The 46,113-nt window shown below is 70.0% G+C and carries 30 protein-coding genes, 1 tRNA gene and 1 pseudogene; 12 read left to right on the forward strand and 20 right to left on the reverse strand.

The window, feature by feature from the left end; all coding sequences use genetic code 11:
* Positions 1-645, reverse strand: a pseudogene (locus ABZ441_RS30515) (hypothetical protein); the annotation flags it as partial.
* Between the two features lie 566 nt (positions 646-1,211).
* On the opposite strand from ABZ441_RS30515, the gene ABZ441_RS30520 reads away from it, so the two are divergent.
* Entirely contained in the window at positions 1,212-1,466 is a 255-nt protein-coding gene (locus ABZ441_RS30520) for a hypothetical protein (protein WP_358980084.1), read from the forward strand.
* 309 nt (positions 1,467-1,775) lie between these two features.
* On the opposite strand, the gene ABZ441_RS30525 is transcribed toward ABZ441_RS30520, so the two are convergent.
* From ABZ441_RS30525 to ABZ441_RS30545, 5 genes are all read right to left on the reverse strand, one after another.
* On the reverse strand, positions 1,776-2,339 hold the full coding sequence (locus tag ABZ441_RS30525) for a dihydrofolate reductase family protein (protein ID WP_358980086.1): 564 nt from the start codon (positions 2,337-2,339) through the stop codon (positions 1,776-1,778).
* 112 nt (positions 2,340-2,451) lie between these two features.
* Positions 2,452-4,752 (reverse strand): hypothetical protein, encoded by a 2,301-nt coding sequence (locus tag ABZ441_RS30530; protein WP_358980088.1) that lies wholly within the window; start codon positions 4,750-4,752, stop codon positions 2,452-2,454.
* 3 nt (positions 4,753-4,755) lie between these two features.
* Positions 4,756-4,827 (reverse strand) — tRNA-Gln (locus tag ABZ441_RS30535).
* A gap of 127 nt (positions 4,828-4,954) precedes the next feature.
* Positions 4,955-6,145 carry an SPFH domain-containing protein gene (locus ABZ441_RS30540; RefSeq protein ID WP_358980091.1) on the reverse strand — a complete coding sequence of 397 codons (1,191 nt, stop codon included), beginning with the start codon at positions 6,143-6,145 and terminating at the stop codon, positions 4,955-4,957.
* 59 nt (positions 6,146-6,204) lie between these two features.
* A complete protein-coding gene (locus ABZ441_RS30545; RefSeq protein WP_205020526.1) occupies positions 6,205-6,432 on the reverse strand; it encodes a hypothetical protein in 228 nt (75 codons plus the stop codon).
* A gap of 781 nt (positions 6,433-7,213) precedes the next feature.
* Between ABZ441_RS30545 and ABZ441_RS30550 the strand changes: the two genes are divergently transcribed.
* Positions 7,214-7,699, forward strand: a complete 486-nt coding sequence (locus tag ABZ441_RS30550; RefSeq protein ID WP_358980094.1) for a pyridoxamine 5'-phosphate oxidase family protein — start codon at positions 7,214-7,216, stop codon at positions 7,697-7,699.
* 422 nt (positions 7,700-8,121) lie between these two features.
* Here the strand turns inward: ABZ441_RS30550 and ABZ441_RS30555 are convergent, their stop codons facing one another.
* The 11 genes from ABZ441_RS30555 to ABZ441_RS30605 all read right to left on the reverse strand — a co-directional run bounded on the left by ABZ441_RS30555 (position 8,122) and on the right by ABZ441_RS30605 (position 19,834).
* On the reverse strand, positions 8,122-8,703 hold the full coding sequence (locus ABZ441_RS30555) for a snapalysin family zinc-dependent metalloprotease (RefSeq protein ID WP_358980096.1): 582 nt from the start codon (positions 8,701-8,703) through the stop codon (positions 8,122-8,124).
* A 275-nt stretch (positions 8,704-8,978) separates the two neighbouring features.
* Positions 8,979-9,638 (reverse strand): DUF6445 family protein, encoded by a 660-nt coding sequence (locus ABZ441_RS30560; protein ID WP_358980097.1) that lies wholly within the window; start codon positions 9,636-9,638, stop codon positions 8,979-8,981.
* On the reverse strand, positions 9,635-11,455 hold the full coding sequence (locus ABZ441_RS30565; protein ID WP_358980099.1) for a prolyl oligopeptidase family serine peptidase: 1,821 nt from the start codon (positions 11,453-11,455) through the stop codon (positions 9,635-9,637). The genes ABZ441_RS30560 and ABZ441_RS30565 overlap by 4 nt, the downstream gene beginning before the upstream one ends.
* A 5-nt stretch (positions 11,456-11,460) precedes the next feature.
* A complete protein-coding gene (locus tag ABZ441_RS30570) occupies positions 11,461-12,216 on the reverse strand; it encodes an ABC transporter permease (protein ID WP_358980101.1) in 756 nt (251 codons plus the stop codon).
* Positions 12,213-13,142, reverse strand: a complete 930-nt coding sequence (locus ABZ441_RS30575; protein ID WP_358980103.1) for an ABC transporter ATP-binding protein — start codon at positions 13,140-13,142, stop codon at positions 12,213-12,215. The genes ABZ441_RS30570 and ABZ441_RS30575 overlap by 4 nt, the downstream gene beginning before the upstream one ends.
* A complete protein-coding gene (locus ABZ441_RS30580) occupies positions 13,135-14,004 on the reverse strand; it encodes a hypothetical protein (RefSeq protein WP_358980106.1) in 870 nt (289 codons plus the stop codon). Before ABZ441_RS30580 ends, ABZ441_RS30575 begins: the two co-directional genes overlap by 8 nt.
* A complete protein-coding gene (locus ABZ441_RS30585) occupies positions 13,994-14,821 on the reverse strand; it encodes a hypothetical protein (protein ID WP_358980108.1) in 828 nt (275 codons plus the stop codon). Before ABZ441_RS30585 ends, ABZ441_RS30580 begins: the two co-directional genes overlap by 11 nt.
* Positions 14,814-16,367 carry a radical SAM protein gene (locus ABZ441_RS30590; RefSeq protein ID WP_358980110.1) on the reverse strand — a complete coding sequence of 518 codons (1,554 nt, stop codon included), beginning with the start codon at positions 16,365-16,367 and terminating at the stop codon, positions 14,814-14,816. The genes ABZ441_RS30585 and ABZ441_RS30590 overlap by 8 nt, the downstream gene beginning before the upstream one ends.
* Positions 16,368-16,476: 109 nt before the next feature.
* Positions 16,477-16,602, reverse strand: coding sequence for a hypothetical protein (locus ABZ441_RS30595; protein ID WP_275588515.1), 126 nt, complete (start codon positions 16,600-16,602; stop codon positions 16,477-16,479).
* Positions 16,603-16,607: 5 nt separating this feature from the next.
* On the reverse strand, positions 16,608-18,941 hold the full coding sequence (locus ABZ441_RS30600) for a radical SAM protein (RefSeq protein WP_358980113.1): 2,334 nt from the start codon (positions 18,939-18,941) through the stop codon (positions 16,608-16,610).
* A 56-nt stretch (positions 18,942-18,997) separates the two neighbouring features.
* On the reverse strand, positions 18,998-19,834 hold the full coding sequence (locus ABZ441_RS30605; RefSeq protein ID WP_358980115.1) for a phytanoyl-CoA dioxygenase family protein: 837 nt from the start codon (positions 19,832-19,834) through the stop codon (positions 18,998-19,000).
* 727 nt (positions 19,835-20,561) lie between these two features.
* Between ABZ441_RS30605 and ABZ441_RS30610 the strand changes: the two genes are divergently transcribed.
* From ABZ441_RS30610 to ABZ441_RS30620, 3 genes are read left to right on the forward strand one after another with little or no spacing between them, the layout of a single operon-like run.
* Positions 20,562-21,365, forward strand: coding sequence for an alpha/beta hydrolase (locus ABZ441_RS30610; RefSeq protein WP_358980116.1), 804 nt, complete (start codon positions 20,562-20,564; stop codon positions 21,363-21,365).
* Complete coding sequence (locus ABZ441_RS30615) at positions 21,362-22,660, forward strand: SpoIIE family protein phosphatase (protein ID WP_358980118.1); 1,299 nt, start codon at positions 21,362-21,364, stop codon at positions 22,658-22,660. The genes ABZ441_RS30610 and ABZ441_RS30615 overlap by 4 nt, the downstream gene beginning before the upstream one ends.
* Complete coding sequence (locus tag ABZ441_RS30620) at positions 22,657-23,010, forward strand: STAS domain-containing protein (RefSeq protein ID WP_358980120.1); 354 nt, start codon at positions 22,657-22,659, stop codon at positions 23,008-23,010. Before ABZ441_RS30615 ends, ABZ441_RS30620 begins: the two co-directional genes overlap by 4 nt.
* A 228-nt stretch (positions 23,011-23,238) precedes the next feature.
* Here ABZ441_RS30620 and ABZ441_RS30625 read toward each other — a convergent pair whose 3' ends face one another.
* Positions 23,239-24,066 carry a helix-turn-helix transcriptional regulator gene (locus tag ABZ441_RS30625; protein ID WP_358980122.1) on the reverse strand — a complete coding sequence of 276 codons (828 nt, stop codon included), beginning with the start codon at positions 24,064-24,066 and terminating at the stop codon, positions 23,239-23,241.
* 127 nt (positions 24,067-24,193) lie between these two features.
* Between ABZ441_RS30625 and ABZ441_RS30630 the strand changes: the two genes are divergently transcribed.
* From ABZ441_RS30630 to ABZ441_RS30640, 3 genes are all read left to right on the forward strand, one after another.
* Positions 24,194-24,637: a nuclear transport factor 2 family protein gene (locus tag ABZ441_RS30630; protein ID WP_358980141.1), complete on the forward strand. Its 444-nt coding sequence runs from the start codon at positions 24,194-24,196 to the stop codon at positions 24,635-24,637.
* Entirely contained in the window at positions 24,637-25,482 is an 846-nt protein-coding gene (locus tag ABZ441_RS30635; protein ID WP_358980125.1) for an NAD(P)H-binding protein, read from the forward strand. The genes ABZ441_RS30630 and ABZ441_RS30635 overlap by 1 nt, the downstream gene beginning before the upstream one ends.
* Before the next feature lie 204 nt (positions 25,483-25,686).
* Positions 25,687-27,789 carry a hypothetical protein gene (locus ABZ441_RS30640; protein ID WP_358980127.1) on the forward strand — a complete coding sequence of 701 codons (2,103 nt, stop codon included), beginning with the start codon at positions 25,687-25,689 and terminating at the stop codon, positions 27,787-27,789.
* Positions 27,790-27,994: 205 nt separating this feature from the next.
* Here ABZ441_RS30640 and ABZ441_RS30645 read toward each other — a convergent pair whose 3' ends face one another.
* Complete coding sequence (locus tag ABZ441_RS30645) at positions 27,995-28,756, reverse strand: GTP pyrophosphokinase family protein (RefSeq protein ID WP_358980129.1); 762 nt, start codon at positions 28,754-28,756, stop codon at positions 27,995-27,997.
* Between the two features lie 740 nt (positions 28,757-29,496).
* Positions 29,497-30,165 carry a hypothetical protein gene (locus tag ABZ441_RS30650; RefSeq protein ID WP_358980131.1) on the reverse strand — a complete coding sequence of 223 codons (669 nt, stop codon included), beginning with the start codon at positions 30,163-30,165 and terminating at the stop codon, positions 29,497-29,499.
* Positions 30,166-30,468: 303 nt separating this feature from the next.
* Here ABZ441_RS30650 and ABZ441_RS30655 point away from each other — a divergent pair, with 303 nt between their 5' ends.
* The 4 genes from ABZ441_RS30655 to ABZ441_RS30670 all read left to right on the forward strand — a co-directional run bounded on the left by ABZ441_RS30655 (position 30,469) and on the right by ABZ441_RS30670 (position 45,979).
* Positions 30,469-30,852 carry a hypothetical protein gene (locus tag ABZ441_RS30655; RefSeq protein WP_358980133.1) on the forward strand — a complete coding sequence of 128 codons (384 nt, stop codon included), beginning with the start codon at positions 30,469-30,471 and terminating at the stop codon, positions 30,850-30,852.
* Between the two features lie 669 nt (positions 30,853-31,521).
* Positions 31,522-35,520 (forward strand): amino acid adenylation domain-containing protein, encoded by a 3,999-nt coding sequence (locus ABZ441_RS30660; protein ID WP_358980135.1) that lies wholly within the window; start codon positions 31,522-31,524, stop codon positions 35,518-35,520.
* Between the two features lie 11 nt (positions 35,521-35,531).
* Positions 35,532-44,861: an amino acid adenylation domain-containing protein gene (locus tag ABZ441_RS30665; RefSeq protein WP_358980137.1), complete on the forward strand. Its 9,330-nt coding sequence runs from the start codon at positions 35,532-35,534 to the stop codon at positions 44,859-44,861.
* 245 nt (positions 44,862-45,106) lie between these two features.
* Positions 45,107-45,979 (forward strand): TauD/TfdA family dioxygenase, encoded by an 873-nt coding sequence (locus ABZ441_RS30670; protein ID WP_358980139.1) that lies wholly within the window; start codon positions 45,107-45,109, stop codon positions 45,977-45,979.
* Positions 45,980-46,113: the final 134 nt, after the last annotated feature.

A 46,113-nucleotide genomic window follows, 5' to 3' on the forward strand; every position in this document is an offset into this window, starting at 1 on the left:
CGAAGAATTCGAGGCCCAGCACCATCGCTCCCAGGCGACCACGAACACCGCCTGAAACCAAAGACATCGGCCGCTACGAAACCCAGGGCAGCTCACCATCGCATCGGCCGGCCCTTCGGTGAGCGTGCGGTGCACCGCTTCGAGATAGCTGGCGATCGACGGATAACCGGGCTTGTCGCAGGCCAGGTTGTCCGGTAGCGACCAGTAACCGACGCCGTCCGCGCCCACGTAGTGCCCGGATTCGGGGCCTGCTTCGTCGCCGGTTAGCCACGGAACCACCGCAGCACCCCACATGTCGCCGCGGCCGACCTCGGGCAGCCGCGGCCTGAGCGCATCGATCGGGCCGAGCAGGACCCCCCCAGGCAAGAATGCTCCCGAGCCGACCTCGCCTTCTTCCTCGTTGGCCTCGATGTACTGGTGCTCCACACCGCCGCACAGCCGCCACAGCGCGGCCAGCTCCAACGGCAGGGCGGACCCGAGGTGCTGCCTCAGCACCGCGTCCGCGTTCGCCATCTCTGTCTGCGCCGCAGGGGGAAGCAGGGAGGCGTATGAGGTGGGGGCGTGCTGCTCCAGCCACCCCACGAGGCGGCCCCACGCCGCCTCGACCTGCGCAGTCCTGGCTTCTGCATTCAGTTGATCGCTCATCCCGCCAACCTAACCGGCGGGAAGAAAAGGGATCTCTGTGAGGAACATCGCGCTCGCCATCAGCGCCGCCACCATCAGCTTGCAGACGGGACATGCTTGGGGGTCCCGGCCTCGCCGCAGACGGTGGCTCTGCACTCAAGGCTTCAACCACGACCTCGGGTGATGGCCCGCAAGGCTCAGCCGGAGGCGCGCGACCCCGAGCACGAAGCGGCACGGAGCCGGGACCGCTGAAGCGTCGCTCACTGACTCAAGCAGAACAAGCAGCGCAGACAGAACGAGCAGCCCTACCACCGCCAGATGAAGCCCCTGCTCAACGCTTACGCTGACCAGCTCATCCATGTCATCGACACCGGACACTCTAATCGCCAACTCACGTGCCCACTCGCCAACCGAAGCGCTCAGGCACAATGCCAGTGTGACTGAGCTTGGCGGTTGACCTCGCGGATCACTCGTCCTGCTGACCTGCGGTTCTCATGGGACAGCGGAGGCGGCCGCGTAGAAGTAGGCGTCAAGCAGTGGTTCCTCGAGCAGCAAGTGAACCGCGAGTGGAAGCACGTAGGCTCATCGTGTGTCAGCTCACCGAGCAGCGGGCGACGAGCATGATCGCCTACGAGTTGTACGTCCTGGGCATGCGTGATGACGGGTTGCGACAGGTCAGCGCGGCCTCGGTGAACCACCTGCGCCAGCGCCTGACAGGCTTGGTGCCACCCGCTGAGGTCGATCGCGTCGTAGCCACAGCGGACGGATACCAGATGCACTGCCTGTTCCAGGATCGTGTCCCCACAGCACGAGAAGTCGCTGTGATCTTGCAGGCGGCATGATCTTTGACCGGGCGTGGCGTGTTCGGTGATCAGAACCGGCTGATCGCCTCGCCGGCGAGGTTGAGGTTGCTGGTTCTTGGTGCTCGGCGGCAGCCTGGCGCGAGTGGCACCCGGGTTCCGTACACGATGACGCGGTTCCCTGCGGATCGCGCTGCGGCGGAAGCGGTGGGGCCGAGGTGGTCGATGACACGGCCAGTCGCTTCCGCCAGCCTTCGAAAGGTGGTGGTTCACCTGCTTCGCGCAGGTGATTTCCCTGAGAGATCATCACGGGCCGACCTCATCTTCGCAGGGGCTCCGCCGGCCAGATGGCTAACGCACCACGCGGTAGCCGAGGTAGACGACACTTGAGCTGAAAGTGCGGGTCTCGACAAGTTCGAGACCCACCCTGTGCTCGTGCTGGGGGAAGAACGGAATGCCGCCGCCGACCAGCACCGGGTACACCCTCGCCCGGTACTCGTCGATCAGACCCAACGCAGCCGCCTCGGCGGCGAGAGTCGCCCCGCCGATCGCGATGTCGCCCTCCCCCGGCTCGGCTCGCAAGCGCTCGATCTCCTGTGCCAGGCCGCCGGAGGCCAGGCGGGCGTTGCCCTGTACCTCCGAGAGCGATGTGGAGAACACCACCTTGGGGAGCGATCTCCAGATCGCGGAGAACTCGAGCGTCGAGAAGTCGATCGACGGATTCTGATCGACGGTCTCCCAGTACGACATCGTCTCGTACAGCCGTCGCCCCAACAGGTGGACACCGACCTCCCGCACCTCATCGGTGGCGAAGCGGAACACCTCCTCGTCGGGCGCCGCCCAGTCGAGGCCGCCGTCCGGACCGACGACATAGCCGTCCAGGGAGATGCTCATCGAATAGGTCACACTGCGCATCGGAAGTCCTCCTCGGTGGAAGGTTCGACAGTACGACCGCCCGACGCCGCGAGCCTCGAGGCTCGCGAGATCCCCTGGGCCACCGCGCCTTGTCGCGCTCGCGCCTCGGCCGTCACCGCATCCAGTGCCTGCCGGTGCTCCAACCCACAAAGCGCCGGGCACGTCCGGTGTCTGCCGTTCCGTCGTCGCCGAAGGTGCCGCCCTCGGCGACCAAGGTCAGGCCCGCCAGGGCAGGGACAAGCCGGGTTGTGACGTGGGACGGGTGGCGGGCCGTCTCCTCCCTCAGCTCTGCGATGACCCGCTGCTGCTCCTCCGGCGGGCACAGGGACAGGTGGAACACCATTTGGCGCCACGCGTACGCAGCGTCCTTGATCGTGCCCAACGGCCGCGGGTTGCGGTGCACACGGGCGGTCAGTCGGCACACGGTCACGAAGCAGCGGCGCGCGAGGTCGGCCCACCCGGGCCGGGGGGCAATGCCCACCCGGTGGACGAGCGTGGCCAAGTTGTGCGTGGTGAGGATCTGCGCCTGCTCGATCACCGCCCCGTTCGCGGCGACCGACCAGGACCGCGAGGCGGGCGCAGCGCGATCGGCGCACAGCCGTGCGAAACCGGGGGAGGTACGAGCGCCGTACGAACGGGTCAAGGCTTCGCCGGCCTCGACGATCGCGAGATTTCGGATCGCTGCGTAGTCGATGCCGTAGTACCGCTCGTACAACGTGCCGCCGAGCAGTTCACCCGCGACCCGCGCGGCCTTGAGGAACTTCGGGCTGAACGTGCCCATGAAGATGTCGGCAGCCAACTCCTCCACGAACGGTGCCCCAAGGTCGCACTGCCGGTCAAGAACGCCGAATTCGCGGACCATCGGGTTGGGCAGGATCGTACCCGGGAAGGCCTGCACGGCCAGCTCGCCGAGCTGCCGCAGCACGGCGAACGCACCTTCACCGTCGGGCGTGCCCAGTAGCGCAGACCGCTGCCCCGACACAGCCCGTACCCAGGGCAGCTCCTCGACGCGCACCTGTCGTTCCAGGTTGCGTAGGAGCAATGAGCGGCGGTTGCGGAACGCCCGGTAGTTCGCGGCCATCACAGCTCGCAGCGGCTCGTCCTCGTACGCGTGTGCGGTGGTGGCGGCGACCAACTGCGGCACCAGCTCGGCCATGACCTCGGCAGACGGGACAACGCCCCGCTCCACGAGCGTGCTGAGGGGTGCGCTCAGCGCGGACTCGACGACCTGGCCGATCGCGGCCGGTACGACGGCTCCGGCGGGCAGGCCGGCCTCCCGGCCTTCCTCCTCGGTCACCGGGCCCAGGAGCGGGGTGACGTCGGTGATGCCCGTCTCCGGCGGGAGTACGGCGAGCCGACGCAGCATCAGCTGGGCCAGCGCGTGATGTGAAGGACGCGCCGACTGCTCGGCCTGGCGCCGGCGCAAGGCCATGTGCGCGGCCGAGCCGGGCAGACCGCGACGCCGGACCATGGACTGCACCGCGTGCCGCAGCAGGCCGAGCCTGCGCGCCTCGACCGGCCGTCCGGCGACGACCTCGTCCAGCGCCTCGCGCAGAATGCCCAGGTTCTCCTTGGAGTCGCGGTGCTTGGTGCAGAGTGTGTGTTCCGCTGCGAGCAGCCGGTAGCGGCCGAGCAGGATCTCGCCCTGCGCCAGCCAGTCGGCGTCGGGGGCGAGCTCGAGAACCTGGTCGTCCCGCGCCGTCCGTAGCCAGTGGACGAGCAACTCGTCGGCGAACGGCTGCCACACGGCGAGCGCCTCGCGCTGCTTCTCGACGGCTGTGTTGTGCCGCCGCCGTATCAAGGTGTCGACGGCCTCGGAGACGGTGTGCCGATGGACGGCCGCGGTGACATCCGGCGCGGGCCCGTCCGCCGGGCGGGGCAGGAACCGCAGCCGGTCGGCGAACGGCTCAAGCTCCGCCACGAGGTCCAGCGCCGCGCTGGTCTGCCCGTGCTGCACCAGCCAGGCCATGGTGAGCAGCGCGGCCTCCTCGGGCACACCGATCTCGTAGCTGCCACTGTGCAACCGGGCCCACAGCCAGGCGAGTCCGGGCTCGGTGAGGCAGTGGGCGAAGAGCGCGCGCCGCTCGGCGGGCACCCCGAAACTCCGCGCGGCCTCAATCTCGTGGGGCTGGATCGCGCCGCCCGCGCTCGCGGTTCCAGTGGCGAAGCCGCCCCGTATCACTTCTGGAGACACCCAGGGCGGGAGCCCGGCCACGGGCGTACGCGAACCGACAGACAGCCGTCCCGAGGCCATCGCCGCGAGAACCTGCCGCCACTGCTGCCCGCGCACCTCGGCGCGGTGCCGGACGCCCGTGTCCCTGTGGGTCAACGCGGTCATGAAGGCCTTGGCGAGCTGGCTCTCCGGATAGGACGGGGCCACGATGAGAGGCTGCTGCTCAGCGTTGTCGTTCATAAGCCGACGTGGCAGGTTCCGCCCCTGCGCCCTCCGGGTCCAGAGCCCGGTGCTCTACTGCTGAGCTACACGCCGATGACGGTAGACGTTAGGCGTTCGGTGATCACCGCACAACCGGCTTTTTCTTGGGCTGACACGGCCGACGCGGTGCAGCGAGCCGATGCCTGCGGCTGCTTCGTGGCGGCTGGACGGTGGTCGCGAGCTACGGGTGCACCCCGGGAGTCCGCAGGCCGCTCTTACCGTTGACTGCGGGATCCTTCGTGTTCTGGAGCGAGTCGAGGATGGCGAGGCCCTGGCCGACCACGCCCGCTGCGATCTGATTGACACCGTCGGTGCCGTTGAGCACGGTGAGGCTGGCACCCGACATGCCGCGGGCGGCCGCATCCGCGAGGGCCGGAAGGTTCTCGACCACACGGTTGGCGGCGATCAGCTCCTGGTTGCCGTCGCGCAGCGAGAGGGCGCGGGCGTTGTTCGCGTCGGCCTGCGCTTGCGCGAGTGTCCGTTCCGTGTAGGCCTTGCCGTCCGCCTCGAACTCGGCAGTGTCCCGAGCGGCTTCGGCAAGGGTCCGCTGGCGGTATGCCTCAGCGTCTGCCGGGCGCCTGACCTCTCCTTCGAGATGCTGGGCCGCCAGCTCGGCCTGGCGCTGGGCGAGCGCGGTCTGCTCCTCGATGACCTCGTGGGACGCCATGGCCTGAGCAAGCGGGCCGGCCTGGGCGGCGCGGGCGTTGGACTGCTCGGTCTCGGCGAGGAAACCGGCCCGCTTGATCGCCGTGTCACGCTCGTACTCCGCCTTGAGGGCGGCCGCCTGCTGCTCGCGTTCGGTTGCCTCCTGGTCGGCCTTGGCCTGGGCGATACGCGCATGCCCGGCAACTGCCGCGGCGTGCGGAGCGGCGAGGTTGTTGATGTATCCGGTGGCATCCTCGATCTCCTGGATCTGGAGTGCATCGACGACGATACCGAGTTTCTCCATCTCGCTGTGACTGCCCGCCATCACTTCCTGGGCGACCCGGTTACGTTCCCGAATGATCTGTTCGACGGTCAGTCCGCCGACGATCGACCTGAGGTGTCCGGCGAAGATCCGGCCGACGAGTTCCTCCATCCGTTCTTGTTCGGAGAGGAAGCGACGGGCTGCGTTGGCGATCGAGATCGCGTCATCACCGACTTTGAACACACAGACCGCGCGTACGCTCAGCCGAATGCCCTGCTGGGTGACGCAGTCCTCCGCGATCTCCGCTTCCCGCAGTGCCAGGGACAGCATGCGGGCCTTCTGCTTCACAGGCAGTACGAAACTGCCGTGACCTGTGACGATACGGAACTGCGTTTCCTGCGACTGCCGTTTCGTACCCGATATGAGCATGGCCTCATTCGGCGCCGGAACCTGCCAGAACAACATGAGCGAACTCCCGTCGGGTGCTGGGAAGCACTACACCTCTCAAATTTGCAGCTTTCCATTCAGGACGGCAACGGCTCGACGATCACCGAGCGAGCTGAAATGGAGTCGATGACGATCACCCGTGTGTCTCTGGCGAGGGTGATGTGGGAGCGCGACCATGCCGCGTAGGTCTCCGAGCCCCCGCGAACCGCCACCAGAACCTCACCCGGCCCGTCCGGAGGAATGCCCACTGTAATTCTCCCGATCGCCCCGACCGGACTCTGGGCGGACTCGTCGGTACTGGTCATAGGCCCTCTCACCGCGCGTACGACTCAAGATCGCAGGCACTCACCTCCGGCCTGCATTCACGCAAGAACGGCCACGACACATCAGCCGACGGCAACGATTCTCTCGACAACTTCACGTTACTCCCGCCCCGGGCGTGGAGCGGGAACACATGCGGGAACACGTTCCGGCCCGGTTGTCGGCCGGTCGACGAGCTGGGCCACTACCTGGAGCAGAGCCTCGGAGACAGAACCTTGCCGGTCGGGCAACGGGTGCGCTCGGTGCTGCACTGCGAGTCCGGGGCAGTGGCGCCGCATCGCGTCCAGGACCGCCTCGGACGGCACCGGCAAGGTGTTCGTGGCCATGCTGGCAGGACCGAGGCCGAGTCGTGCGTTCATGGACGCGGTGCTGCGGACGAGTTTGGGTGCTCGAGCCGGACAGGCATCCGGGTCACGCAGCACCAGCTCGATGAACCGCTGCGAGGTGGTGCGCACCCGCATCTTGCCTTGCGGCGCGGTCCAGAGCTTTCACGTCCGTACCCGTCCCGGGGCCAGAAGTGGTGCCTCAGGACTTTGGTACCGCAAAGTTCAGGTTCTCGTTCGTGGGCTGTCCGGAAAGGTGTCGAGCCGTCGTCGTGGCTGGTAGAAGATGACGCGGCGGAAGTGGTAGAAGCCGGCGAGCGCGGCAGGAATACCTTGGCGGAGGGGCGGCGATTCGGCCGCGGATGTCGAGAACGTGGCGGCGCCTTCGTCCCGGGGACATAGCGGCCACGAGCGGCCGCGCGACAACGGAGGACGACGAGTCATGGACCCCAAGCAGATCGCACAGGAGCTGTCCGACGCCCACGAGCTGTTGAGCCAGGCGTCAATGGCGCGGCTGGCATACAACGGACTCGACGGGCTGCCACGCGTCATCCCGATCGGTATCTTCTGGACCGGCGACGAGATCGTCATGTCCACGGCGTCCACGGCACCCAAGGTAAAAGCGCTGTCCGCCCGCCCCGAGGTTCCCCTGACCATCGACGCCGACGACAGCTCCGGCTCGGCCAGGACGTTGTCGGTGCGCGGCGTCGTGCGCCTCACGATCGTCGACGGGGTGGTTCCGGAGTACCTCGCGGCCGCCCGGAAGAACTTCGACCCCGAGTACGCGGCCGAATTCGAGCGGAACTGCCGGGCCATGTACGACCGGATGGCCCGTATCGTGGTCGAGCCGCATTGGGCGCGGTATTACGACTTCGGTGCCGGCCGAGTGCCGCAGTTCCTCGCCGAACTCGCCAGGAAGTCGAGCTGACCCCGTCGCCGCCGAGGCTCTGAGCGGGTGAACCCTGCGGGCATGACATCCATGCCGTGCGACCACACGGCCGGAGACGCCACCCAGCTGATGTCCTGTTCACGAAGGCTCCCCCGCCCCTGGACCGGTGGGTCAGCCACGGCGACAGCCTGACACCCCGCTCGGCGACCGCAGCTACGGTCATGAGGCTTACGGCCGCCGAGGCCGGAGCTCAGAGCACCGAACCGGTCATCGTCCGCAACGGGCGTCCCGCACGATTCCGGTCGGTGTCCGACGCTGAGATGTCGAGCGCACGATCGCCCGGATCCACGGTTCCCGAGGTCGTCGCATCCGCTGGGAACGGCGCGACGAGACACACTCGACCTTCTCCGGTCCCGCCGGTTGCCCCTCCCCCACCGCCACGTCCGACACCCTCAGGACCTTCAGGGAGCATCCACCAGAGTTCGCCCGCTCGCGGGGTTGAGCGAGACGAGTCCGTTGGCGTAAGCGGACTCGACACGGCTCTTCTCAGTCGCGTTCGGAACCGCGTTCCTGCATGTGGTGCCTGCGCTGGACCCTGACATCAGCTGAGTGCATGGGCCGGGCTTGGTGTCGGGCAAGCCCAGGCTGTGTCCGATCTCGTGGGCGGCGATGCGGGTTTTGTCGTGGCCCTGGGATACCGCCTGACTGCCGAGTTCCACACGCACCTGGCCGCCCGGCCGCACCGGGCCGAGTGTCGCCTGGGGCCACCCGCTGGTGGCGATGATCTGGATCTCGGCTCGGGTGCCGGGTGCGGCTTCGACCAGTTTGACGTTGCCGACGTTCTGGTTCCACGAGGCGACTCCGGCGGTGATCGCCGCCTCCCATCCGCCCGCACGGCTGTCGTCGTAGCGAAGCGTCACTACCGCGGCCGCGTTCGCCGCCGTGGCGGACTCCGGTGCGGGCGCGGCATGCGCCGCTGTTGCTGTGGCCAGGGCGATCGCGGCGGCGGTGCCGGCTGCCTTCAGCCATAAGGAGTACGGCATTGGCGTCCCTTCACTCGTGGGGAACTCGGTTCCGCTCGGAGCCGAGAGTGGGGAGAGACCGCATCAGCCTGTCGGCCGGTTGCAGAGCCGACTCTCCCGGGCCTCAGGACCATGCCCAACACCACGTACCGATCATGCCCCTGTCATCGTGAAGGGCCGGAAACGGGTGCTGGGTGAGCCGTTGCGTCTGTTACGCGTGCCGCCAGGGGCTGCGGACCGGGCCGGTGGTGGCCGGGAGGGGCGCGCCTCGCGAACGACCGGAAACGTCACCCTCCTTACGGCCGTCCCGTGGCACCGGCCCTGCCCGCACCGTTCCGGTCGGGATCGAAGTGGGCCGGGATGTACTGGAAGAAGAAGTTGTGGATCAGCCGGGCCGAGGACTTGCTGTCCCCGAAGTACTCCTGGGCCTGGTGGAACTGGCCGGGGTCGAACAGCACGAGCCGGTTCGGCACCATCGCCAGGGAGACCAGCTCATGCCAGTTGGCGACGTCACCGCCGTCGGCGAGGATCTCCTGGGCGTCCCCACGGTCCCGCAGCTCGAAGAAGTGCCGGACCCCGGTGCGCCGGTGGGCGTAGAGGGAGGTGCCGCCGCGGCACTGCTCCGCCGTGTTGAGATACAGCACACCGGCCCAGCGGGCCTCGTCCACATGGATGCGGGCGCCTCGGTGCAGGTTGACCTTCCAGTCCATGGCCGAGGACATGTGCAGGTGGTTGGCGATCAGCTCCTCGCGGGTCCCGGGTCCGAGCACCTCGCAGATCCGGCCGATGGCCTCCTCCTCCATCCAGTGGGGTGCCGGTGCGGTGCGATAGGCGAAGGCGCTGTCCGCACGAGGAGTGAAAGCGCAGTCCAGGGCGGCCGCTCTGGCACGTTCGAAGTCGGCGTACACGTCGTCCACGACGACGAGGGAGGCGTGGTCGATGCCGGTGACGTTCACTGCGAGGCTCCTTCCAGGTCACGGGCGACGGCCGGGCAACCGCGGATGAAGGCCGTCACCTCCGCCACGGCGCGGCGGGAGGCGGCCTGACAGAACCGCTCCACATGGCCGACCGGGTAACTGCTGAGGGTCACGGGCGTCCGCTCGCGCAGCCGGTCGGCCAGACGCAGCCCGTGCCGGGCGTCGGCCCGGGTGTCGTACGTTCCGGTCTGGATCAGCACGGGCGGCAACGGGGCGGTGGGCAGCGGGAGATGCAGGGGGGACAGGGCGGTGAGGGCCTTCAGCTGGTCGGTGCGGGACGGGTCGCCGAGCATCCCCGTCCAGTGCCGGCCGATGCCCAGCCGGGGGAAGTCGACCAGGTCGGTGACCGGGAAGCGCAGGATCCAGCCGTCGAACAGTCCGGGCTCCAGCAGCACCGCGCGTGCGGCGCCGACCGCGCCCATGCTGTGCCCGAGGACCACGAGCGGGCGCCGCGGCCCCACCGATTCGCGCAGCAGGCGGGCCGCGTGCAGGAGGTCGTTGTAGCCGCGTTCCCCACCCGGCACGCGATGGGCGGGCACCAGCGACCGCGTCACCACACGGGCGAGCGTCAGGCGCCCGGCGCGGGCCAGTTCCTCCAGGGCGCGTTCCAGTGGGGCGTTGGCGAGAGCGGTCAGCCCGCTGTGCTCCAGGAGCAGGACGGGGCCGGCGGTGCCGGAAAGCTGCACGGGAAGCCGGTTGCCGTCTCCCGCCGTGCCGTACCGGGTGGTGCGGGGCAAGGGGGCGGGCCACCCGGTCGAACTCAGCGGCCGCGGTCGCTGCTCGCCGTCCAGCAGCAGCTCCATCCGGCCGGCGACGGTGCCGTCCGGTCCCCGGGAGACCTGCAGCCACAGGGCACAGTCCGCGGCGGGCGAGGCGGCGACCTCGGGGAACGAGTCACCGGGCCGCCCCCCAGCAACGAGACGCGCCTCGAGGGTGTCGCCGTCGACCCTGTACAGGGCCTCGGCGGCCTCCGCGCCGCGCCCGGCGAACGTACGGACCAGCACGCTGCGCCTCGTGCCCCAGGCCCAGGCCAGTGCCGTCCCTTCGGGAAAGACGACGGCCCTGCCGTCCTCCTCGTCCCAGGGCAGCCCGGCGCGCAGCACGGCCCTTGGTGTGCCGAGCGCCTCACCGTGCCACCAGCGGTGTGCACCCAGCAGCAGGCGGTTGCGCGGAGTCCTCGCGGCCGGCAGCGGTGTGGGCACGAGCCGGCCCGTCGCCCCGTCCGGACGCAGCAGGCGTTGCGTCGTCACGCCGTGCGCGGTCGAGCGCACCAGCACGGTCGCGGGGTCACCCGTCGCTTCCACGGTGACCAGGGCCAGGGGATCGTCGCCCAGCTCCACCGCACGGTCGTTCGCGAACGGCTCACCGCTGCGGTGGACCGCAACCCTGATCCCGTCCACGGGAGGGTCGTCCAGCCGGGCCCCCGGCGCGAAGCCCGTGTAGACGAACCCGGGCCCTTCCGTGCCACCGGCCGTCGACGGCACACGCGCCAGGTGCACGAGGCTGGGGCGGCGGGCGAGCACGGTGTCCGGAGCGCCGTGCTCCGAGAGGTAGCCGTAGTCGCCGCCGGGACGGCCGTGGAGGACGACCGGTGGGCCCACGGCGGCCGGATGGACGGCCAGCGGGGTGAGCCCGTCGGGTCCGTCGGGCACGTCGACGGCGTGGACGCCGGTCGCGTCCCCGCGCAGCATACGGGCCCCCGACTCCGCGTCCTGCCACCAGTAGCCCGCCGAGCCGACGGTCACCAGACCGTGCACCGCCACCGGTCGCTCGGCGCTCCCGCCCGTCGTCGGCATCCCGCTCAGCCCTGCTCGTTGGAGGTCAGTTCGTGGCGGCCGGAAGCCAGTCGCAGAGCCCCCGCCACGAGCAGCGCGGCCACCAGGCACCCCGCGGCGGCCTGCACCGGAGAGCTGTCGGCCGCGGGCGAGCGGACCAGCAGCACGCAGTAGGTGAACGGGTTCACGGCGGCCAGCACCCGCATGAAGGCCGGAAGGCCGTCCAGGGAGTAGAACAGCGGAGCTGTCATGACCAGCGGCAGACTGAACAGCGACGTCATGAGGTCGCGCTTGCTGTAACTGTTGATCCCGAACCCCAGTGCGCAGCCGGTCAGCACGGTCAGCAGACACACCAGTACGGCCAGGCCCGCCATCCGCACGTCCTGGACGACGCTTCCCTGCCCGAGCAACTGCTTCAGCACGAGGATCGCGGCGATCTGCGCCGTGGCGACCAGGGTGTTCGCCACCAGGATCGAGCCGATGTACTGCGGGAAGGACACATCGGTGGTCCGGGCGACGGCGTACACGCCCCACTTGCGGTCGTTGGCCACGTCGCCCATGCACCAGAACAGGGCGCGGATGGCGATCACGACGAGCACGCCCGCGTAGGCGAAGTCGTCGTACGGCATGCCTTCGATGCGGGCGCCCCCCACGAGCGTGCTGAGTCCGGTGACCATGAACAGGAAGTAGGCGGGGGCCTCGATCATCCGGCTCAGGTGGCTGGTGCGCCAGTTCCACACGCTGAGCAGGTGGAAGCGGGCCAGCGTCAGGGAGGTCTTCACTGCTGCACCATCACACTCTCGGGGGCTGGGGTCCGTTCCGTGTAACGCGCGAGGTACACGTCGCGCAACGACTGCTTCTCCGCGCTCAGGTCCTCCACCTGCAGTTCCGGCGGCAGCCAGGCGAGGACCGGGCGCAGTCCGGTGGCCAGCGGCACCTGCACCGAGAGGCCGGCCCGGTCCGCGTCGGTCTGCAGGGTCCACTCGGGGGGCAGCGCGGCGGCGAGCCTGTCCGGGCACGGCTCGGGCATCGGTTCGGCGAACACCACGCGTACCTTCATGGTTGCCCCCGCCCGCCGGACGAACTCCTGGATCGGCAGATGGGCGCGCAGCCGGCCCTCGTCGAGCAGCACCAGGTCGGACGCTGTCCGTTCGATGGCGTCCAGGTCGTGGGAGGAGACCAGGACCGTGGCACCCGAGGCCGCTCGCTCGCGTAGATGCTCCATGACGAGTTCACCGGCTGCCGGGTCCAGTCCCGCCGTCGGTTCGTCGAGCACGTAGATCGCCGCGTCGGCCACGAGGGCGCGGGCGATCTGCACACGCTGCAACTGGCCGCCGGAGATGTACTCGGCCTGCTGGGTACGGACCTTGTCGAGGTCGAGGAGTTCCAGCACCCGGTCGACGGCTGATGTCGGCACACCGGTCAGCCGTGCGACCAGTTCGATGTTCTGGCTGACCGTCAGCGACCAGTCCACCATGGTGCGTTGTGGCGCCCACATCAGTCTCCCGCGCCCGGTGTCGGTGGTGACGGTGCCGGACGTGGGACGGATCAGCCCCGAGACGATGTTCAGCAGGGTCGACTTGCCCGCCCCGTTGTGGCCCACCACGGCGAGAAGGGTGCCGGGTTCCACGGCGAAGGAGACGCCGGAGAGGGCATTCGTCCCCGTGCGGTACTGCTTGCTGATCTGATCAACGGTCAGGCTATGCACCGAAATACTCCTCCACAAGATCCGCGCCCGCTTGTTCGCCGCCCTCGGGGGGCAGGGTCAGCAGGCTCCGTGCTCGGTCGGCCGCGAGTGCGCCGCTCAGCCAGGACCAGGCCCCGACCGGCCACACACGAGGTGCGGGCCCGCCGGGCCCGAGGCCGGGCTCCGCCTCGGGTGAGCGCCTTACCGCGATCAGGTGCACCGGTCCGAGCCGTCGTCCGACCGGCACGACCGCGCCCAGGCTCTCCGGCCGGGTGAGCACCACTTCGCCGCTCACCGTGCAGAAGGAGCGGCGTTGTTCCAGCCCGGCCAGGGTCCCCTCGCGCATCGCGGCCAGCGTACGGCCCCGCACCCCGGTCGGCGTGAGATACGGCCGTGCCGCCCCCGTGGCGCGCTCCACCACGAGCAACTGGTCCGAGGCGATGGCCCATCCGCGGGCCGACAGCGCCAGACCGAGGCTGGTCTTGCCACTGTGCGGATCACCGTGGAAGGCGAGACAGCACTCCCCTCGTGCGAGCACCGTGGCCTGTACGGCGGCGATCTCTTCGCGCATGGCCCGGAACGGTGGTAGCGGTGAGGGCACCGACGACCAGCGGGTGAACCGCCGCTCCTCGATCACCTCGCCTCCGGGCTCGGAGCTGAGCCGGAACGCCTTGGGCTCGTCGTCCTTGGCCAGCAGCGACCGCAGGAAGCCGCCCCCGCCGGAGGACAGATCGACCCGGTAGCGCGGCCGTGTGCCGGGCTCGGCCCGGTGCGGGCCGAAGAAGAAGTCGAGGTCGGTGGCATCCCCCGGGGTGCAGCGGACGCGCACCACGGTGCCGAAGAAGTCGAGCAGCCGCTCGGCGGTCGGCGCATCATGCGGCACGGGCGTCTCCTTCTCCGCACGGCCGCGGACACACGGCCAGGAGCTCTTCCAGGTGTTCCTGGGGATCCCAGGTGACCCACGAGGTGGGGCCGTCGGCTCGTACCTCGAAGCGTGCACCGCGCGTCAGATGCAGACGCCAGGCCAGACGGAGCGGCTGGTCGGGCGGGGCGCACCGGCCGAGGCGCTGGGGCCGTACCATCCAGGTGCGTCCCCACCGGGTCGGCAGGACCGGGGCGTCGTCCAGCAGGGCGGCGTCCAGCCACGGCAGCAGGGGCAGACTGCGCTCCCGGATCCCGACCGGGCGCCCGTAGCAGTACAGGCGCCCCTTGTGCTGTCGGTCCGTGACGAGCAGGTCGTCGGAGGCGAACACCCAGCCGAGCCGCAGGAGATGCAGGATTACCAGCGACTTGCCGGTTCCGCTGTCCCCGGTGACCGCGAGCGCCCGGGCGCTGCCGTCGGGTGCCGCCACCGCGGCACCGTGCCGGATGTGCACGACGTCGCGCAGCGGAGGCAGCCCGAAGGGTGGCACGGGCGAGGGCCGCCGGGCGTGCGCCCCCCATTCCTCGTAGAGGCGCCACGGGCCGGTGGGCGTGCGCCACTGGACCCGCTTCACCGCCGCCGTGCCGAGTGCTTCCGTGAAGGAGCCGCCGTCCTCCGTCTCCAGACGCACCACCAGCCCTGCCGGCGAGTCATCGGCTACGAGGTGATCACTGAGGTAGTAGCGCAGATGCGCCACGTCGACGGACTCCGGGCAGCGCAACTCCACGGTGACGTCCAGGAACCGGACGGTCACCGCCCTTGCGTCGGGGTCAGGCATCGAGGCCGGCCTCCATCCCCTGCTCGCGCTGCCAGGCGATGAGCTCCTCGCTGATCTCCCGCCGGTCGACGCGGTACTCCGGCTCCTGGGCAGGCAGTCCGTGGACCCGGCTGGGGATCAGGGAGCAGGCGTGCTCCTGCGGGCTGAGGATGCTGTCGAACATCCGCCACGGGAACTCGACGCTCAGTCCCAGCTCCTCGCGCTGGTCCCACAGCCCGCTGCCGGGGCGCAACTCGCACTCGGTGAGGTATTTGGGCGCCGGAAGACCTGCCCCGCGATGGGCGCGGATCTCGTCGAGCAGGCGACGGCGGTGATCGGGGGTCTCCTTCGGGTGGCCGATCATCACGCCCCACACGCTGTGCATCCCGAAGTCCCGGGCCGCGTACAGCATGCGAACGCCCTCCTCGACGGTCTGCCGTTTGTTCATCAGGTCGAGGTGGTCGTCGAGCAGCGTCTCGATGCCGAGCTGGACCGTCACCCGGCCCAGCGCCGCGAGCCGGCCGAGCCGCTCCCGGCCGAAGTCGGGCCTGATCTCGCAGAACACGCGGTAGTCGTGCTGCTGACCGGAGTCGGCGATCGCCTGGACCAGCCGGGGCGGCAGCGCGGTGTCGAGGAACTGGAACCGGCGCTGCCCGTACGTCCGTGCCAGATGGTCCATCTCCGCAAGGACGCGCCACGGGTCGTGCATCTTGAACCTGGCGTCGTAGGAGTCGTTGAAGTTGCAGAAGTCGCACTGGTCCCAGTAGCAGCCGCGGGACACCTCCATGCTCACCACAAGCCGGTCGCGCAGCCACGGCCTGCGCAGACCCGCCTCCACCAGCGCGGACTGCTCCGCGTACCCGTCCTTGAAGGTGTGTGCCCGGCCGGCGACCAGCCGACGCCGGCCGCCGAGCGCGTGATCCAGGGCGTCGGCGAGGACGTCCTCCGCCTCGCCGTACACCACGACGTCCACCTCCTCGTGCAGCGCGAGGACGTCGCGGGCGACCTGGACGGAGCCGAAGTAGCCGCCGAGCACAACCCGGGGCCGGGGCACGCCCCTCTCCCCTGCGAGACGCGCGACACGACGGGCCAGGAGCAGGCTGGGCAGCAACTGGAAGTGGGTGCTCGTCAGGCAGAGCACCTCGGTACCGACGAGACGTTCGGCCAGCCGGTCGAGGTAGCCGTCGAACGACTCGCGCAGCAGGGCCTCCTCCTCGCTTGTCGCGAGGAACTCCGTACGTGCCAGCTCCTCGCGCTCCGCCCGGTGTGCGGCGCCCGGGGGCGACCACAGCGGCAGCAGCGCGACGTCGGAGGCGAAGTGCCGGTTGGTGAACAGCTTGTACGCGCTCTCCGTCAGGCCCCCGCTCCGCGCATGGGCGTAGAACTCCATGTGCGCCGGGACGAACCGGGCACGGCATCCCAGCTGCCGCAGCCGCCGGGTGATGAGCACGGCCGGATAACAGGTCGCGAAGGGGGTGAAGAACGGTAGCGAGACCACCGCCACGGTGACCGCGGGCGCCGTGCGGGCCACCGGTGTCAGCGGCAGGAGTGCGGGGCTCTGCGTCATCGGTGTCCTTCCGCGCGCCGCTCTGTCGGAGCGTGGTGTGCGCGATGATGGGTGCGGATCCGGTGCACCGGCTTGGCCCCGGTGCACCGGATCCGACCTGCGGGGCGGGTCAGTCCACGACGAACTGCTTGTGCAGGCCGGAGGCCATGATGGCCTCCTCGATGGTGGGCTCGAAGAATCCGTCGTCCTCGAACTCCACCTCCGCCTCAGCGGTGTTGAGCTGCTCCCCTTCCATGTGATTCACCTCCTCTCGGCAAGTGGTTGCGTCGACCTGTCCGGCGTCTCGACGGACAGGAGTCTGTTGACCAGCAGCCGCCACACGAAAGTGCGCAGCCTCGGTAGGGATCCGGGGGCGCAGCGCCCGGCCAGATCGGCCCATGAGCTGCCACCGTCGGCAATGAGTCGGGCCACGGCGGCGCCCGACACGGACAACCGCAGCCGCTGCCCGGTGATCCGGGAGGCCAGGAAGACGTCGGCGGCCTCGGTGACGAGCCGTGTGCCGGGGCCGAGCCGCAGCAGCAGATCGCCGGTCAGCTGGGCGGCGGAGTTCAGCAGGCTGGCGCCGGGCTCGGCAGGCTCCAGGCACCGGTGGTGCAGCGCGGCCCGCACCAGAGCACGCTCCGAGGAGTCGCAGCACAGCTCCGCCGCTGTCGCGGGCATGCCGTCCAGGAGTCTGCTGGGGAGACTGAACAGGGCGCCTTCCCGCGGCTCGTACAGCAGGGTCCGTTCGTCCTCGCGGAGCCGGACGACCCAGCCTCCGGCCGGCCGCAGCGGAATGCGGTCCCAGTCCGGTCCGGGGCACGGAACTCCCGGGGGGTCGTCGCCGTCGCGCCCGGCCGTGCGCCGGGCGGCCGCCCGCAGGAAGACGACCTCCTCGGCGGGCCGGTCCTGGTCCCCGAAGGCGCTGCCGAGAATGCGGTCGGTCCGGGCGGCGACGTCCCGGTCCTCGGCGCTGGCGGGTTCGGGCAGTAGGCCCACGTAGTCGTAGCGCAGTGCCATCTGCAGGTCGTCGGCCGGGTTCTGGTGGAGCACCCGTACCTGGAATTGGCCGGGGGTGGCGGCGACCGGGGACAGGGCGTCCAGGACGAACGGGCCGATCCCGAAGGTACTGTCCGGCACCGCGTACCGCTCGCGCGAGCGGGCCAGCGTGGCCGCCGCGAATTCCACCGTGCGGGCCGTCTGCCAGCGGGCCTCCCCGGGGAACCCGGCGATCCCGAACAGGTGCACGCTGACGCCGGAGGCGAGCAGCGCGTCCAGGTTGGGCGCGATCCAGGACGCCTTGATGTCTTTGCGCATCCGGTCCAGGACGTCCTGGTTGTACGACTCCAGCCCCAGGTCGAGACGACGGCAGCCAGCCGTGTACAGCGCGTCCGTCAGCCGGCGGTCGATCGTCGGCGAGAACCGGGTCTCGCCGTACCAGAGGTAGTCGCGGTCGGCGAGTCCCTGCGCCAGCGCCCGCATGCTGCGGACGGTCAGGATCTCGTCCACGAACTGGAAGTGGCGGGTGCCGTGGCGCCGGTGCAGCTCGTCCATCTCGGCGACGACGGCCTCCGGCACGCGGATGCGGAACTTGTCGGAGGCGAAGGGGATCGCGCAGAAGGCGCACTTCCAGGCGCAGCTGCGGGAGGCGATCACCGGAAGCACCGGTCCCGGCGCCAGGTAGCCGTCGGCCAGCGGGTGGTCGGTGAAGTCGGGTACGGGCAGCTCGCCCAGCGAGGCGGTGGCGGACGGGCACCGGTGCAGTTCGTCACCGTCCGGTACGACGATGCCGGGCACGCCGTGCAGGGACCGGCCGGACAGGAGACGGTCGACGAGATCGACGATCGACTCCTCGCCCTCGTAGCAGACCAGGGAGTCGATCAGTTCGAAGAACGGGTGGCCCGGCCGGAGCCGGTCCGCGATCCGGGTGACGAAGTTCCCTCCGACTGTGATGTGTACCTCGGGTCGCTCCCGCTTGATGAGACGCGCGGCGGTCAGCGCGGCGATCAGCTGGGAGTCCGCGGAGACGGAGAGGCCCACCACCTCAAGGTCCGGCAGTGCGCGCAGCCGGGGCACGAGGACGCGCTCGAAGACGTGCACGTACGGGTTGTGCACCGTGTCCGCCACGGCGCGCATGGCCTGCCGGCTGGAGACGGGACGGTGTCGCAGGTCGAACCGGTCGAAGTTCATCTCCGCGCCCGGGGTCATGGCCGCGATGCCGTCCAGCACTGCCTGGCAGACGGCCGTAGCGGCCCTGTGGCCGTCGACGTCGGTGATGCTCTCCGGTGAGCGCAGGAAGGCCGCCGCGCGGTCCACCGACGAGCGGGCCGCCTCGAACTGGTCGCGGGCCCGGGGACCGAGCGCCTGGTCACGTTCGGCGGCGTAGCCACCGGCCCCGTCGGGGCTGAGGAGATGGCGCATCGTCTCGGCCGACAGGTCCAGCGCGGACGCCGCCACGTGGTGCCGGCGCAGCACCGCCAGCAGCAGGGGGACGGCGAGGTGCGGTGCGTACGGGTTCCACAGCGGCGGGTTGATCAGCAGGACCCGGGACGAGGCGGACTGGTCATCCGGAGGAATGGGCATGTGCGCGGGCATGGGCTCACCTCGCCCCCTCGCGGGGGAATCAGCCGGTGTGGGCGCGGTACGGACTCTCAGGAGCGGTCGGTGTACGTGCCTTCGCCGTTCCAGCGGGCGATGCGGCCGGGTACGAATGTCTCCCGCACCGTGTTCACGTCCGGTATCCAGGCGCGCCCCAGAAGCCGGCATGTCAATTCTTCGAGAGGGCTTTTACCCTCCGGGCCGTCAGTGAGATTCATGGGCTCGTTCAGGGCTACTACCGGATTCGAGATGAATCGGGGCCGACCTCGGCTATTGGGTGCCGACTGGTGCGCGGTCAGCGGATGCAGGATCCAGGCGTCCCCCGCTTTCCCGGTGAGCGAAAGGCGGTCGTCCGACGCGCCGACATGATTCCGGGTGGGAATGCGCGCGCTGGTCATTCCGCGCGGATGCCCGGCCAGATGACGGAGAATGCCTTTCGTGGCCGAGGGTGCCGTGAGAGTGGCCCCCTCGCCCTCGCCGACATCGGACCAGAGGACGAACAGCAGCAGTGCCTGTTCGGGGCTGTCGGGATGGTGTACGAAGAAGTCACCGTCCACGTGCCAGCTCTCGGACAGCTGCGCGGTGCGGAAATTGCAGATCAGAGCGTTGCTGAGGCGGACCGGCCGTCGGATCCGGCCGGAGCCGCCGAGCAGCGCGCACACGGCGGCCCAGAGCACCGGAGCCACGTCCGCGAGGTCCGCGACACGGCTCGGAGGCAGCGAGGTGAGGCCCGCCGGGACGGTGAGCCGACCGTCCGTGGACAGCCCTTCTCGCCGGAGCGTGGTCTCGAAGAGCGTCCGGAGTCGGGAACCAGGAGTGAGGTCCACGGCATTACTTACCCGGACATATCCGTCCCGGACGAAAGAGTCCGCGATCTTCTCGGGTGACATTGCGGAAGCGCGTGCGCTCTCGTAGGGGTGAGAAAGGGATTCATGGGAGGGCGTGGAAACATTCGTCAACGGAGCCCCCGTTGCTCGTCTGACTCGACCGCCGCGAGGCTAGCAATGCGCCGTTCTCAGCGTCAATGACCACGATCGGGTTCCGCGTTCGAACTGTGCACAGCGCAAAGAGGACTTCCTGTTTCCCAAACATGGAAATCCCGCCGTCCCGATGGCCCGATCGGCAGACCGCCGAGCGAGTCGTCTTCGGCAGCCGCACCGCTCGCGCCCGCGCGGGACCCACCGCTCACGCTCGGCAACCGGCACTATCGAGCCAGATCCGAATCCCCTTCCTCGCCAGTCGGTTCGAACAAGACGGGGACGGATCCGCCGCCGAGGCACGCGTCGGAGCCGGTCTCGCGTACACCTTTCGGACACCCGTTCGCCTGAAGGGCACCCCTGAGTCGCTCCTGGCACGAAGCCGACGCCTCGGTGCCTCCGTACTCGGAGCCGGGCGTACGGGTCCTCTCCGGCAGAACCTGCCCCATGGGACTGCAGGACGACCGGTGCATCTACGTCCCGGCCACCCCATCGGGCAGAGCAAGGCCGGCCCATTGCCGTATCAACCGGTAGTTGCCCGCTTCTCTCCCGTCGGGCCTTCCGGCGTTCCGCCGGGGGCGCCGAGGAGCTGACCAGAGGGCCCTTCTGGAGGTGGAGAGCGGGATGGGAGACTGTACGGATGAACATCCGGAGCAGGAACAACATCACCGTCGCCGGGCGAGTGGACGGCCCGGTGCTCCTGCTGGCGCACGGGTTCGGCTGCGACCAGAACATGTGGCGCCTGGTACTCCCGACCCTGGCCGAGAACTACAGGGTCGTGCTCTTCGACTACGTCGGATCCGGCCGCTCGGCCCCTGCGGCCTGGGACGAGGAGCGGTACAGCTCGCTGGAGGGCTACGCCCTCGACGTGCTCGAGGTCTGCGAGGAGCTGGACCTGCGGGATGTGACCTTCGTGGGGCATTCGGTCAGCGCCATGATCGGGGTCCTCGCCGCAGCGCAGGCCCCGTCGCGGTTCTCCCGCATGGTGATGGTCGCGCCCTCTCCGCGGTACATCGACGAGGACGGGTACCGGGGCGGGTTCACCGCGGACGACATCGACGAGCTGCTGGAATCCCTGGAATCGAACTACCTGGGATGGTCTGCGGCGATGGCCCCGGTCATCATGGGCAACGCGGACCGCCCGGAACTCGGCCAGGAGCTGACCACCTCGTTCTGCGCGACCGACCCCGACATGGCGCGGGTCTTCGCCCGCACGACGTTCCTGTCCGACAGCCGTGCGGACCTGAAGACGCTGAGCGTGCCGACGCTGGTCCTGGAGTGCCGGCAGGACGTGATCGCTCCCCGCGAGGTGGGAGCCTACGTTCACGCCGCGATCCCCGGCAGCCGGCTGGTCACGCTGGAGGCGACGGGGCACTGCCCCCAGCTGAGCGCTCCGGAGGCCACCGCCGCTGCGATCACCGACTTCGTCGGGACGACTGGATGACGTGCCGCCCCGAAGAGGACCAGGACCCCGGCGGAGACCGTGGCGTGACCGCCACGGACGCGATGTTCACCGGCCTGCTGGAGGACAGCGCGGAAGAACTGTACGACCAGGCCCCGTGCGGTTACCTGTCGACGATGATGGACGGCACCATCGCCAAGATCAACGGCACCCTGCTGGAGTGGCTGGGCCTGGAAAGGCACCAGGTGGTGGGGCGGATGCGGTTCACCGATCTGCTCACGGTGGGCGGCAAGCTCTACCACGAGACGCACTTCGCCCCGATGCTCCAGATGAAGGGCGAGATCAGCGGCATCGCCCTGGACATCAAAGGCGCCGACAAGCAGCGGATTCCCGTGCTGGTCACCTCGAAGGTCAAGGCCGGCGAGTCCGGCGAGCCGCTCCTCATCCGCACCACCGTCTTCGACGCCCGCGAGCGCCGTGCCTACGAGATGGAGCTGCTGCGCGGCCGCCAGGCGGCCGAGGAGGCACGCCGGCAGGCGGAGGCGGACCGTGCACGGCTGCAGGAAGCCCTCGCCGTGCTCCAGCAGAACCTGCTGCCCGCCGAGCTGCCCGTGATTCCGGGCCTGGAAGCCGGCTCGTACTACCACACAGCCTCCCCGGACCTGCTCGGCGGCGACTTCTACGACCTGTTCCCCCTCGACACCGACCGGTGGGCGTTCTTCCTGGGCGACGTGTGCGGGAAGGGCCCCCAGGCCGCCGCGGTCACCTCACTCACCCGCTACACACTGCGGGCCGCCGCCCTGCACGACCCCGACCCCGTCACCGTCCTGACCACCCTGAACGCCGTCCTCCATGAGCGCTACGCCAGCGGCGACCCCCGATACTGCACCGCCATCTTCGGCATCCTGCACCGCGAAGGCGACATCGCCGGCGTGCACCTGGCCTCCGGGGGCCATCCCTCCGCTCTGATCCAGCGCGCCGACGGCAGGGCAGAGTTCCTGCCCACCTCCGGCGGGATGCTCATCGGCGTCCTGCCCCACGCCCAGTTCACCGCCGCCCGCACCGATCTGCACCCCGGCGACACCCTGCTGCTGTACACCGATGGCCTGACCGAGGCACGCATCGGGCCCGACCGCGATCTCTACGGAGAGGACGCCCTGCGCGCGTTCACCGCCGGCCAGCCCCCCGCCGGCCCTCAAGCGCTTGTGACCGCCTTGACCGGGCTCCTCGCAGGCTTCGGCGACGGCCTCGACGACGACACGGCACTGCTCGCCCTCGGCGTACCCGCCCCGCTCCCCAAGTCCCTTCCCACCCTCGCGAACGAAGACCTGAGATGAGCCCGCTGACGATCACCTGCCGAGACGCCTCCACCGGCCCCGTACTGGAGATCGCCGGTGACCTCGAATACGCGACGGCACCCCAACTCCGCAGAGTCCTCGACGACCTCACGCTTACCGCAGGGCAACTACTGGTCCTGGACCTCACCGCCATGGATTTCTGCGACTCCAGCGGCATCACCACCCTGCTGGCGGCTCGCAACCTGGTCACGGAGCGGAACGCAGCCCTGGCCTTGGCCGGAGTCCCTCCCAACACGCGCCGGGTCTTGGGAGTTGTCGGGCTGGACCGGGTCTTCACCATCCACCAGGACGTCTCCCAGGCCACCGCCCCCCACTCCGCCACCGGCTGACCCGTCCCTCGGGAACAGACGGCTGCGGTTCGCCCACCGAGTCAGGAGCCGTGGTCCCGCCGGCGGACGGCCAAGCAGCGGACCGAGAGTCGTTGCCGGAACCACATCTGCTCCGTCTCGAGGTCGGACAGACACGCCCGTGGCGTGATGCGGGCGGGGTGAGGTTGACCGACTCCGGGACTACCGGCCCGACTTCGGCGGATGGGGTCGCTTCCGCAGTGGCAGCGGTCAGAGGCTCCTCAGTGCGGCGGCGCTCGGACTCCCGGCTTCTGCGGTGTACATCACCAGGGAGAAGCCTGAGCCGGGCAGGCTGAGGGTGTGCCGGTCGATTTCCAGCTCGCCCGAAGTGGGGTGATGCAGCTTCTTCCGCACGCTGGGTACAGGGCGCACAGCGTGGTTACGCCAGTTGCCCGCAAAATCGGGATCGTGGGTCGCGAACTCGTTGATCAGTTCTGCGAGCACGCTGTCGGTGGGTTGCCGAACGCTGGCTGCGCGCAGGTCAGCGGCTGCCTGCCGAGAGAAGTCGGACTCCGAACCGGGCGCGCCGGTGCAGAGGGTGTCACGGAATCTTGCCGAGATGCGCGTGAGGTTGCGCTCGTCATGGGTGAGTCGAGAGAAGTCGGTGATCAACGCTGCGGCCGCTGCGTTCCAAGCGAGGATGTCCAGCCGTGCGTTGACGATGTAGGCCGGGATGCCGTCGAGTCTGCCGAGTAGCTGTCGGGCGTCCTCGGGCACGTGCTCCGGTGCGCCGTCGTACTCCGCCGGCAGTACTTGTCCGGCCAGGCGGGCCAGATGATCACGCTCTGCTTCGGCGAGTTGGAGAGCCGTCGCCAGCGAAGACAGCACCTGCGGTGAGGGCCGGGGGGCGCGTGCCTGTTCCAGTCGTTCGTAGTAGCTCACCGACACCTGCGCCAGGGCGGCCACCTCTTCGCGGCGCAGTCCGGGTGTGCGACGGGCGCGTCGGCCCGGTGGAATCGTCGCTTCGGCCGGCACCTCCTCTGGTCGCAGTTCCTCGCGGCGGCGGCGGAGAAAGTCTGCGAGTTCCTGGCTGCTCACGCATTCATGCTGTCACAGGGGGGAACAGCTGAGCCTCGCACTGTTGGTCCGGGGCTTGGCTGTCCGTTCCGCGCCAACAGATCCGCTGTGCATGGTGGCCTGGTCGGTTTGTCGACTACGAGGAGAAATTGTGTCGCGCACACCTGAGGAAATATTTCGTCGCCTGATCGACCTGATGCTGGCCAAGAACATGAATGCCGTGGCAGATCTGTGGGCGCCCGACGGGATCGCGGAGTTCCCATTCGCAGCCGGGATCTCCCCTCGTGTTCTCCGCGGACGTGAGGAAGTACGCACCCACCTCGCTCACTATCCGGATCTGATGGACATGGAGGAGGTGGTCGCGCTCACCGTGCGGCCCACGGATCGAGCGGACACCGTCGTGGTGGAGTGGACGGCCATCGGCAGCACCGTGGCGACCTCCCAGCCCTACCGCCTGGACTACATCGTGGTTCTCACGGTCCGCGACGGGCGGATCGCTCTGTTCAGGGACTACTGGAGCCCACTCTCGGCGGCCGCCGCTGCCGGAGGGCTCGCGGGGCTGATCGACTCGCTCGGAAGGAAGAACGCCTGATGTCCGGAGTGCTCGTGACCGGAGGGACCGGCAGAACCGGGAGGACGCTGGTGCGAGAACTCCGCAACGCTGGTGTGCAGGCTCGGGCAGCCAGCCGGAACCCGGCAGCAGCCGATCCTGACGCGATTCGCTTCGACTGGAGTGACCCGATCACGTATGGACCCGCGCTCGACGGGATGGACCGCGTCTTTCTGCTTCCTCCGGTGGAGTCCGTGGACCCGCTGCCGCTGGTCGAGCCCTTCCTGCGCCGAGCGCAGCGGGCCGGTGTCCGGCGCCTCGTCATGCTCGGCTCCGCCATCGTCCTGCCGAACGCGCCCAGCGCTGTGGAGATGGCCGCACAGGTTCGGGCCCAACCAGGAGGTGTCGTACTCCGCGCGTCCGGCTTCATGCAGAACTTTCTTCGCCCGCACCCTCTGGCCGAGCACATCAATCGACTCGGTGAAATCCGCACCGCCGCCGGTGACGGCAGGTTGGGGTGGGTGGATGCGCGGGACGTCGCGGCCAGTGCTGCCGCGCTGTTGGCTGACCTGGGAGTGGACGCTCGAAGCGACTACCTGATCACCGGGCCGCACGGGATGGGTTATCCACAGGCCGCGCAGATCATCACCGCTCGGACCGGCCGGCAGGTCCGGGTGGAGCACGTCACGGAGGAGGACCAGGCTGCCGCCTACCGTGCCTCCGGAATGCCGACGGAGTTCGCTGCCGCCCTCGCGGCGGTCGAGCGCAAAATCAAGGAGGGACGCGAGGACCAGGTCAGCACCGCAGTGCTGGAACTGACCGGCCGCCCGCCGCGCGCCTTTGCCGAGTTCGTCGCTGATCACGCGTACGAGTGGGCGCAGGAGTGAGGGAACAGGAGCAGTGCGGTCGAGTGGAAACCACGCGGAAAGCTGTTCGGCATCACGTGATGTGACGTCCATCGGATGGGTCGCGGCCCGCCTGCGCCCGCCCCCTCCCCGTCCCCGTCCCCGGCACGCCCTCAAACCGGGTCGCGAGAGCACAAGCTCCGCCGTCGGCCGCCGTTGTCCGAGGCGCCTGACAGACTCGCGGTCATGTTCAAGGGGATCGACGACGTCGACTGGGCGTCCATGGGCCATGCGTACGGCGACGCTTCCGATGTCCCGAACCTACTGCGAGGGCTGGCGTCCCCCGACGCGGGCGAGCGGGAGATCGCGCTGGACGCCATGCACGGCGCCGTGCACCACCAAGGGGATGTGTACGACAGCACGGTCGCCTGTATCCCGTTCCTGTTCGAGCTGGTCGGGACGGTCGGCCTGCCGGGACGTGGCGAGATCGTCGACCTGTTGTGCAGTGTCGAGGGGGACGGCCGCGACCCGGAGGAGATGGACTTCTGGTCCGACGACGAGGAAGAGTACGCGGCCTGGGCCGGGATGATCGCCGAGGCGGAGTCGCAGGTGCGGGCGCGCAGTGGTGCGCTCCTGGAGCTCCTCGACGACGCGGACGAGGGGCTGAGGTGTGCGTTGCCGGGCGCGCTGGTGCAGTTGCACGACGAGCCGGAGAAGGTCCTGGCCGCGCTGAGCCGAAGGCTCGCCGGGGAGCGGGATCCGAGTGCCCTGCGGGCGTTGGTGGCCGCACTGGGTGAACTGGGTGTCCGCAGGGCCGGGTTCGCGGAGCGTGCAGGTGAGACCCTGGCCGGCCTCCTCCCCCGGGGTGACGCACCGGGCAGGACCGGGCTGCAGCTGTCCGCCCTTGTGCAGCTGGCACGCTGCGCGCCCGGCAGGCTCCCTGACCGGTTCGTGGAGATCGCCACTGGCGTCATGCGGGAGGCACGCGACGCGTCGGAGGACGCGTCGGACAGGAACACGGGCCCCGCCCTGCGGACACCCACGATGATCTCCTATCTGCGCGGGCTCAAAGCCTCCCAGCGCGCCACGGCCAAGGCCCCCTGGGCGACCGAACTGCTCGCGGGGCTGCACCGCGCCTTGGACGACCGAGCCGTCGAACGCTTCGCGCTGTTGGAGGACCAGCTGCGCAGCACCGACTGGGGCCAGCGACGTGACGCGATCGACATGGCGGGCCTGTTGCTCACGGGATGGCGAGGCCCGCACGAGGAGCCCGTGCGGCTCCTGGGTGAGCAGATCCGCGAAGCCGACCACCGCATCATCCGGTGGGCGGCTTCGGAGCTCATACACCTGTACGCCATCGGCGCGCCCGCGGCTGAAGCACTGGCCGAACGCGTCTCGGCCGGGCCTGACTTCCGGCCCCAAGCACGGTGGAACGAGACCTCCTACGGAGCTGTGCTGAGCGCGCTCGCCGCACAGGGCGACGCGCGTGCCGTACCGGGGCTCGTGGAAGTGCTGCGGTTCGGACACGTACCGGAGGACCTCGGCGACTGGATCGACCGCATGGACCGGAGTGCCGGCGCAACACTGGCGACGGTGCTGAACGAAAGGCTGTCCGCGTCCGATCCCGTGAACAGCCGCTCCTGGCGCGCCCAGCACCTGCTGAAGGCAGCGGTGGCCGTCGGGTCGGCCGAGGCGACAAACACGGTCCTCCGGATCCTGCGGACCCCCGAGGACCGGCCAGTCCCAGCGAGGGGCGCGGCTTTGCGCGCCCTGGCACGGCTCGGCCCGGCGACCGCCCGGGAGTGCCTCCCGGAGCTGCGGTCACTGGCACGGAACAGCCCGTCACGGCACAGTCTCGCTGCCGCGGCGGCACTGTCGCAGGTCGGGGGCGAGGAAGAAACCGTCCTGCTCGCGCTCAGAACGGCGCTCGCAGCCGAGGAGTGGTCGCCGCTGTGCGACGCACTGCGTGCGGTATCCGGCATAGGAGTGGGGGCTGCCGTGCTCCTGCCCGAACTGCGCGCGCTCGCAGCCTCACCGGAGAGGAACGTCGGCTGGGTCGCGGGCGACCTCGCGGCGGCACTGTGGGAGACGGGCCGTGACGTGGAGGAGTCCCTACCCGTCCTGCTCCACGCGTGGTCCTCACACATCGACAACAGACCCGGCGTAGCAGGCGTGTGGGCGGGCATGGGTTCCGCGGCCGCCCCCGCGGTCCCCGTCCTCCGCGAGGAACTCGCTGCCACTCGCCGCCACAACAACACAGGTGGCGGGGGCCGGATGCGCTACCGCTGCGCCGACGACGAACTGCTGTTGCAACACGCCGGCGCCGTACTCAGGGCGTGTGACGGGTAGAGCTCGTCCCCAGGGGCGACACCCGAGCGGTGGCGTCGGCCAGGTTGGGAAGAGAGGGGGCCGTGTACGTCGGGTGGCGCAGTCCGCCTCGACATACACGGGTCTCACGTCTCACACACTCCGGGCCAGGGCGGGTCCGTCCCCGAGTGTGCCACCGCGACGCCGTCATCCCGGACTGACCGAGCTCGTCGTCCTGTCGCCCTCGTCAACGATGTGTGCGAGCGCTGTTCCACAGCCGCATCAGCATCTGCTCGTCCATGTCCGGCGCGTCGTCCTCGACGCGCTCCCACCCGGCGCCGCGCACCTCCGTGTGCAGTTCCTCCATACGCTGGTCGAGCTCGTCAGCCAGGTGCGCGGCCTCGGTCAGGCTGGTGACGAGGTCGGCAGGCACTGAACCGTCGTACTTGTAGTAGATCTTGTGTTCCAGGCTGGCCCAGAAATCCATGGCGATGGTCCGCACCTGTATCTCGACGGTCACGGAGACCGGGCCGGTGCTGAGGAACACAGGGATCTCGATCAGAGCGTGCAGGCTCTTGTAGCCGTTGGGCTTCGGGTGGGTGATGTAGTCCTTGACCTGGAGCACCTGTACGTCGGTCTGGGACGTGAGGGTGTCCAGTACCCGGTAGGTGTCGGCGATGAAGCTGCATGTGATCCGCACGCCCGCGATGTCACGGATGTGGGCCCTGATCGCCTTCGGAGTGGGGGCGATTTCGAGGCGCGCGGCCTTCTGCAGAATGCTCGCGGGGGACTTGACCCGTGAAGCCACGTGCTCGATCGGGTTGTAACGGTGCAGGTGCAGAAACTCCTTCCGAAGGATCGACACCTTGGTCAGCACTTCGTCGACGGCGAACTCGTGCTCCATCTGGATGCGCTGGAAGTCCTTGCGGATCCGGCGCGCGAACGCCACGTCCTCCGGCTGGGGCGGTGCGCCGTCGGCGGGCACGGACGGTTGCGTGGGATCGCCCACGGCGCTGTTCCTCTCCGGAGTCGGGAGGCAGGGCTGTGCCTGTCGTGTCTACCGCGGTCTTCGGCCGCGCTACGTGGTCGCGGGTGCCGTCCTATGCTCGCACCGGTGGAGGGAGCCTGCGACCGATGGCGTCGGATGCGTGGCTGTGCAGGGCCTCGACCAAGCCGAACAAACTCACTGACGCCAGATCTCCCCGGTACGGCCCCAGCGTCCAGACGCCAGTGAACCCGAGGTCCTTCGGTGACCCTGCGTAGTGGATTCCTGCTCGTCCGCGCTATGCCACGGCAGCTGTCCCGTGCCCACGGCACAGCTCGGTCCTGGAGTGCCGACAAACCGGCCGTGGTTCTGCGGCCCGATGTCGGAACGCCCGTCCGGCGTTTCGAGTGCGGCTGATCTTCGCCCTCATACCAGGCTTCCGGATCGATACGGCGCGACCGTCGAGACCACGTGGTGCAGGGGCGCCGGTCGGGGCAACCGGCAGTGTCCAGCCGTGTGAGCGGGCGTCGAGCCGGCTGCCCGGACACACGGCGCCCAGGGTGTACTCGGTCATCGACGGTGCGCCGTAACCGCCTGGGGAGGAAGGAATTCGAGACTCCTTCTGATCCACTGAGGCACATCGGGATCGGGGTACTCACCACACGGACGAGACGGCCGGCGGCAGACGAGGGGCGGTGGATGGCGAGCCTCGGGCTGTGGGTGGCTCGGCGCTCGGACCGGGTCCGCGCACGCCGGTGGCGGAGTCACCAGTCGACGTGGGCGCTGATCCAAGCGGTCAGGCCGTCTGCGTCCTCAGCAGGCGGGAGGGCCGGGGCGCAGTCGAGGGGCGTGACGGAAAGCTGCAAGTGGGTGAGGTAGGCGTAGGGGCCGTTGTCGGCAGCTGGCCCGAGGATCACAGCGTGGGTGGGGGTGCGCCAGATGCGGTGGGTCAGGAGTGGGCCGGTGACAACGGCTGCGGACGACAGCAGCGTCCTCTCCGGACCTGACCCAAGCTGCTCGGTCACTGCCTGTGCCGCCTGAGTGAGGACGGCCTCGCATTCCTGATCTGTGCACGCCCGGCGGCCACTCCAGCCGGGCAGCTGCTGCCAGTCGTCCATGACCTCGTACAGCCAGGGGCCGTTGGTCATGCTGCAGTCCTCCGGATCGACGGGATACAGCTCGCCGAAGACGAGGAAGCGCCGGGCATCAGGGCGGCCGAACGGGTCATAACCGTCGGTGCACAGGATGTGTCCGTATCCGGTCCTGACGGAGTCGCAGACCAGTTCGTGTTCCCAGCTCCATCCCCGCCGCTGCATCTCCGCAGCCATCGCGTCGTCGGTGTCCAGGGCAGGAACGGTCGGCAGGGCAACGAGCTCAGCGACGACCCCCGCGGTCAACGGCCGGTGTGCGAGCGCATGAACCGATATGGGCATGCGGATCACTCTAGAAGAGGCCGCGGGGTGAGTAAGAACTGCGGCTGCTCGTACCGTCTGCGAAAGACAGGATCGAGTGCCGCGACCGACCGGCCGTCGCGCGAGGCGCGCCCGAGGTCATGGACGGTGACGGTGCTGGGGTCTGACAGGCCGCCGGCAACGGCGGCCTCGCGAGCGAACCCGGGCAACCTGACGGCTGCCTTCCCTACCACCCGCCTTCGTGGGGACGGGGCCGAGCGCCAACGAACCTGGGGTGGCTGCCTGATCGCATTCTCCGCAGCCCTGTTCCTGTGGCTGGGCTACATGTTGCTGGTGCCTTTCAGCGTGCACGACCACAGCTACGAGATCGCCTGTGACGCGCCCGTTTTCTACGAGAGCGAGGGCACGCCGTACAGCCAGGGTGCGGGGAAGCTGTGCAGTGCCGAGCGGGACTGGCCGGAACTGCTCGCGATCGGCCTCCTGGCCGTGCCGCCCGCGATCGCGGGCGCTGCACTGTTCACCAGCGGGAGCGCCCGTAAGCGTTCAAGCGCTCGTGTCTTCGCCGTCCTCGAGATGCAGAAGTCCGAGGAACGCGCACGGCGGAAGACGCGGCCAGACTCTGGACGAAGGGCGCCTCGACCACCGAACTCCACCTGGCACGCCCGGTGGTGCTCGACTCGCCACCAGCGCCTCAACCGTCGGGCCTGATCGCCACGGGGTTACAGCACCAACGAAGCAGGCCTGGTGACCTGTAGACCGAGTCCCGGCCCACCGGAGCCGCGACGCCTCAACAAGGCCCGATCGGGACCCTGTTACGAGCTCATAGCATCCCGCACAGGACACATCAGCATAAAAGAAACCTGAAGCCGCCTACCCCGCACACGCGACGGCGCACCGCCGAAGACGTGTGGCGTGGGTCACTGTTGACCATCCAATCGGCGCGCATTTAATATCGGCAGGAATGGGCGACCGCAGGGGCAGTCGGAAAGCAGTGTCATTCTTGACTTCTCGCGCGCACCCATCCGACTCGATCGACGGAGTTTCGGCAGGACATGGCGACACGCACAAGCTCACCCGAGGCACTGCTGAACCCGCGAGGAAACCGACACAGACCACGGTAGCCCGCTCCCGCCGCATTCCCTGCACATCGGCTGCACCACTGCCCACTTACCCCCCACCAGGTCAAAGCCCCGCGCCGCCCCGTTCCCGCCGCGGCGCCTCTTTCGCTCGGATTTTTTTCACTGCAGACTTCCCGGCATCGGGCTGAATCCGCACAGAGCGGCCACGCCAGGCACGTGCGCACCCGATGGTGTGAAATCCGAGCTGCCCGGAAACCACGATCAGATTCTCGCCGCGTTCTTTTCCAGTAAGGAACCCGTGTCTTCCCCCCGAATACAGAACATCGATCACTCCGGCAAGGGAACATCCCCCGCCCCCCTCTCGCTGGCGCAGGAGCGGCTGTGGGTGATGGCGCGCATGGACGGAGACGCCAGCGCCGCCTACAACGAGCCGATGCCCTTCGACATCCGGGGGCTGCTGGACCGGGACATGCTCATCCAGGCTCTGCACCTGCTCGCGGCTCGGCACGAGGCCCTGCGCACGCGACTGGTGCCCTTCGGTGGCTCCGCGCTCCAGGTCGTCGACCCGCCGGAGACGGGTTTCCCTGTCACCTTCGAGGATCTGACGGGACTTCCGGACGCGGTTGAGCGCTTCGCGCGGACACGGCAGGCGGTGGAAGGCGCTCCGTTCCGTCTGGGCGAGGAGCCCATGGTGCGCGGATGCCTGGTAGCGCTCGAACCGGACCATCACGTGCTGCTTCTGACCGCTCATCACATCATCTTCGACGGCTGGTCCCGCACCCTGCTGCTGCGAGAGCTGGGCCTGGTGTACAGCGCGCTGAGGCAGGGGCGGGACACGTCCCTGCCGGAACTCACCTGGCACTACAGCGACTACACGCGCCGGCAGTGGGACTGGATATCGGGTGAAGAGCCCACCGCCCACGCCGACTACTGGGCCGCCACGTTGGCCGGCGCCCCAGCCGTACTCTCCCTGCCCACCGACCGACCTCGCCCACCGGAGCAGGTGTTCGACGGCGACCGGGTGCCTGTGACCGTGGAGGAGGACCTGACACAGGCCCTGCGCAGCCTCGCCGCCGACAACGGTGTCACCCTCTACGCGACCGTTCTGACCGGCTGGGCGCTGCTGCTGTCCCTGCTCTCCGGACAGGATGACATCGTTGTCGGCGCCCCGACGTCGAACCGCCGCAGCGGGAACGTCGAAGGCCTGATCGGCTTCTTCGTCAACACCCTCGCCCTACGCGCGGATCTGTCCGGCTCCCCCAGCGTCAGCGACGCACTGAAGCAGATGAACCAGCGGATCCGCGACGCCCTCAAGCATGTCGACCTGCCCTTCGAGCGAGTCGTGGAAGCGGTCAACCCACCGCGGAGTCCCGCGTACACGGCGCTGTTCCAGGCCATGTTCGCCTGGGTTCCCTCCATGCGAGATGAACTCGAACTCCCCGACGTGAAGGTCGAGTTGCGGGAGGACGCCGCTCACGTCCCCGCGAAGTTCGACCTGGTCCTGGCGCTGGCCGACGAAGGCCGCCACCTCGTCGGGGAGATCGACTACGCGGTGGCGCTCTTCGACCGGGCGACCGTCGAACGGTACATCCACCAGTTCCTCCGGGTCCTACGCCTGATGACCGAACGGCCCGAAGCCGAGATCTCCGACCTGACGTTGCTGGACGAGAACGAGCAGCGTGAACTCCTCGCCTCCTTCAGCGCCGGTGGCCCCGGGGACGTACCGGGCGCACCGGCACCTGTGGGCCTGTTGGAGCGGTTCGCAGCGCAGGTGCGCGAACGGCCCCGGCAGCCCGCGGTGGTGGCCGGGGACGCGGTTGTGGACTACGCGACGTTGGACCGCCGGGCAGACCGGCTCGCCTGCGCCCTGATCGCCCGCGGGGCCGGGCCCGATCGCGTGGTGGGCCTGCACGCCGGTCGCACGGTCGAACTCGTCGTCGGCGTGCTCGGTATCCTCAAGGCCGGAGCCGCCTACCTGCCCCTGGACCCGGGACAGCCTTCGGAGCGGCTCACGGCCATGGTGAGCGACGCCGTACCGGTGCTCGTGCTGACCGACCAGGCGGATACCGCGGGCGCCGACCGGGAGCTGTGGAAGAACCTGGCGGAAGTGGAGGCCGAGGGGGCGCGCGACGAAGCGCCGGGGGTCGACGCGGATCCCGCCCGGCTCGCCTACGTCATCTACACCTCGGGCTCGACCGGGCGCCCCAAGGGCGTGGCGGTGACGCACGGCAGCGTCGTCAATCTCTTCGACCACTGGCGTGAACTCATGGGAGACGCCCCAGGTGAGGCGTCGTCGGCGTGGTCGAGCATCGGCTTCGACGCGTCGGTGCACGAGCTTCTCGTACCGTTGACCACCGGAGCCGTGCTCCACATCGTCCCCGACGAGCTGCGGGGCGACCCCGGAGCCCTGATGGACTGGCTGCGCGAACGTGAGGTGACCCAGGCGTTCCTGCCTCCGTCCTATGTCCTGTGGATCGATGAGGATCCGGCCACGCGACTTGCCGGGCTGAGCCTGCGTCAACTCCTGACCGGAGTGGAGTCGCTGCCCGAGAGATCGCTGCACCGTATGAGCCGGCTTCTGCCCGGCCTGCGTATCTGTTTCGGCTACGGCCCGACGGAGGCGACGCTCTACTCCACCGCCTACACCGATCCACAGCCGTACGATCGGTCGTGTCCCATCGGGCGGCCGCTGCGCGGCACCCGCCTCTATCTGCTCGACGGCCGCATGCGCCCGGTGCCGGTGGGGGTTCCCGGTGAGGTCTACATCGGCGGGGCGAGCCTGGCCCGGGGATATCTGAACCGGCCCGACCTCACCGACGAGCGCTTCGTGCCCGACCCGTTCGTGCCCGGCGAACGCGTCTACCGCACCGGCGATCTGGCGCGCTGGCTGCCGGACGGCAACGCCGAGTACGTCGGTCGGCGCGACGACCAGCTGAAGCTGCGCGGCTTCCGCATCGAACCCGGCGAGGTCGAGGCAGCGCTGCTGGCGGTACCGGGGGTGCGGGAGGCCGTTGTGCTGACCGAACGCGACCTGCCGGGCGGCCCCCACCTGGTGGCCGGCGTGGGGTGCGACCAGGAGGCCACACGTACGGCGTACGAATGGCGCGGGGCACTCATGAACCGCCTGCCCGACTACATGATCCCCGTCGTGGTGGCGGAGTTCCCGCGCCTCCCGCTCAACCGCAGCGGCAAGGTGGACCGGACAGCTGTGCTGCGCGCCGCGGCAGAGGCCCACGCCGGTCGGGTCAACACGGCCGCGCCCCGCGACCACGTCGAGATGGCGCTGTACCGGATCTGGCGGCAGGTGCTGCTGCATCCGGACGTCGGTATCGGCGACAACTTCTTCGAGCTCGGCGGCACCTCGATCTCGGCGATCAAGATGGCGTCCGTCGTCCAGGAGCAACTCGGTGTGACGCTGCCGGTTCGGGACGTCATGCTGCACCCCACCATCGAGGCGCTCGCCGAGCGGGTGCGCGGCATCGGTGCCGGGGCTTCGCAGTCCGCGGAGCCCCGCAGCTCGGTGGAGTTCCGCGCGGGCGGCGGCCGGCAGCGCCTGGTGTGCGTGCATCCCGCCGGCGGCACCGCGTTCTGTTATCTGCCGCTGTCCCAGGCGCTGCCCGACGACGTGGGTGTGGTGGGACTCCAGGCGCCCGGCATCAACCCCGGCGAGTCCACGCTGCCCGGTGTGGAGGCGATGGCCCAGGAGTATCTGCGGCTCATCGGTCCCCGCCCGGACGAGGCGCTGGTGCTGTGCGGACTCTCCTACGGCGGCCTGATCGCCTACGAGATGGGGCGCCGCCTGGTGGAGGCCGGACACGGGAGGGTGAGTGTGGTCCTGCTCGACACCCACGGCGCGGAGGACGCGGCGCAGCGGGCCGCGATCGCGCCGGTCGGCATGGAGGAGTTCCGGGAGAAACTGGTGCGGTTCAACGGCATGTACCCGGGCATCGACGACGACCAGGTGGCCCGGTATCTGAACGTCTACAACCACCACCGCGAGACGGCGCGCGACTACGCCGTACGCGGATCCCCGGCCCGTGTCGTGCTGATGCAGGCGATGGCTGCGGAGGACGAGGACGGCGGCGGTGCGGCCGAACGCCTCCGCGCGTTCTGGCGGAGCCGCGTCAGCGGCCAGTTCGTCGTCGAGCCGGTGGCCTGTGGTCACTGGGACATGTTGGAGAGCGACGAACTGCCTCGCGTCGCGGGCGTCCTTGCCGCTGAACTGGACCGGCTGGCAACCGGTCCGGGCGGGGCCGTTACGGAGCGCATGACACTCACCGGTACGTCGGAGGCATGATGGAACCGCGTGTGAAGACCTCCCCCGCCGACCCTGCTGAGGACCTGAGTCCGGCTGTCGGGATCGCCCTTGAAGTACACCGCCGGGCCCTGCGCTCACCGCGGGCGGAAGCGGTCGCCGACGGCGACGTACTGCTGGACTACGCGACGTTGAACGCTGCGGCAGCCGCCGTGGCTACGGCACTGGGCCGGCAGGGCGTGACTGCCGGGCAGGCCGTCGCGGTCGCTCTGCCACGCTCGTGGCGGCTGGTTTGCGTGATGCTGGGCATTCTCCGGCTGGGTGCGCAGGTGGTGCCGCTGGACGTACAGAGCCCTGCCGACCGCCGCCTGTTCATGCTGCGGGATTCTGCTTCGACCACCGTGGTGTACGCCGCGCCCGAGAACGTCACCGGGCTCCCGGGGGGTGTGAAGGCGGTCGCTGTGGAAGCCCTGCTGCCAAAACTCCCGGATCCGGCGGTCGCCGTGCAGGCGCCGCCCGCGACCGGTGGTGTGTCCTTCCTGTTCTACACCTCGGGCACGACCGGAAGGCCCAAGGGGGTCGAGGTCCGCGACGCCGGAATCATGCGGCTGGCACGACCCGGCTACATCCGTGTGGAGCCCGGTCTGCGCTATTCCTGTCTGGCGAACCCGGCGTTCGACGCGCTGAGCTTCGAGATCTGGGCCCCCCTGCTGACCGGTGGCTGCTGTGTGGTCCTTCGCGACGGGGATGTGCAGACGCCCGAGCGGCTCGCCGCGGCGCTGGTGCGCGATCGGGTGGACACCGTCTTCATCACGACGGCGCTGTTCAACGCGATGGTGACGGCCGTGCCGGACTGCTTCGCCGCAGCCGGTGAGGTTCTGGTGGGCGGGGAGCAGCTCGACGCCGGGGTGATGCGTCGTTGGTACCGGGACAACGCCGACAGCGAGACCCGGCTGTTCAACATCTACGGGCCGACGGAGTCCACGACATTTGCCCTGTGCCACGCGATTCCCCGGGACTTCGACGGTGAGGTGGTGCCGATCGGCCGGCCCCTGCCGGAGACGGCAGCCGTCCTGGTCGTGCCGGGCCAGGAGAGGGTCGCCGCGTCCGGTGAGGTTGCCGAACTCCTGCTGAGCGGCTCCGGTCTCGCGGTCGGGTACCGCAACCTCCCCGAGGAGACCGAGCGGCGCTTCGTGCGCCTCGCATGGCTCGACGGTGGCGGGGAGCGGTACTACCGCACAGGTGACCTCGTACGAGCCGACGACGAGGGCCGCGTCGAGTACGTCGGACGGACCGACCGTCAGGTCAAGGTCCGCGGCTTCCGGATCGAGCCCGGCGAGGTGGAACGGCGCGTCGCCGCCCATCCAGCAGTCCGGCAGGCCCACGTGTGCACACGCCGTGCGGGCCGGGCGGGGCCGAACGAGCTGCTGGCGTTCGTCGTCCTGCGACAGGAGTTGACCTTCGAGCAGTTCGACAGCCACCTCGTGGCCCAGCTGCCCGCCTACATGCGCCCGCACCGGATCCATCTCGTGGAGGAGCTGCCACTCAACGCCAACGGCAAGGTCGACCAGGCCGCACTGCTGCGGCAGGCCGGCCGGCCCTGGCGGCCGGTCGCCGGCGGCCAACCGGCGGCGACGGAAGCGGAGCGCGAGGTCCTCGCGCTGGCCGAGGAGATCCTGGGTGCCACCGGCCTCGCACTCGGCGACCGGTGGATCGCCAGCGGCGGCGACTCCTTGAAGGCCCTGCGGTTCTGCTTCGCCGTCCGAGAGCGGTGGGGCCGCGACCTGGAGCAGGCGGCCGTCCTCCATGGCGACCTGGCCGCGATCGCCCAGGCCGTCACCACGACCGGCCCGGCGGAGGGAAGCGCTTGTCCGGCACCGGTGGTCGCCGGTTTCCGCTCGGCGCCCGCCACCAGCGAGCAGCAGCGGCTTTGGCTGCTGCAGCGCCGGGCACCGAGCTCCCGGGCATACTCCGTCAACCAGGTCTTCCGCGTGGACGGGCCCGTCGATGTCGCAGCCCTCCGGCAGGCGCTGCTGGCGCTGGTGGCACGCCACGCGGCACTGCGGACAGGTTTCTCCCTCGGGCCGCAGGGACTCCGCCAGACGGTCGACGAACCATTCGACCCCTGGCACGAGCCGGGTACACGGCAGACCTGGGAGGAGAATGAAGCGCGCGTCTTCGCCGGCGCCTTCTTCGCCGAGCCCTTCGACCTCGCTGTCCCCCGGATGCTCCGGGTCTGCTGGCTGCCCCGTGACGGAGGCGGAACGCTTCTGCTGCACCTGCACCACATCGCCGTCGACGGCTGGTCGCTGAGCACTCTGCTGCAGGACCTGTCCGCCGAGTACGCCGGGACCGGCCGGAGCGCGGCTCCGGCTCCGACCCCACTGGACTTCGCCACCTGGCAGAGCGACTGGTTCGCTTCCGCGGCCTATCAGGCAGGCCGCGACGAGCTGCTGGCGCACTACCAGGGCCTGGAGGAGCCCCAGGAACCGCTGCCCGCCCAGGACATGGATCCGGCGCCGCGGGCGCGGCTGCTGCACACGTCGCTCGACGCCGTACGACGGGCCACGGTGGACCAGCTCTGCGCCGAGCTCGGGCTGACCCGCTTCCAGGTGCTGCTGAGCGTTTTCTCCTGGAGCGTGTACGGCGTGAGCGGCCTGGTCCGCCCACGCATCGCAGCCCCGGTCGCGAACCGCCCGGTGCGCGAGTTCGAGGACAGCGTCGGCATGATGGCGAACACCGTGCTGCTGCCCGTGACCGTCGTACCCGGGGAGGACCTGCGCTCGCACCTCGCCCGCACGGCGACCGGCACCGGTCAGGTGCTGCGACACCACCACGTGGCGCTCGCCGATGTGCTGACCGGCTGGGAGGCCGTCGGCGACGGCACCCCGTTCGATTTCCTGTTCGTCCTCGAGAACACCGACTTCGGGGCGTTGCGGCTGCCCGGCTGCGTCCAGCGTCCCCTGTGGTGGCCCGCGTCGGAGGCCAAGTGCCCGATGACGGTCTCCGTGCTCGAGCACCCCGACGGCCTCGACCTCCTGTGGGAATACGCCGAGGACCGATTCACCGACGAGGCCGTCGAGGCGATGTCCGAACTGATGCGCCGGGGCGTGGACGCGCTCGCGTCCGGTGGCCGCTCCACCGCACGGGAGCTGGTGGCGCCGTTCCGGCGGTCCCTTCCGGCACACGGGCGCGGGCCGGTCCCGGAGCCGGGCTTCACCACGGTCGCCGAGGGCTTCGCGAGGCAGGTCGCTCGCACACCGGGCTCCCCCGCCGTCATCACGGCCGACCGCGGCAGCCTGAGCTACGCGGCGCTCGACGCCCACGCCGCGGTCCTCGCGGCGGAGCTGGCCGGCCGCTACCCGATCCCGGCCGACGGCAGCCCCTGCCGGGCCGCCCTGTACATGGACCCGTCGGCCGAGCACGTGGTGGCCCTGCTGGCGCTGGCCCGGCTGAACGTCACCGCGGTCCCCCTCGACCCCTCCTACCCGGTCGACGTGCTGCGTCGCGTCCTGGAGCGGGTCGATCCGCTGTGTGTCATGGTCGCGCACGACGGCGCCCCCGAGCTGGACACGCTGCTCCCTGACGGCGTGGTGCGCCACCCCGTCGTCCTGGTGGACGCGGCGCCGCACAAGGGCGAGGACGCGGGCCTGCCGTACGAGGAGCGCACGCACAACAGCACCCGACCGCTGTACACCCTGTTCACCTCTGGCTCCACCGGCGTCCCCAAGGGCGTCCAGATCTCCGACCGAACGCTGTGCGACCTGATCGCGTGGCAGTCCGGCGCCGGTGGCCTGACCGGCCCGGCGGCCACCCAGCAGTTCTCGATGCTGGCGTTCGACGTGTCCTTCCAGGAGATCTTCGGGACGCTGTGCACCGGCGGCGCTCTTCAACTCGTACGCCCGGAGTGGCGCCAGGACGTCCCCGCGCTTCTTGAGCGGCTGGAGTCCGCGGGGACCGAGCGGATCTTCATGCCCTACGTGGCCCTGCAACTGCTCGCCGAATACGCGGTCCGCCTGGGCAGGTTCCCCTCCCGGCTGCGTGAGGTGGTAACCGCGGGCGAGCAGCTCGTGTGCACCGACGCCATCCGCAGCTGGTTCGCCGGACTGCCCGGTGCCCGCCTGTTCAACCACTACGGTCCGACCGAGACGCATGTGGTCAGTGCCCTGTGCCTGGAGGGTGACCCGGGTCAGTGGCCCGAACGGCCCGCCATCGGACGACCGGTGGCCGGTGCCGACCTGCGCGTGGTGGACGCCCAGGGCGACAGTCTTCCGTCCCTGTGCACCGGCGAGCTGCTGATCGGCGGCACGATGGTCACCCGCTGCTACCTCGACGGACCCGTCCTCGAGGACACCCGCTTCGTCGAGGTGCCGGGTGCGGGCCTGTTCTACCGCAGCGGTGACCGGGCGTGGTTCGACCGCGAGGGCCTGCTGCACTACGCGGGCCGCGACGACCAGCAGGTCAAACTGAGCGGGCACCGGCTGGAACTCGGCTCCGTCGAAGCGGCCCTGTTGCGTCATCCGGCGGTGGTCAACGCCGTCGTCGTACGCGACGGCGACCGGTTGACGGCCTGTGTGGAGGTCCGCGGCGAGTGCCCGTCGGCCGACGACCTGACCGCGCACCTCTCGGCTCTGCTGCCTTCCTACGTCCGCGTGGACCGCTTCCGGAGTCTTGAGACGCTGCCGCGCACCCCCAGCGGCAAGCTGGACCGGCAGGCGGCACTTCGTGCACAGGGCGAGGAGATGGGCCGCTCGGCAAGCTCGCACACCGGGCTGTCGACCGAGGAGGAGCGGCTCACCGTCGCCTTCGAGGAGGTCACCGGGGCGACGATCGGACCGGACCAGACCTTCTTCGAGGCAGGTGCCTCCAGTCTCGCTCTCATGCGCTTCCACCTTCGCTGCACCACGGCACTCGGATTGCGCTTCAGTGTCGCGGACCTGTTCGAGCACGTCACTGTCCGCTCCCTGGCCCGTCACCTCTCGGCCGACGGCCACCCCGCTACCCGGGCAGCTGCCGCGCCCGCCACGACGGACAGCGGTCCCCCGACGGCCGGCGAGCCGATCGCGGTCGTCGGCATGGCCGTACGTGTGCCCGGCGCCTCGGACCTGGCGGCGTTCTGGGACCTCGTCGTCTCCGGCGGCACCGGCATCCGACGTGTCGACGCTCCGGAGGGCGTCATCGGTGCGCACAGCACGCTCGACGGGATGCTCGACTTCGACCCTGGCCACTTCGGCATCAGCCCGCAGGAGGCGCGTCTGATGGACCCTCAGCAGCGTCACCTGCTGATGGCCTGCGTACAGGCACTGGCACACGCCGGAGTCGCGGACACTGCGGCAGCGCGCGTGGGCCTGGTCGCCGGTGCCGGGGAGAACACCTACTTCCAGTCGTTGCTGCGCGAAGCCGACCCCGGCCGGCTTCCCGACGGTTTCCAGCTCGCCCTGCACCACGAGAAGGACTTCCTGGCCACCAAGGTGGCCTACCATCTCGGGCTGACCGGCCCCGCCTTCAGCGCCCAGACGGCATGCTCCAGTTCCCTGGTCGCCGTGCACCTGGCGGCCGGCATGCTCCGGCAGGGCGAGGCCGAGATGATGCTGGCCGCAGGAGTGCTCGTCGACCCGGGGCTGAGCGGCGGCTACCGCTACCGCCCGCAGCACATATTCTCCGCGGACGGCGACTGCCGCCCCTTCAGCGACGACGCGACCGGGACGATCGGCGCGAGCGGCGTCGGCGTCGTGGTCCTGAAACCACTACGGCAGGCGCGCCGCGACGGCGACACCGTCTACGCGGTCATCACAGGTTCCGCGATCAACAACGATGGTGCGGCGAAGATGAGTTACACCGCGCCGTCCCTGGCCGGGCAGCGTGAGGTGATCCGGACCGCCCTGGCCCGCGCCGGACGCACGGGAGCCGACCTCGGCTACGTGGAGGCGCACGGAACCGGCACCCGGCTGGGCGATCCGATCGAAGTGAGCGCGCTCCGTCAGGCGTTCGACGTGAGCGAGTCCGGTCGCTGTGCGCTCAGCTCCGTCAAGAGCCAGCTCGGCCACATGGGCGCGGCCGCCGGTGTGGTCGGTCTCGTGCGTGCCGTGCTCGCGGTGCACCACAGCAGCATCCCGCCGAACATCAACTTCCGTGCCTTCAACCCGGAGATCGGCCCCGATCCCACCCCTTTCTTCGTCCCGGCCGAGGCGACGCCCTGGCCCGAGGGGCGCGAACGGGTGGCCGCGGTGAGCAGCTTCGGGATCGGCGGTACCAACGCCCATGTCCTCGTGGAACAGGACACCGGGGCCCGCACCGCCGTGACCGGCGCGGTGCCGAAGTGCCTGGTCCTGTCCGCGTCCAGCACGGAGGCGCTCGTCGCCGATGCCGCCCTGATCGCGGATTACCTGCAACTGCGGCCCGAACGCTTCGAGTCCGTGCTCCGCCATCTCCAGGCCGGACGTGCGGCCCGTCATCTGCGGGCCGCGGCACCTGTAGCGGACGCCTCCGCGGCCACGCACTGGCTGCGCACAGTGGCCGCGGGGCAGGTCGCACACGGCACCGCGGACCCGGACGCCGCGTCTGTTTCCCCTGCCGGTCGCACTGCTCACGACATCGCCGAGGACTGGACCGCCGGAAGACCCGTCGAATGGCAGGCGGGCCCCGCCCCCGCGCCCTGGGACTTCCCTCCCCCGTCCTTCGCGCTCGCGGAGTTCGACTTCGACCGCACGCCCGAGGCGCTGCCGGCAGTCCCCCGCCGGCTGCCCCGGACCGAGTGGCTTCACCAGCCGCACTGGGTGCGGGTCCGCCGCGCCGGCGCCGCGGACACCACCGCGCGGGCCGGCCGTGCGCCCGTCGTGGTCGTCGTCGCCTCCGGGAGCACTCCGCAGGCAGCGCTCGCGCCGTTCCAGGCCGTGGCCTCACGCGTGGTGCGGGTGCGCCCCTCAGGCGCCTTCGCACGCAGGGGCCCTGATGTCTTCGACGCCGACCCGGCCGACCCTGCGTCCCTGGGCCGGCTGCTCGACTCGCTGACCGAGGGCGGCACCGACGGCGCCGTGTCCCTGGGCGACGTGGAGTGGGTGCACGCGCTGCCCCTGGACGTGACAGGGCCCGTCGGTCCCGGCACGCTGGGACGGGCCCGTCACGCCTGCCTGGACACCACAGCGGCGCTGGCCCAGGCACTGTCCGGGCGGACCGGCTCCCCGCGCGTGTGGTGGTTGTCGTACGGCGCCCGGCCCGTGACCGGGACGGTGGAGAGGCCCGAACTGGCGCTCTTGGCAGGGCCGGTCGAGGTCGGCCCCCAGGAGGCTGCCCTGGGCGGACACTGGCTGGATCTCCCCGACGGCGACCTCACCCGTTGGGGCGGGCAGGTGGCCTCTGTCATCGCCGAAGCACGCGGAGCCGGACATCCCGACAGCCCGGTTCTGCCCCGGCAGCTTGCGCTGCGGCAGGGCTACTGGTGGCGGCCGGGCACCACGCCCGTGCCGGCGCCCTCGGGCTCGGAGCCCCTCGTACCGTCCGATGAGGACGCGGTGCACCTCGTACTGGGCGGCACGGGTGGCATAGGCCGCGCCATCGCCGCCTGGCTGCTGGAACACACCGGCGGCCGGGTCCTGCTGCTGTCGAGGAATCCGCGGCTGCCCGCGGAACTGACCCGGTGGGCCGACCGCGTGGGTCTCGTCCCGGCGGATCTGGCGGCCATGCCCGTACACGAAGTGGCAGCGGCCGTCGGCGAGCACACCCCGCGCCTGGACGGGGTGATCCACGCGGCCGGTCTCGGATACGGCGGGCTGCTCGTACGGCGCGACGCCGCAGCGATGCGCGACCCTGCCATGGCAAGGGAGAAGGGCGCACTCGTCGTGGAACACCTGATCGAGGCATTCCGTCCGCAGATCGCGGTCTACTGCTCGTCGATGTCCGCCCTGCTCGGCGGCGTCGGCCAGAGCGACTACGCGGCCGGCGCCGGCCTCCTCGACGGCTTCGCCCACCACCGCGCCAAAGAGACGGAGACGACCGTCCGGATCGGCATCGACTGGGACATCTGGAGCGAGACCGGAATGGCGACCCGGGTCATGGACCGGAACAGCCGCCATCAGGACCACCTGAAAGTCGGACTGACGGTCGAAGAAGGCAAGGAGGTCTTCGCGCACGCCCTGGCCCTGCAACTGCCACAGGTGCTCGTCTCCACGACCGACATCGATGACTCCCGCGCGTTCTACGCCCCCTCCGGCGACGACCGGGCGGAACCGCTCACCTCGCGGTCCGGGCCGACGCTCCGCACGAACGGCGAGGCGGGTTCCTCCGTCCCGGACAGTGCCGCGGAGCGCGCCGGCGCCATGACCCGCCTGATCCAGGAACTGCTGGGCGTGGACGAACTGGACCCGCACGACTCCCTGTACGACCTCGGCGCCGACTCACTGACCCTGATCACCCTGATCGCCCAGATCGAGGACGACTACGGCGTCGAATTCGACCTGGCCTCGTTCAGCTATCGGGTCAGCCTCACCGAGGTCCTCAAACACATGGAGGCGGCCCTCACGTCCGCCGAGCCCACCGCCGGGACGGCGGTGAGCACCGCCTCGCGAGTCGTCCTCGACGTCTGGCAGGAGGGAACAAGCTCAGCTGTCCTGTGTCTGGTGCACCCCGTGGGCGGGGACATCCTGGCCTACCGGTCGCTGGTGTCAGCTCTCGGGCCCGAACCGACCGTGTGCCTCATCGCCGATCCGGCACTCCGCGACGCCGAGATGCCCGCCTGGTCACTGGCCGAGCGCGCCCGTCACTACGACGCAGCACTTCGTGACCGCTTCGGCGGCCCCGGCCACCGGCTCCACTTGGCCGGGTGGTCCTTCGGCGCACGGGTGGCCATGGAAATGGCGGGCCTGGCCGAGTCGGCCGGGCGGCCGTTGGAGTCGCTCCACCTGCTGGACCCCCCGCGGCCGCAGGCGGGCGGTCTGGTCGCCGCCTACGACGAGGCGCACCTCGAGAGGGTGTTCGCCGCCGAACTCGGCAGCCGCACCCCATCGGCATCGGCAGCGGGGGCCGGGGCGGCGCCGGCTTCGTCCGAACCCGCACAGGCGTACGCCGAACGGCTGGCCCGCTGCTGCCGGGCGAACCTGCGCAGCCTGGGTGAGCACCAAGTGCGGCCGCTCGCCTCCACACCCACGTTCATGTGGCTGGCCGAACAGCCCACGGCGGGGATGCCCGCACCCGGCGACCAGCAGGAGACGGACCGTCAGTGGAACGCCTGCCTGCCCTCTGCCGCCGTTCGGCGGAGCCTGCCCACCGACCACTACGGCATCGTCGCGACGCCTCATGTGCGCACCGTGGCCGAGATCATCACTGCGACGTTGACGGACCCTGCAGCCGCTGTCCGCCGCGAGCGGGGAGGGGAGCGCGCCCGGTGACCTCCGGCCCACTCCCGCCTGCCGAGGGTCGCCGCCCGCGGCAGCCGGGCCCGACCCGCTGGACATCGAGGACGTACGGCCCCGGGGGCGTGGTCGCGGGCCTGCCCGCGGGCTCACCGGACCGGACGACTGCAACACCCCGAGACGTGCGAGGCGGACGGCGAGATCCATGACCGACTCCGCTTTCGGAGCATCTTGCCCGCCCAACTGCCCGGCCGAAGCCTGTACCCCCTCTGGAGGAAGTCATGGAGTCATACGAACGCGAAGCACTGGAAGCGGTGACCACGCGTCCCGCGCAGCCGTACCGCACGCTCACGGTGGACCGGATCACCCCCGTTCTGGGTGCGGAGGTGTCAGGCGTCGACCTGTCGAAGGAGCTCTCGGCGACGCAACTGGACGAGATCCGCACCGCGTTCCTTGATCACCACGTTCTCGTCTTCCGCGATCAGAAGATCACCGTCGAGGACCACAAGCGTTTCGCCGCCGCCTTCGGCGAACTGCGCCCCGTGAGCCCGCCGCCGCCGGAGGGTGACCCCTACGTCCTGGAGATCCGCACGACGTCGGCCGCGGCGAACGTGGCGGGCAACGGGTGGCACGCCGACGGCACAGCCGACGCCGAACCGTCGCTCGGGTCGATGCTGTACATCACCGAGATCCCCGAGCCGGGCTGTGGCGGCGACACCCTCTTCGCCAACATGCATCTCGCCTACGAGATGCTCTCGCCGGCCATGCGCTCCCTCCTGGACCCGCTCACCGCCATACACGACGGCGCCCATGCCCTGGCGGGTTACACCCCGCCCGCGGACTACGTCATCCCCAAGAGCGAGCACCCGCTCGTCGCCCGTCACCCCGAGACCGACCGCAAGCTGCTCTACGTCAACAAGGCATACACCAGCCGCGTCCCACAGCTCTCCGCCCAGGAGAGCCGTGCCCTGCTCGACATGCTCTTCGACACCATCGCCTGCAGGCCGGTCCTGCACTGCCGTGTCCGCTGGACCCCGGGCACCCTCGTCCTCTGGGACAACCGCTGCGTCCAGCACCACGCGACGTACGACTACTACCCCTACGCCCGCTACGGCCGGCGCGTCGCCATCAACGGCAGCGCCGTGAAGGGCTGACGGTGCGACCGTAGGAGGTGTGGGGGGGGGGGGGCCCCCGGGGGGGGGGGGGGGCGCCCCGGCGGCGGGGGGGGGGCTGCGTGGGGGGTGCGGGGGTGGCAGGTGCTGCGGGTTTCGGCCGCGGCGTCGCGACG

It is taken from the genome of Streptomyces sp. NPDC005752, from assembly GCF_040630715.1.
GTDB lineage: Bacteria > Actinomycetota > Actinomycetes > Streptomycetales > Streptomycetaceae > Streptomyces.

Coding starts and splice junctions, on each gene's coding strand:
- ABZ441_RS30550 (WP_358980094.1), top strand. CDS start 7,214: ATGGACCCCAAGCAGATCGCACAGGAGCTGTCCGACGCCCACGAGCTG.
- ABZ441_RS30590 (WP_358980110.1), bottom strand. CDS start 16,367: ATGACGCAGAGCCCCGCACTCCTGCCGCTGACACCGGTGGCCCGCACG.
- ABZ441_RS30620 (WP_358980120.1), top strand. CDS start 22,657: ATGAGCCCGCTGACGATCACCTGCCGAGACGCCTCCACCGGCCCCGTA.
- ABZ441_RS30600 (WP_358980113.1), bottom strand. CDS start 18,941: ATGCCCGCGCACATGCCCATTCCTCCGGATGACCAGTCCGCCTCGTCC.
- ABZ441_RS30605 (WP_358980115.1), bottom strand. CDS start 19,834: ATGTCACCCGAGAAGATCGCGGACTCTTTCGTCCGGGACGGATATGTC.
- ABZ441_RS30615 (WP_358980118.1), top strand. CDS start 21,362: ATGACGTGCCGCCCCGAAGAGGACCAGGACCCCGGCGGAGACCGTGGC.
- ABZ441_RS30635 (WP_358980125.1), top strand. CDS start 24,637: ATGTCCGGAGTGCTCGTGACCGGAGGGACCGGCAGAACCGGGAGGACG.
- ABZ441_RS30670 (WP_358980139.1), top strand. CDS start 45,107: ATGGAGTCATACGAACGCGAAGCACTGGAAGCGGTGACCACGCGTCCC.
- ABZ441_RS30565 (WP_358980099.1), bottom strand. CDS start 11,455: ATGCCGACGACGGGCGGGAGCGCCGAGCGACCGGTGGCGGTGCACGGT.
- ABZ441_RS30585 (WP_358980108.1), bottom strand. CDS start 14,821: ATGCCTGACCCCGACGCAAGGGCGGTGACCGTCCGGTTCCTGGACGTC.
- ABZ441_RS30545 (WP_205020526.1), bottom strand. CDS start 6,432: ATGACCAGTACCGACGAGTCCGCCCAGAGTCCGGTCGGGGCGATCGGG.
- ABZ441_RS30525 (WP_358980086.1), bottom strand. CDS start 2,339: ATGCGCAGTGTGACCTATTCGATGAGCATCTCCCTGGACGGCTATGTC.
- ABZ441_RS30610 (WP_358980116.1), top strand. CDS start 20,562: ATGAACATCCGGAGCAGGAACAACATCACCGTCGCCGGGCGAGTGGAC.
- ABZ441_RS30530 (WP_358980088.1), bottom strand. CDS start 4,752: ATGAACGACAACGCTGAGCAGCAGCCTCTCATCGTGGCCCCGTCCTAT.
- ABZ441_RS30655 (WP_358980133.1), top strand. CDS start 30,469: ATGTTGCTGGTGCCTTTCAGCGTGCACGACCACAGCTACGAGATCGCC.
- ABZ441_RS30595 (WP_275588515.1), bottom strand. CDS start 16,602: ATGGAAGGGGAGCAGCTCAACACCGCTGAGGCGGAGGTGGAGTTCGAG.
- ABZ441_RS30640 (WP_358980127.1), top strand. CDS start 25,687: ATGTTCAAGGGGATCGACGACGTCGACTGGGCGTCCATGGGCCATGCG.
- ABZ441_RS30650 (WP_358980131.1), bottom strand. CDS start 30,165: ATGCCCATATCGGTTCATGCGCTCGCACACCGGCCGTTGACCGCGGGG.
- ABZ441_RS30555 (WP_358980096.1), bottom strand. CDS start 8,703: ATGCCGTACTCCTTATGGCTGAAGGCAGCCGGCACCGCCGCCGCGATC.
- ABZ441_RS30540 (WP_358980091.1), bottom strand. CDS start 6,145: ATGTTGTTCTGGCAGGTTCCGGCGCCGAATGAGGCCATGCTCATATCG.